Raw genomic sequence first — 52439 nt, 5'->3', positions numbered from 1 at the left:
CCGATACAATACGGAGAGGCGCAGCGATGCGCTCGGCGGCCGCACGCCGGCCGAGTTCCGCGCCGCGCTGGGAAGGGCCGCGTAACGGTCCAAGAAATCGTCCGCAGTCCCCGGGTTTCGGAAAGCGTGTCCCGCTCTGGGGGCTCATTCCGGGATGGACTTTCCGCATGGGGGCTCATCTGGAAACTGCGTCCCGTTCTGTTGACTGATTCCGGGACACAGTTTCCGCTAGGACGGCGTTGCGGAAGCTGCATCCCATTCTGAGGCTGCAATCTGGGATACACTTTCCGGAACGGCGTTCATGGGGAAATTGCGTCCCATTCATGCACCGTAGCCCGCCTTCCTCGGCAGACTCTGCAAACAAAAAGCCGGTTGGAACGAGAATTCCAACCGGCTGCGAAGCGAGATTATGTTGGGCCGTCTACGACCGTGCGCCTTCGAGGAAAAAGCGACGGCTAAAGTAGTTGTACCAGGTGACCAGGAACGTGGCGATGGCCTTCATGGCCTGGTAGCCGATGCTCAAAAACGTGACGCCCACAAACATGTACAGGTCGTTGAGGCCCAGACCGATTACCGACAGGATGGTAAAGATCGTGAACTCGCGCTTACGGCTCATGCCCTCGCGATGGTCGAACACGTACTTCATGCTGAGCCAGTAGTTAACCACGACGGACGTGGTAAACGAGACCGTCGTGCTCATCAAAAAGTCGAGGTGGAACAGCTCGACGAGCGCAATAAGCATGCCCCAGTCGACGCCAAAGGAGATAAGACCCACGACAGCGAACTTGAGGAACTGCTTGGTATGAGGTTGTGCCAGCGCGTTACGCACGTAATCACATCCAATGCGTTGATGAATCGAGCAACGAGATACTTTAGAGCTTTTGCATGGCAAACGTAAGGTCTTTGGCAAGAACTATACGAACTCGCCAAATATTCAAGAGGTAATCTGCAAACGCTGCAAATCTTCCCGTAAACGAGCAAGGCCCAGGCAACGCTACGCTTGACGCGCGTCATCCGCAGGTCCCCGTAGTGCAACGAGGAGGCCGAGCTATTTGGTCTGCTCGCCCTCTAGGAAGATCTTTCGCGTTACAAAGTTGTAGACCATGACGAGCGCGGTAGCGCAAATCTTGGCGATATTGGCCTCGAGGCCCAGGCCGGCGTTGAGGGCAAGCACGATGCCGTCGTTGAGCGCCAGGCCAATAACGGATAGCACGACAAAGATGATGAACTCGCGGCGGCGGCTCATGCCCTCCTTGTGTGCAAACACGTACTTCATGCTCGCGACGTAGTTAAAGATGAGCGAGACGATAAAACCGCTGGTGTTGGCGATCAAGATGTTGAGGCCCAGGCCGTAGTGGAGCAGATTCATGATGCCAAAGTCGATGACGGTGGCAACGACGCCGACGACGCCAAACTTTATGATCTGCGCAAGGAGCTTTTGCATGGTACCTGCCTTAGGGTGGCGCCGGGGCGCCGCGGGGATGACAAACCTAGCAAGTTTAACCAATCCCCGCAGGCGGGGCTAGGAGCGCTCCTCGATAGCACCGTTTCTATATGCATCGAGGAGCTGGCGCAGGTCTTGGATCTGACTGCGAATCTTGACGCCGGTATCGGTGTCGCTCACCATGCGGCGCCGGTCGGCCTCGTCAAAGCGGTTGGTCTCGCTTTCGATATCGATGTTGCGGGTGAGCGCCTCGGCAACGCTGGTAAAGGCCTGGTGCGACTTGAGGCGGCATCCGCGCGAGCTCGAGATGAGCGTGTAACCGGCGATGCCCGTTTTGGGGTGGTAGGCGCGACAGAAACCGCCGTCGATGACCAGCAACTTTCCGTTGGCGCGGATGGGCTGCTCGCCCTTGGTGGTCTTGACGGGCGTATGGCCGTTGATGATATGGCCCGTCGGCGAGCAAGCCATGGGGGCGACGCCAAACTCCCGCATGATGTCGTCGCAAACGGACGAGGACGTGGTGAGCGTGTAGTACGGGTCCATCGGCTCGACCCATGTGCTCTTGTCGGCAATGTAGGCGCGCTCGAAGGTGCGCACCACGCGTCCGCTGGCGGGTGAGTTAAAGCCGATCCACAGGTACCACATCCAGTCGAGGGCATCGCGGTCGCCGACGCGCCAGGCGCGACGGGCGATATAGTCGCAAAAATCAAAATAATCGCGGCCAGCGTGCCAGGTACCCAGGCAGTTCATGCTGCTAAAGGTGCCGTCTTCGTTGAGCGGTACGCAGCCGTGGAACAGCAGATTGCCGTTGGCGACCTTATACATGGAGCCGTGGGTATAGAGGAAATCGATGTGGCGATGCAGATGATCGGCGGTGACAAATTCGGACACGAGCTTGTCGATGATGTGCTGCTCCTCGGGCGTGAGCGTGTAGGGGTCCGCTGGATCGACGGTGGGGAAGTCGTTGGTCGTGAGCGGCCACACGCTGCCGTCGGCGAGGGTGACCGTGCCGGCGTCGTGATCGACCTTGTCGAGCAGAAGACGGTCGGCCATGTCGAACTCGGGGTGGCGCTGGATAATCTGGCCCTCGAGCTTAAAGAGCAGAACGTTGATGGCTTTGATGAGCGGGCTGATGGGCTCGCCGGCGGTATAGGTGGCGTTGGCAAAGGCGACAAGCTCGCGCAGCGAGATGCCGTAGTCGTTCTCGAGAATCTCGTAGTTGTCGTAGCGCAGGTTGTTGCGTAGCACCGTGGCGATGCAGGCAGGCTCGCCGGCAGCGGCGCCCATCCACAACAGATCGTGGTTGCCCCACTGAATATCGAGCGAATGATAGGTGAGCAGGCGGTCCATAATCTTGGCCGCGCCGCCGCCGCGGTCAAAGATGTCGCCCACCAAGTGCAGGTGGTCCACGGCGAGGCGCTTGATGAGTGAGGCGAGCGACTCGATAAAGTCGTCGGCGCTGGCGGTCTCCAAGATGGATTCGATAATGCGCTCGTGATAACGCACGCGGTAGTTGTTCTCGTCCGGATGCGTGTGCAGCAGCTCGTCGATGATGTAGGCGTAATCTCGCGGGATGGCCTTACGTACCTTGGAGCGGGTGTAGCGGCTCGAAAGCGAGCGGGCAACCACAATGAGCTGGTTGAGCATGGTCTTGTACCAGGTGGGCGAGTCCTCGTGCCGGCTGCGGACCAGATCGATCTTCTCGCGCGGGTAGTAGATGAGCGTGCACAGCTCGCCCTTTTCGTTAAAGGAGAGCGTGTCGCCAAAGATTTCGTCGACATGCTCGCGCACGACGCCCGAGCAGTTGTTGAGGATGTGCATAAAGGCTTCGTACTCGCCATGCACATCGCTCATAAAATGCTCGGTGCCCTTGGGTAGGTTGAGGATGGCCGAGAGGTTGATGATCTCGGTGAATGCGGATTGCTCGGTGGGGAACTGTCTCGACAGCAGGCGCAGATACTTGAAGTCTTGCGGATTGCGATCGAATGCGACCATGAAACACCTTCCGATGGGGTTGGTAAAACTGATAAACAGCGTCAAACGTTTATCAGTATGCGCTGCTTTTGTTTCGATTGGGGTTAGGAGATTGAATTGTTGGCCGAACGGTTTGCTAAATCGATTTAGTCGAGGTAGATATGGCGGTTGAGTGGAGACGTAGGGTCGTTTTTGCAGGCGCATACCTCCGGGATCGCTAGAGATGATGGCGGTAAAGATGTTCACTACCTTTGGTTCAATTTGGTAAATAACGGACATTTGTACCGTATTCACGCATGCTGTGCGATAATTTGCGCAGCAATGAGTAAGGAGCCTCATATGAGTGATTTTGTCCTGACCTGTGAATCCGCCGCCGATCGAACCCGTGAGTTCTTTGCGTCGCGCAATATTCCTGTCGTGTGTTTTCATTACGAGATCGACGATGTTGTCTATACGGACGATCTGTATCAGTCGATTACGCCGGACGAGTTTTTTGCTCAGATTGCCGCGGGCGCCATGCCCAAGACGTCTCAGGTGAGCGTGGGTGAGTACGAGGAGTTTTGGGAGCCGCTTGTTGCCGAGGGTAAAGACGTGCTGCACCTGACGTTGTCGTCGGGTATTTCGGGCACGTATGGATCGGCCTGCGTTGCGGCGCAGATGCTCGCGGATCGCTATCCCCAGGGCGGCAAGGTGCGCGTCATCGATTCGCTGTCGGCGTCTTCGGGCCTTGGCCTGCTGGCGGAATGTGCCGCCGACGTTCGCGATGGCGGCGCTTCGCTCGACGAGACGGCCGCTTGGATTGAGGAGCATAAACTCAACCTGCACCACTGGTTCTTCTCGACCGATCTGTCGAGCTACCTGCGCGGCGGTCGCATTTCGGCCGCGAGCGCGATCATCGGCACGGCACTCAAGATTTGCCCGCTTATGACGGTCGATTGCGAAGGTGAGCTGGCGCCGCGTGAGAAGATTCGCACCAAGAAGCGCGCGATTTCCGAGATGGCTAAGACCATGATGGCGCACGTGCAGGGCGGTGCGGATTATTCGGGTAAGTGCATCATGTCGCACTCGGCGTGTCGCGAGGATGCCGAGGCAGTTGCGGCGCTGATCGAGGAACAGGTTCCGCAGCTTAAAGGCAAGATTGAGATTAATGACATCGGTACTCTGATTGGCTCGCATACCGGACCTGGTACGGTGGCGCTCTTCTTTATGGGCGACAAGCGCGTGGACTAACGTTTGTGGGCTGGCTGACGGTTTTAACGGCTACGCCTATCCTCCTGACATTTGATAACAGAAAAAGGCCCGTCCCGTTGTTTGCGGGGCGGGCCTTGCTGTTGCGGCTAGCGTTTCTTTCCGCGGAAGAAAAAGCCGTGTAGCGAGGGCTTGAGTCCGCGGTTGGCACGACGCTCCTCGATATGATCGTGGATCGAGGCGACGCGTTCGATGACCTCGTCGGGAATCGGCACGTCGGGATTCATGTTCTCGACTTGGCTGACCTCGGCGGCGGCGACCTGGTCGATAATGGGCACATCGTCGCGCGAGATGACAGGCGTGGCGTCTTCCTTCATCTTGCGGTAGCGCTCCATCATGTCGGTTTGCAGCTGCTGGGCCGAAGGCGGCGTCCAGATGATAGCGTTGGCGCCGGCGGCGATGGTTTCGCGGATGCTCTCGGGCGTCTTGCCACCCGGTGCGATGAGTGGCAGGCTGGGATAGTGCTCTCGCAGTTCGCGTAGGACCTGGGGTGTGTTTTTGCCGGCGGCGATGTTGAGGATCTTGGCCCCGGCGCGCACCTTGGCGTGGGCATCGTCATCGCAGCGAACGACCGTGGCGATGACGGGGATGTCGGCGATGTTGGTGATGTGCTCGACCATCTCGGCGGTAGCGGGGGAGTTGACCACGCACCCCGCCGCGCCCTGCATCTCGGAGACGGCCGCCATCTGCACGGAGCGCTTGCCGGTGGTGGTACCGCCGCCAACGCCCACAAAGACCGGGCACTCGGCAACAGTCAGCAGCGCCTGCGTAATGGCGGGCTGCGGCGTGAAGGGGTAGACGGCAAACACGGCGTCGGCATTGGAGTTGCGGATGACCGCCACGTCGGTGGTGTAGATGAGCGATTTGATGCGGCGTCCAAAGAGCGTAAAGCCGCTGGCCTCCTCGATCTCATCGGGCATGCGGAGGGCCGCCTTGCGCAGGCGCCCGTCGATGGGCAGCGGCTCCATGGGCAAAAGGCCGCTGGGGGTTACGGCCACCTGGGGCTCGGTAAATTCGTCCGCAAGCTCAACCTCTGAGAAATCGACCGAGGCGACGATGTCCTCGTGAACCTCGGCGGGAACATCGATGGGGGTTTGGTCGTTCGTCGCGGCGGGCGTGTCGAAGGAGCTGGTGGCGACAAAAGCGTCAACACGCTCGTTCAAATCGTTGAGAGAATCCATTGCGGTCCGTTTCTATAATGTGCGGTCGGCAGCGTGCGACCGGCGCTACGTTGCTAAAACGTTTGACGAGTTGATTTTTCCCCGCCGCGCCATCCGTTAGACTGAAGGGCCGCGAACGTGAAGGAGCTGTGGTGGCGGGAATCGAGGTGCTATCTTGGATGTCCCGTATACAAAAGAGAGGTGACGCGGTATGGAAATCTCGACATTATTGAGCTCGATTGGCCTATGCGTGGGCGCAATCGTAGCCGCCGCGGTCATCTACTTTGTGGTTACGGCCATTAAGGGCAAAAGAGCCGAGCGCAAGGAACGCGAGGCACTTAAGCAGCACCGTGACCAGCAGGACAAGCGCGTACGGAGATAGCTTGTTGAGTTGGTCCGTGCGCTAGCTGCGTTTTCGGATCAGAGCGATGTAGAAGCCCTCAAAGTCGCGGCTAGGCGGGATGGTCAGCGTGCCGGGCATGCCGTTGGCGACGGACGAGACGTGGCCGGTGGCGATGGCCTCGGTGAGGGCGTTGCTCTCGACGCGTGGCTCTTCGCCAGCTTCCTGAGCACGGCGCGCTTCGCTTTCGCTCGGCGTGCCGTCGAGGGGGATGAGCTCGCAGTCCATGTGTTTGTCGAGGGTCTCTTGCAGGGCGTCCTCGTTTTCCTGCGGCAAGATCGAACAAGTCGAATAGACGAGCGTGCCGCCTGGCTTGAGGGCGCCCATGGCGCGGTCCAGAAGCGCGCGCTGCGAGCGGGCGCACTTGCAGAGCAGCTGCTCGGTCAGGCCGCGCAGACTTTTCTCGTTGCCGCTGATGACGGTGCCCGTGCCGGTGCAGGGGGCGTCGAGCAGGATGCGGTCAAAGCGGAAGAACTCGTCAAGCTCGCGTGCGTCGATACGCATGACGGGTACGTTTTTGGCGCCCTGGCGGTCCAAGTTGGCCTCGAGCTTTTCGGCGCGGGGAATGCTCATCTCGCAGGCGGTGAGGTGCGCCTGTCCCTGGGTGAGGGCGGCGATCTGCGTCGTCTTGCCGCCGGGGGCCGCGCACATGTCCAGGATATCCTCGCCGGCCTGAGCGCCCAGCACCAAAGGAGGCATCATGGACGACAGGCTCTGCAGGTAGATCATGCCGTTGCGGTAGATGTCGAGATCCCACAGATCGGATACCTGGGCCTCGGGCAGGATGAAAGCGTCCGGGTACCAGGCAACGGTTTGGTGGGCGATGCCGGCTGCGTCGAGCGCGGCGGCGATGTCCTCGGCGGTCGCCTTGAGCGTGTTGGCGCGCAGCGTGACCGGGCGCGTGGCTGCGGCGCCGAAGCCCTCGATCATGAGCTCGGCATCGGCAGGCGCATAGGCGCCGGCGACCGTGTCGACCAGAAAGCGCGGCAGGTCGGCGGCGGAGTGTTGGGCGGCAAGCTGGTCGGAAAGCTCGGTAGCGGCAAACTGCCTGAGCTTGAGCTCGGGCTTAACCTGCTTTTTCTGCTTACGACGACGCGGCTTGGACATCCGTCTTTCCTTCCCATTCCATTAAAAGTAGTCAATTTGGGACGGGGCTATTTTAGCTGCCCGTCCGTTTCGGCAGGCGTTGCAGTTAAATTTGGGACGGGGTAGCTAAAATAGCCCCGTCCCAAATTGACTAGTCTGCCTTGGCGTTTGTCTAGTACTGGCTCTCGTGCTTGCTGAAGAAGTCGAAGCGCGGGGGCAGCGGCTTTACGCGGTGCTCGCCGGGCTTCTCGCCCAGGCTCTCCACAAACTCGTCCGTGGAGGCAAAGATGTTGTCCCAGCTAAAGAAGGCGACCGGATCAACGTCGAAGTACTCGCAGATGAGCTCGCAGCCGGCCGGGACGATGCCGTGCATGAGCACGGTCGCCACGCGCAGCTCGGTAAAGGCGTCAACCAGTGCCTGCGTCATTGCGGCGTTTGCCTCGCTACCCTCGAGCTTGTTGGCAGCCTTGGAGGCATCGCTCCAGCGCTTGTTGGCGGCACGCAGGTAGTCGTCGCACACGGCGAGCGCGCGGTGCGTCTCGAACTTGTACATGGCCTGCTCAAAGGCGAGAGCTGCCTGCTGGGCGGCTTCGACCACGGTGGCGGAGGCGGCACCGGCGGGGATGCAGCCGTTGCGGTAGGGGCTCTCGTCGCCCTCCTTGACGGCGACGCCGTAGAAGCAGCTGCGGGCCAGGCGGTTGAACACGCCGGTCAAAAGCGCGCTCTCCTTAAGGGCCGGGTCGATAACGCGCTTGTCGTCGCAGGCGCGCACCTCGTTGCCGTCCTTGTCCTTGCCGGTCACGCGTGTGTCATATGCCTTGGGGCTAAAGCTCACCGGCTTCTCGGACAGGCCGAGCGACAGCCAATGCGCACGCATCTGCTCGCAGGTGTAGTGGTTGAGCAGGTCGTCTGCCGGCGGGGGAGGCGTCTGCGAGGACGAGCTGGCTTTTTTGCCCATGTAGAGCAGGTGATAGCAGGCGCTGACGGTGCTCTGCGTGAGGTTCCAACCCAGGGCCTCCCACATGGCGGTCTGCGCGATGCAGTAGAAGTAGATGTTGTCTTGACCGATAAACTGGTAGATCTGTGCGTCGTCCGAGCACCACCAGTCGCGCCAGTCGAGCGAGCTGTGCTGGTAGGTGGGCGCGGGGACCTGCGTGGAATCGGCGGCGGGCTCGCCCATGAGGGCGGCATCCTGGGCGGCGACGCCCTCGGTCACGCCGGCGGCGCGGGCATCGCGGGCGAGCACGGTACGCGTATAGCTGATGGGCGCCCACAGGCTCTCGGGCCAGCACCAGCAGGTGACATCGGTCACGCCGTCGACCTCGGGCACCGGAACGCCCCAGTCGATGTTGCCGGTGATGCGGAAGGGCACGAGCGCCTTGCCGCTACGGAAGCGCACGCCGCCGTTGGCGAGCACCGCGTGGGCGTCGTCGCGCTCCTTCCAGCTGGGGAAGGTAACGGTAAAACTGCTCTTGTTGCCCTCGGGCTCCAGCACGGTGTGCTCGGGAAGCTGGTCCTCGACGGCGTCGAAGGCCTCGCGGAACTTGTTCTGGATGTAGAGCTGTGCCGGCAGCAGCCACTCCTCCATGGTCTTGGAGACCACGGAGCGAACCTGCGGGTTTTGGGCGAGCTTGGCGGTGTAGGTCTTCATAAAGTCGAGGTAGGCCGGCAGGTCGAAGTAGAGGTTGTCGACCGGGCGCAGCTCGGGCACCTCGCCGGTGAGCTGGCTCTTGGGCGCGATGAGCTCCTCGGGCTCAAACTGGTGGCCCAGGTCGCACTCGTCGGCATAAGCCTTCTCGGACTTGCAACCTTGGATGGGGCAGCGGCCGATGACCTGGCGACCGTTGAGGAACGTGCCGGCCTTGGCGTCGTAGAACTGAAGGGTAGAGCGCTTGGAGATGGTGCCCTGCTCGCGCAGGCGCTCGATAATCTCGGCGGTCACCTTGTTGTGAATCTGCGCCGCCGGCTCAAGGCCCGAGCCGCCGTAGATGTCGCAGCTGATGTTGTAGTTATTGAGGGTCGCGGCCTGACGGGAGTGATTGGACTCGACATACTCGCTAATGGACTTATCGTAGCCCTCGTTCTCCTTGAGCTTGCGGTAGCTCTCCATGATGGGCGAGCCATAGCAGTCGGTGCCCGAGGTGAAGATGACGTTCTCGCGGCCCAGGCGGTCGCGCAGGAAGCGGGCGAAGAAGTCGGCCGGGACAAAGACGCCGCCAACGTGGCCAAAGTGAAGACCCTTGTTGCCATAGGGCTCGCCGGCGGTAACGATGGCGCGGCGGGGCCAGCTGGGACGGTCGTTCATGGAGTATTTGGATGCCATGGGACTCCTTCTCATATGGTGAGAGCGCGGCCGGGCGCGGGGCTCGGCGACGCGGTGGTGAATTCGTGCATATCGTTCGACATTATCGCACATGCGGACGGGTACGTGGCAGGGGCGCTATCCTAAGATGCTATGAATGAGATTTCCAACATACATGCGTTTGAAGACGAGGATTTCCTGCACGCTTGCTTTGTGTGGGGGATGGCCGTGCTTGGCGCATTTGCCGTGTGCCTGGTGCCGGTGTTTATGCTGCTGGGTGGGCCCGCGGACTTGGACGCGGCTGACGCGGGTGGCTGGATGGCTGTCTTGGGCTGGATAGTCGGCTTGGCAGCGGTTTCGGCGGCGTCATTTGCCGTGCACGAGTTGGTGCACGGCGTGTTCTTTAAGCTGCTGGCTCCTGCGGGCGCGCAGGTTACCTTTGGGGCGAACCTCGAGACGTGCATGCTTTACGCCTGCGCCGAGGGCGTGGTGTATTCGCGCCGGCGGTACGTGGCAGTTTGTCTGGCGCCGACGGTTGTTGTGACGACGGCGTTTGCCTTGGGGTTTGCGTTTTCGGGCTATCCGCTGCTGTGCTACCTGTCAGCCGGCTTGCATTTGTCGGGCTGTGTGGGCGACTGGTATTACGTGCGGACCATTTTGCGCGACCGCCGCATTGTCGCCTGCGAGGACACGTCCTTTGGCGTGCGCTTTTTTGGTCAGTAGTCTTTTTGGGACGGGGCTATTTTGACTACTTTCCTGTTGATGCAGGTATTTGGAACTGCTTGACGTTTAAAAGTAGTCAAAATAGCCCCGTCCCAAAAAGACTACCCTGGGCAAAGATTGGGAGGAGATGTCCATGAAGCCGCTGCTGCTGCATGCGTGCTGTGCGCCGTGCTCGCTGGAGCCGGTTCGTCTGCTGCGTGAGGAGGGGTTTGAGCCCACGATTTGCTGGACCAACCCCAATATTCAGCCGCGCGATGAATGGCAGCGCCGCTTGGATGAGCTTCGCCGGTGGTGTGCCGATGGCGACATCGAGCTCATCGAGGCGGGGGAGGACCGCGAGCGCTGGGAGGCCGGCGTGGCCCCGCTGGGCGCCGATCGACCCCGTCGCTGTCGTGCGTGCTATGCCCTGCGCCTGGCCGAGGCATGCCGTGTGGCCCAGGAGCGCGGGTTTGAGTTTGTGGGTACGACGCTCGCCGTCTCGCCGTATCAGTTGTTCGAAACCTGCAACGATGTGTTGGAGCGTCTGGCTGCCTCCCGCGGTCTCACCCCGGTGATTCGCGATTTTCGCCCGTATTATCCCGAGGCGACACGCCGTTCGCGCGAGCTGGGCATGTATCGGCAGAACTATTGCGGCTGCCGATTCTCGGCCGTCGAGGCGGCCATGGACCGCGCCCGCATCCGCGACGAGCGCAAAGCGTCCAAAAAGTAGTCCTTTTGGGCTGGCAGCCTGCTAGGATGTAGAGCGGATTTTAGCTATATAAGGAGTATTCGACGTGTCTATGCGTACCGATGATTTTGACTACAACCTTCCTGAGGAACTGATTGCCCAGGCTCCTGCCGAGCCGCGCGACTCCTGCCGCCTGCTGGTGGTGGATCGCAAGGGCTCCCAGGCGGGAACGCCACTGGAGCATGGCGGCACCGTCGAGCACCGCATCTTCCGCGACATCATCGACTATATCGAGCCGGGTGACGTGCTCGTCATCAACCAGACGCGCGTGATGCCGGCCCGCCTTATCGGTCGCAAGGCCGGCTCGGGCGGCGTGGTCGAAACGCTGCTGCTCAAGCGCCGCGAGGACGTGGATCCGCTGGGTCACGTTTGGGAGTGCTTGGTCAAGCCGGGCAAGCGTCTAAAGCCCAGCGCTCAGATTGAGTATCGCGCGGGTGGTGCCCATGCGCCCGAGGGTGCTCCCGTGGTGCTGACGGCCGAGGTCGTCGACTTTGTCACCGATAGCCGCGGCGGCCGCCTGGTGCGTTTTGAGCCAGCCGGTTGCAATGCCGCCGGCGAGCCGCGCACGCTCGATGAAGCCATCCATGCTGCCGGCCACGTGCCGCTGCCGCCCTACATTACCGATTACGAGGGCGATCCCGAGAAGTACCAGACCGTCTACGCCATGAAGGAGGAGCACTCAGCTGCCGCTCCCACGGCGGGCCTGCACTTTACTCCCGAGCTCATGGCCGCTATCGAGGCCAAGGGTGCGAAGTTTGCCGCTGTCGAGCTCGAGGTGGGCATCGATACCTTCCGTCTGGTGGAGGAGGACGACCCCACGCAGCACGTGATGCACACCGAGCGCTATCACGTGTCGCAGGAGGTTGTCGACGCCGTGCATAAGGCTAAGGCCGAGGGGCATCGCGTGATTGCTGTCGGTACCACCGCAGTCCGCTCGCTCGAGAGTGCGTTTGACGCGGACGCGCCGGTGTCCGATCCGGCTGTGACGGCGCGCTATTTTGAGGGCCGTAAGGACGGAGCCGACACGCTCGGCCGTGGTGACATCGTGGCGCGCGAGAACGCGACAACGCAGCTCTACCTCATGCCCGGCTCGACCTATCACGTGGTCGACGCGCTGATCACTAACTTCCATGTTCCGCGCTCCACACTCATGATGCTCGTGAGCGCACTTGCCACCCGCGATCAGATCATGGATGCCTATGCCGCCGCTATCGAGCAGCGCTACCGCTTCTTCAGCTTTGGCGACGCCATGCTCATTTGTTAGTTACGCGGTTCTACGAACCGCGTAACTGCTCGACGCTGCGCGGGCCGCATTTGGACAATCTGACGTTCAACTTCAAGGGCGCGACCAGAAGGTCAGAGCCCTTTCGTTTCACGTCACCTTGCCTCAAATGCGACCCGCTCGCTGTCGCTGCCAAAACATCGGCATTTCTTTGGTTGTCAAGAGATTGCCGTTCTGGCGGGTTTTCGCTGACTTCGCCAAAACATTGGCGTTGCCGTGGTTCAACCTGCCAAAAAGGGACAGGTTTATTTTGGCAGGTTTTATCTGGGCAAACGTTGTTGGTGCAATGGGGACTGCTTTATATGCACCAAGTTGGTGCAAAGTAGCCTGGCCCCTTTGCACCAATCAAAACGTTGCGGTGAGTGTTTTTTGGCAGCTGGTTTACTTGCTCGCGAACAGCCAGATTAGGACGATCACGAGGATTACGGTGACAATGCAGACGATTGCGCCGGTGAATTTGACGCGTGAGTCACGGGTGCGCTCGCGCACGTCGTTCTCGGCGGCTTCGAGCTGAGCCACTTCGCGCTCGGTTTCGGCACGCTCGTCCTTATCGCGAGCCAGGGAGCCCGCGAGCGATTCGGTGATCTCGGGATGGTTGTGCACCTCGGTCGCCTGCTCGATGATCGACTGCGCATGCGCGACGTCCGCCTGGGCATTGGCGATAGCCTGCTCTTGCTCTTGACGCGCTTTGTCCTCGGTGACGATCTTCTCGCGTAATTCGCGCTGGCGCGTTGCAGCGGCCGCCTTTGCGGTCTGCAGCTCGTCGCGCGCGGCATCGGCCTCGGCCGTCACGGCCTGATGGGCGCGCTTGGCGTCGGCGATGGGGGCTTGCGCCTGCTCGACGGCGTGCTCGGCGGCTGCGAGCGAGTGCTCAAGATCGGCGGTGATGCGCGGGACATCTTCCTCGGCTTTACGCAGGGCATCAGCCGTGTCGGAGATCTGCATCGAAAGCTCGCTGGTGCGCACCGTATAGTTGGCGGGATTTGCCGAGGGATTGCGCTGCAGCTCGGCATACTCACGGCGCAACGTTTCGAGTTGAGCACGCGTGGCGTCGACGGTTTGCTGCGCTGCGGCAACGCCGGCGTCGCGCTCGGCCTGTACCTTGTCGCGGATGCGCTTGGAATCCTCGAGACGTCGTACGAGGCGGTTACCGGTCTCGCGCGAGCTGGCTTCGCGCGCTTCGACGGCATCGAGTGCGGCTTTGAGACGCCGCTCGGTGGCGTCGTCCTCTTCTTTTATTTGTTCGAGCTGCGCTTTGAGCTCTGTTGTCTTGGCGGCATGGGTATCGCGGCCGATTTCTGCCGCCGCGGCGGCCTTTTGTGCCGTGGCGATTGCCTGGCGCTGGTCGGCGACAATCTGGTCGTAACGCCCTGCGATATCCTGGCGCGTCTCGAGCTCCTCTCCTTGATCGGCGATGCGCTGATCAAGTTCGGCCAGGTGGGCACGAGCGTCCGCGAGCGCCTTCTTTGCGGCGTTCATCTCGCGCATGGCAGAGGCGCCCTGGGCGATAAAAGTGCCTACGGCGTTTGCTGTATTTGAGACGGCGGTTCCCAGATCGCGGCTGGCTGCAGAGGCGTGTGGAGCGGTCGGGTGACCGGCGTCGGCCGTACCCGCATCGGGCGCCTGCGACGTGGCGATATTGCCGGTGCCACCCTCGATCACGGAAAATCCGGCAGTGTGCGGGTCAACTGCATCTGCGCCAATTGTAGGGTGCTCGAGCTGTAAGAACGAAGGTACGGTGCTGCCTTGGTCGGCAACGGGGGTCTCGCCAGGCACGAAGGTCGATGCGGCCTCGGCGGCCTTCTCTTCTTCGGCGTCCACATCGGCGTCGGCCACGGCGTCTTTCATCGCTTTGACGGCATCCATCATGGAGTCCATGACGGCATCGAGCTCTTCTTCCGAAGATACCTCGATGGGGCCTGCCGCCTGTGGCGCGGGGTCCGCTTCGGGCTCGGCGTCGTTCGACTCCGGTTGCTCGCCTTCGTCATGCTCGACAGTATCGCCTGTGTCTGTGGCCTTGTCCGCACCGGCGTGCGCATCATCGGCGGATGCATCGACGGAAGCGGCGACGCAGGTAGGAGTGCTGCAGTCGTTGACGGCGTCTGCGGAATCATCAATATGCTGCTGAGTCTGGGGGTCCAGCTCGTCTGTCATAGGCATGTGCTCCTCATCGTTGATTGTCACCCTATGATAAAGTCTCGCGCCGGCATCCCGCGCGCCGCAGCAAAGTTTCAAAACGTGTTCGATGGCTCGCTTGGATAGCAAAAATTTGGCCGCTCTATTCAGTTTGCGCTTGACATTTCCTTCTCCGAAAGACGTTATGCCGTTCACCTGCCGCGGTCTTTATAATGGTTTGCGTATGAACCGCAACCAAGGAGTTCCAGTTTATGGACCAGAGCCTATTTAAATTCGACCTGATCGCCGAGGATCCGACGACGCATGCGCGTGCCGGCGTGCTGCACACCCCGCACGGCGACATCGAGACACCGATCTTTATGCCCGTGGGCACCAAGGCAAACGTCAAGGGCATTCCTACCGAGACTGTCAAGCAGCTCGGCGCCCAGATCGTGCTCGCCAATACCTATCACCTGTCCATGCGTCCCGGCGAGGACACCATCGCCGAGTTGGGTGGTCTGCACAAGTTTATGAACTGGCATGGCCCCATCCTCACTGATTCCGGCGGTTTCCAGGTGTTCAGCCACAACGACGCCGTCAAGCTCACCGACGAGGGCGTGCGCTTTATCGTCAACGACTACGACGGCCGCCACGTGTTCTGGACGCCCGAGGACAACATGGAAATCGCCATGAAGCTCGGCTCCGACATCTGCATGCAGCTCGACCAGTGCCCGGGCTATCCCGCCACGCGCGCCTACGTTGAGCGCGCCGTTGAGCTGTCGAGCATGTGGGCCGAGCGCTGCTATAAAGCTCATACCCGCGACGACCAGGCGCTCTTTGGCATCGTTCAGGGTGGCATGCATCTGGACCTGCGCCTGCGTTCGCTGCGCCATCTGGAGGAGTGCGGTGACTTCCCCGGTTACGGCATTGGCGGCTACTCGGTGGGCGAGGACCACGAGACCATGTTTGAGACGCTCGCACCGCTCGCGAGCGAGTACATGCCCAAACATAAGCCGCGCTACCTGATGGGCGTCGGCAACCCGACGACGCTCGTGCGTGGTGTAGGCGTGGGCATCGACATGTTCGACTGCGTGTTGCCGACGCGTACCGGCCGCATGGGGACGGCGTTTTCGAGCGAGGGTCGCCTTAACTTCCGCAACGCCCGCTTTGCGCACGACGACGGCCCCATCGATCCCACCTGCACCTGCCCGGTGTGCACGGGCGGCTACAGCCGTGCGCTCATTCGCCACATGGTCACGCAGAAGGAGATGCTCGGCGGCATTTTGCTTTCGATGCACAACATCTACTACCTGCTCAACCTTATGCAGCGTGCCCGCCAGGCCATTATCGAGGGCCACTACGGTGCGTTCGTGAGCGACTGGATGAACAGCCCCGCGGCAGTGGATTACTAAGAGCTGCGGGTTCGCTTACGGGGGCGCTCGCGCGGTGTCGAGGCTACGTGCCAATCGACCGTGCGTAACCGGCGCCGGGCATCGCATGCGTCGGCATCGGTTGCACGACCTCTGACCGATGCCTTGCAAGCGCTTGATGCATCGTGGGTACCATACCGAATGGTTGATGTTCGGGCGGGTGTTTGACGCATGGCGTCGACCCCGCCCGTTTCTATTTTCGATAGGAGTATCCCATGATTAAGAATGAGAACGTCGAGGGCGAGCCGGCCTACGACGAGACGTACCGACGCGGCCCCGTGGTTATGCGCGGCCCTATGATTCCTAAGGACAACACCTACGCCAACCTGCTGGCGCCCGAGGACTCGACTGACTGGTTGCACGCCGACCCGTGGCGTGTGCTGCGCATTCAGGCCGAGTTTGTCGATGGCTTCGGCGCGCTTGCCGAGCTCGGGCCCGCGGTGACCATCTTCGGCAGTGCCCGCACGCCCAAGACCGATCCGCTCTACAAGGCGGCGCGCACGGTCGGCCGCAAGATCGCGCAGCGCGGCGTGGCGGTTATCACCGGCGGTGGTCCTGGCATTATGGAGGCGGCCAACAGGGGAGCGGCGAGCGCCAACGGCAAGTCGGTCGGCTTGGGTATTGAGCTTCCGCACGAGCATGGGCTCAACAAATACGTGAACCTCGGCATGGACTTCCGTTACTTCTTTGTGCGCAAGACCATGTTTGTCAAATACAGCTCGGGCGCCATCGTGTTTCCCGGTGGCTTTGGTACGCTCGACGAGATGTTTGAGGTGCTTACGCTGGTGCAGACGCACAAGGTCAAGCGCATGCCGCTTGTTTTGGTGGGCAGCGAATACTGGCAGGGCCTATTCGACTGGCTCAACGGCCCGGTGATGGATGCCGGCATGATCAGCCCACTCGATCCAGACCTCGTCCACATCACCGATGACCTCAACGAGGCCGTCGATATTGTCCTGAGCGGGCTGATGTAGGGTAGGTAAAATGGGACGGGGCTAAAAAGACTGGTCTGAAACGTTTGATATCAGTCTTTTTGGCCCCGTCCCAAATGAACTGCTTCCAAGTTGCGGTGGAATAGGGATTGATTTGCGGTTGATAAGCCAAAAACAGTCCCTATTCCACCGCAAGTGGTAAAGGTGCCCCTAGTGGATGGGCTGGTAGCGGGGACAGTAGCTGATGGCGATGGCGTCGACGCCTACGTGGGTGGCGATGGTGCAGCCGATGGGGCCGGTGCCGGCGTCTACGTAGTTCTGGCCTGCGAGCGCTTGGTTGACGAGCTCCTGCTCCTCGGCGGCGCCGGTCGTGAGCACACGTACGCTGGAGCCCGGGTGCTCGGCCAAAAATGCGAGGCAATCTGCCATGGTGTTGGTGACGATGCGCTTGGCGCCACGACCCTTTTTGATCGCCTTGATCTCGCCCGATTTCCACTCCGGCGAAACGGCCAGGCGAATATTGAGCATCTGCGTGAGCTGGCCGGCGAGCTTGGGCGCGCGGCCGTTCTTAACGAGGTTCTCGAGCGTGCGGGGAATCAGCAGCAGATGGGCGTCGGGCAGCGTCGCGCGGATCTGCGCTTCGGTCTCGTCCAGGCTGCGGCCGTCCTCACGCATGGCCAGCGCGTACTCCACCAGCAGGCCCTCGGCACCCGAGCCGGTGCGCGAATCGATGCAGCGCACGTCGAGCTCGTGCGCTTCGGCCGTCAGGCTGGCGTTGGCATAGCAGGCGGACCACTCACTGCACAGTGAGATAAAGATGGCGCTATCGTGGCCGTCGGCGCGCACGCGGTCAAAGAGTGCCTTGAACTCGCCGGCGCTTGGCTGCGAGGTGTGCGGCAGCTGCTTGGATCCGGCCATGCGGGCGACGTATTCCTCGGCGGTAATCTGCACCTGGTCGAGCAGGTCTTCGCCTTCGATAATCACATGAAGTGGAATCACGTAAATGCCGAGCTCTTGGGCGCGGGCGGGGGAGATGTCCGACGTGGAGTCGGTTATGATGGCAAAAGACATAATTGCACCTTTCGTTGGGGCGCTTGCGCGCCGCCTTCTGAGAGCAAAGTGCGACAAGTATAGTAGAGTCGCTCCACATTGCTAGGTTCAATTGTTGAATAGTCAACAGTTTGAAGTGTCGGTGTGGAAATCGTCAACTGGGGAAGAGGGATGTCGATGGAGGCGCTGGAGATATGCAAGCGGCCGGTCGTGCTGTTTGATTTTGACGGCACGGTGGCCGATACGGGCCGGGCGGTGATGACCTCGACGCGTAAAACGCTGGCTGCGCGCGGGTTTTCTGAGGCGCAGATGGGTGACCTGCGCCGCATGATCGGGCCTCCGTTGTGGAAGAGCTTCCACGACTTTTACGGCTTCTCGCGCGAGGAGTCGCTTGTGGTGGCCGACGAGTACCGTGCCTTTTTTGATGAGCTGGGACCGGAAGAGTACCCCGTATTCGATGGAATTCCCGAACTGCTCGATGGCCTGGCCGCCCAGGGGCATCACTTGGCCGTGGCGACGTCGCGCATGGAGGCAAAGTGCATCGACATGGTGGGCGAGCTGGGGCTTTCGCAGTTTGAGGCGGTGGTCGGTATGAATCCGCCGCAGGGGCGCGAGACCAAGGCCGATTCGGTTCGCGATGCCCTGGCGGCGCTCGGCGCGACGGCGGACGATGCCGTGATGATCGGCGATCGCTTTAACGATGTGGAGGGCGCGCACGCAAGGGGCGTGCCGTGCATTGGCATCTATTCGGGTGCGGCGGTGCCGGGCGAGCACGAGGCGGCGGGTGCCGATGCAGTGGTGCACTCGGTGGCCGAGCTTGCTAAACTTTTCGCCATCTAATGACGTTATGCGAGGGGCGGGTGTGGCCGTCGCTCATTGGTAAGGAGGTCGTCCATGAATCAGGTGGAGCAGAGCGTTACCGAGTATGTCGACGAGATCTGGGAAGATGTCGTTGCCGATATCGAGCGGCTGGTGAGCTATCCGTCCGTGGCCGTTGCTGCCCATGCGGAGCCCGGTGCGCCGTTTGGCCGCCCGGTCCGTGATGCGCTCGATTGTGCGCTCGGCATTGCGCAAAAGCTCGGCTACCAGACGAGCGACGACGAGGGCTATGTGGGCATCGCCGACATTCCCGGCCGCGGCGATAAGCAGCTTGCGACCATCTGCCATGTGGATGTGGTGCCCGCCGGTCCCGGTTGGAATACCGACCCGTTTGCGATGGAGCGCCGCGAGGGCTGGCTGCTCGGTCGTGGCGTGATCGACGACAAGGGCCCGGCCGTGTTGTCGCTCTACGCCGGTGCCTACCTGATCAAGCACGGCATTGTGCCGCGCTATACCTTCCGCGCGCTGCTGGGCTGCGATGAGGAAGTGGGCATGTCCGACGTTCACCATTATCTGGAGAACCACGCAGACCCCGACTTTTTGTTTACGCCCGATGCCGAGTTCCCGGTCTGCAATGCCGAGAAGGGCCAGTTTGGGGCGACGTTTGTGAGCTCCAAGATCGACGGCGGGCGCATCGTATCGTGGAGCGGTGCCGAGGCGAGCAACGCCATTCCGTCGCAGTCTATCTGCGAGCTCGCGATTGCCGCCGATGAGCTGCCGGCGCCCGTTGAGAACGCCGACCGCCTGGAGATCACGGCGCTCGATAACGGGCATGCGCGGATTTTCGCCCACGGTATTGGCGGTCACGCTTCGATGCCTGAGGGAACGATCAATGCCGTCGGCCTCATCGTGGCGTATCTGCGCGAGGCCGAGGACGCGTTTGGCGCACGCGACGAGCGCCTGCTGACGCCCGCCGAGCACGAGTTTGTCAAGTTTCTGACCTTTGTACATGCGGATGCCTATGGCCACGGCCTGGGTATCGACGCGACGAGCCCGGCGTTTGGCCCGCTCACGTGCAACCCCGGTGTTATCCGTGTGATGGATGGCCATATTGAGCAGGTCATCGACGTACGTTTCCCCGACAGCACGAGCGCCGATACCATCTGCGAGCAGCTCGAGCCGCTCGTGGGCCGCTTTGGCGTGACGTGCCGTGTGGGTCGTGCAAAGGTGCCGTTCTCGGTGTCCGCCGACGATCCGGCCGTGAAGGCGCTTATTGATACCTATAACGAGTTTACGGGCAAGCATGCCGAGCCCTTTGCCATGGGCGGCGGCACGTACGCGCGCAACTTTGCCCGCGCCGTGTCGTTTGGTCCCGAGGAAACCGGCCTGGAGCTGCCCGTATGGGGCGGCCAGATGCACGGCCCCAACGAGTGTGCCAACGAGGAACAGCTCAAGCAGGCGCTCAAGATCTATATTGTTGCGATCCTCCGTTTGAATGAATTAGAGCTTTAAGGTTACGCGGTTTCCTAATCTAAGTTGCGATGGAATAGTTCCTAGAATGGGCCATTTGATGGCCAAGCAGGAACTATTTCACCGCAACTTTGTTTTTATTGGTGTAAAAGGCGGGCCATGCTTGGGGGCGGGTTTGTTATTCGTTTGTAAAGCCGAGTCGCGCTTGCGGTAAGGGTCTATCAAATGCCCGTAAGAAACCGTAGTTGGCGCGGGCACCGCCCGATCGAGGCCGTATCTTTCCAAACAGCAAAGCGGGCAGGGTGCCCGCGAGTCGCATGTATGAAAGGAAGATTATGCTCGATCAGGCTTATTCTCGTCGTCAGTTCCTCGGCCTCGCTGGTGGTCTTGCCAGCTTCGTGGGCCTCGGCCTCGTTGGTTGCGGCGGCGCAGGCGCTTCCAACGCCGCCGACAAGGGCAGCGCCGCTGCCGAGTCCGTCTCCGGCGAGGTGACCTACGACGGCGCCTCCTCGTTCCAGGCTCTCGTCGAGGCCGCTGCCGAGAAGTTCATGGACGCCAACCCGGACGTCTCCGTCTCTGGCTCGGGCAACGGTTCGGGCAAGGGCCTGACCGCCGTTGCCGCCGGTACCGTCACCATCGGTAACTCCGACGTCTTCGCCGAGACCAAGCTCGAGGCCGACCAGGTCAAGAACCTCGTCGACCACGAGGTCGCCGTCGTGGGCATGGGTCCCGTCGTCTCCAAGAACGTGAAGGTCGACGACTTGTCCCTCGAGCAGCTCAAGGGCATCTTCTCCGGCCAGATCACCAACTGGAAGGAGGTCGGCGGCGACGACGCCACCATCGTCGTTCTCAACCGCAAGGCCGGCTCCGGCACCCGCGCCACCTTCGAGGCCGCCGTCTTTGGTGACGAGGCCGTCGACTTTAAGGGCGACGCCGAGCTCGACAAGTCCGGCGACGTCCAGACTCAGATGGCCAGCACCGACAACGCCATCTCCTACCTCGACTTCTCGCACTTCGACGACTCCAAGTTTAACGCCATCAAGATCGAGGGCGTGGAGCCCAAGAGCGCAAACGTCACCGACGACTCCTTTAAGATCTGGGCGACCGAGCACATGTACTGCGCAAAGGACGCCGACGATGCCACCAAGGCCTTCCTGGAGTTCATGCTTTCCGACGACGTCCAGGGCAGACTTGTCGAGGAGCAGGGCTTTATCCCCGTCTCTGCCATGAAGGTCGTCAAGGACGCCAGCGGCAAGGTCTCCGCTAAATAAGTAATCGCCCCGGAAAGGTTTGCAATGGCAAAACAGCTGCCAAAGCGCGACCTTGAGAACGTGGGCCTGGGCGTCACGGGCGCGTGCGTAGCGCTCGTGACGCTTGTCGTTGCCGCGCTCATCTTTATGGTCGCCCAAAAGGGCCTCTCGGCTTTTCTCAAGGACGGCGTTTCGGTCGTCGAGTTCTTTACCGGCACCAAGTGGGACCTGGCCAACACGGCCAAAAACGGCCTGCCCTATACCGGCGCCCTGCCCCTGATCGTCACCTCGTTTGCGGTCATGGTGCTCTCCACGCTTATCGCGCTGCCCATCGCCATCGGCTCTGCTATCTTTGCGGTCGAGATTAGCCCTAAGTTTGGCTCCAAGGTGTTTCAGCCGCTTATTGAGCTTTTGACCGGCATTCCCTCGGTCGTCTTTGGCCTGGTCGGCTTTCACGTGGTCGTCGGTCTTATGAAGAGCGTTTTCCACGTGAGCACGGGCCTGGGCATCTTGCCCGGCGCCATTGTGCTGGCCGTCATGATCTTGCCGACGATGACCACCCTTTCGGTCGATGGCCTGCGTGCCGTGCCCGATAGCTACCGTCAGGGTTCGCTCGCGCTGGGCTACACCCGCTGGCAGACCATCTGGCACGTGGTACTCAAATCCGCCATGCCGTCGCTCATGACCGCGGTCATCCTTGGCATGACCCGTGCCTTTGGCGAGACGCTCGCCGTGCGCATGGTTATCGGCGGCATCGAGGCCATGCCGACGTCGTTGCTGTCGCCGGCCTCCACCATCACCACCACGCTCACCACGTCCATGGCGGTCTATGCCGAGGGCTCGGCCCAAGACGATGTCCTGTGGGCGCTCGGTCTGCTGCTGATGGGCATGAGCCTCATCTTTATCCTGATCATCCACCTTATCGGCCGCAAGGGGGCGAAGGCTCGTGGCTAGCACGCGCATTCATATCGACGAGGCGAGACTCAGGCGCGTCCAAAAGCAGGACCGCATCGCCACGGGCGTGCTGACGGCAATCGTCGCCATCGTCATGCTCATCGTCGTCTCCATGGTGGCCTATATTCTGTTCGAGGGCATCTCGACGCTGTTCCAGCCGGGCTTTCTCACGCAGCCCGCGCGCGCCAACGGAACCCAGGGCGGCGTGCTCTATCAGCTGTTCGACTCGTTCTATCTGCTGTTGATCACCCTAGGTATCTCGGTGCCCATCAGCTTGGGCGGCGCGGTCTTCCTGGTTGAGTACGCGCCGGACGGCCCCATCCGCGACATCGCCTCCACCGCCATCGAGACGCTGTCCTCGCTGCCTTCCATCGTCGTCGGCATGTTCGGCTTTCTGGTCTTCTCGGTGCAGCTGGGCTGGAAGTACTCCATCATCTCCGGCGCCGTCGCGCTCACCATGTTCAACATCCCCATCCTGGTGCGCGTGATCCAGCAGGCGCTCGAGGACGTGCCGCAGGCCCAGCGCGATGCGTGCCTGGCCATGGGCCTCACCCGCTGGGAGGCCACGCTGCACATCCTGATCCCCGAGGCCATGCCCGCCATCGTGACCGGTATCGTGCTTTCGGCCGGCCGCGTGTTTGGCGAGGCCGCGGCGCTGCTCTTTACCTCGGGCATGAGCTCGCCGGTGCGTCTGAACTTCTTGAGCTTTAACCTGTCGAGTCCCACTTGCGCCTGGAACGTGTTCCGCCCCGGTGAGTCGCTCGCCGTGCACATCTATAAGATCTACGGCGAGGGCAGCCCCGAGGCACAGCAGATTGTTTGGGGCACCGCGGCACTGCTGATGATCTGCGTGCTGCTGTTTAACGTAGTCGCCCGTATCGTGGGCAAGCAACTGGCAAGGAGGATGACGGCCGAATGAGCGAGATAAATGAAACGCCCGCAACCGAGGCGGCCGCGTCCGAGACCCAGGACTTTTTGTCGAGCGTGGGGGAGAGCGAGAAGCGCGTGCGCGTAAGCGGCAAAGCCGTGAGCGACAAGGTCGTGCTTTCCACCAAGGACGTCAACGTTTACTATGGCGACCACCATGCGCTGCACGATACGTCGCTCGGCTTTCACAAGGGCGAGATCACGGCGCTCATCGGGCCTTCGGGCTGCGGTAAGTCGACCTTTTTGCGCAGCCTCAACCTTATGAATCGCGAGATTCGCGGCTGCCGCGTGGAGGGCGAGATCAACTATCGCGGGCGCAACGTGAACACCAAGACCGAGAACACCTACGAGCTGCGTCGCTCCATTGGCATGGTGTTCCAGCAGCCCAACCCCTTTCGCAAGTCCATTCGCGACAACATCACGTTTGCGCCCAAACGCCACGGCATTACTGACCGCGACGAGCTCGATCGCATGGTCGAGGAAAGCCTGCGCGGCGCGGCGCTGTGGGACGAGGTCAAGGACAAGCTCGACAAGAGCGCCTACGCGCTTTCGGGCGGCCAGCAGCAACGCCTGTGCATTGCGCGCACGCTGGCGCTCAATCCCGATGTGATTCTGTTTGACGAGCCCTGCTCGGCGCTCGACCCCATCTCGACGCTGGCAATCGAGGACCTGATGTCATCGATTGTTGCCGATCGCGCCATCGTCATCGTGACGCACAACATGGAGCAGGCGGCGCGCGTGTCCAACCGCACGGCGTTTTTCTACATGGGCGATATGGTCGAGTACGACGAGACCGACGAGATTTTCCAACGGCCCAAGGATAAGCGGCTGAATGATTACCTCACCGGCATGTTCTCCTAGTCCGGGACATGCTTGAGGCCCGCGGCGGCCATGGTTGCCGCGGGACTGATTGGAGAGGCGGGCCATCTCTTGCGGGAGATGGCCCGCCTTTTTGTGTCGTGTGCGGCCGTCGACCTACCAAAAAGGGACAGGTTTATTTTGGCAGGTTTAACGTTTTACCACGGAGTGCCCTTGGACTACACTGACGTTTGCCCAGATAAAACCTGCCAAAATAAACCTGTCCCTTTTTGGTAGGTTTTGGGGTGGGGCTCGCTGCTATCATGGACAACGTTGAATTTCTACAAAGGAGCAGGGCATATGGCGATTCTTTTGGGATGCGATTCCGTCAGCCTAGAGTTTCCCACCAAGCATATTTTCGATAGCGTGACGCTTGGCGTGGACGAGGGCGACCGCATTGGCATCGTCGGTAAAAACGGCGACGGCAAGTCGACGCTGCTGAGTGTGCTCGCCGGCACACTGGAGCCCGACGACGGCCGCGTGACGCATCGCCGCGACACGACGATCGGATTGCTCGGCCAAAAGGACAATCTGGTCGATACCGACACCGTGCATCATGCCGTCGTCGGCGACACGCCCGAGTACGAATGGGCCTCGAGCCCGCGTACGCGCCAGATCCTGGCCGGCCTTATTAGCGATGTGCCCTGGGAGGGCACGGTGGGCGAGCTTTCGGGCGGTCAGCGCCGCCGCGTGGACCTCGCGCGCCTGCTGATCGGCGACTACGATGTGCTCATGCTCGACGAGCCCACCAACCACCTGGACATGCGCACCATCAACTGGCTCGCGCGCCACTTAAAGGCCCGCTGGCAGCGCGGCCAGGGCGCCATGCTCGTGGTCACGCACGACCGTTGGTTCTTGGACGAGGTCTGCACCAGCATGTGGGAGGTCCACGACGGCCAGGTCGATCCCTTCGAGGGCGGCTACTCCGCGTATATCCTTCAGCGCGTAGAGCGCGACCGCATGGCCGCCGTTACCGAGGAGCGCCGTCGCAACATGGCGCGCAAGGAGCTCGCGTGGCTGAGCCGCGGCGCACAGGCGCGCTCCACCAAGCCCAAGTTTCGTGTGGAGGCCGCTCGCGAGCTCATCGCCGACGTGCCGCCCGTGCGCGACGAGCTGGAGCTCAAGCGCCTGGCGGTGAGTCGCCTGGGCAAGCAGGTTATCGACGTGGTCGACGTGGACGCCGGCTATGCCGATACCGACGGCGCGCCCAAGCAAGTGCTCTCCGACGTGACCTGGCTCATTGGTGCGGGCGACCGCTATGGTCTTTTGGGCGAGAACGGCGCCGGCAAGTCCACACTGCTCGATGTGATTCAGGGCAAGATCGCGCCCCTGCGCGGCCGCGTGAAGATTGGCCAGACGGTGCGCTTTGGCGTGCTGTCGCAGCAGCTCGAGGAGCTCGAGCCCTACATGGGCGACACGATCCGCGAGGTGCTCAGCAACTACAAGAAGTACTACGTTATCGATGGCAAGGAGACCTCGCCCGAGAAGCTCTGCGAGCGTCTGGGCTTTACGACGCAGCAGCTCTGGAGTCGTATCGGCGATCTTTCGGGCGGACAGCGCCGTCGCCTATCGCTGCTGCTGACGATCTTGGACGAGCCCAATGTGCTCATCCTGGACGAGCCCGGCAACGACCTGGATACCGACATGCTGGCGATTGTCGAGGACCTGCTCGATGGTTGGCCCGGCACGTTGATTCTGGTAACGCATGACCGCTTTTTGATGGAGCGCGTGACCGACCAGCAGTGGGCGCTGCTCGACGGCCACCTGACGCATATGCCCGGCGGCGTCGACCAGTACCTGCGCCTGTGCAACGCCACCGCCGAGGGCGAGCCCGTGGGTGCGCCGAGCGCCAAGACCGGCACGTTTGACACCGGTGCCGCGGCAGCTGCGGCCGAAAAGCCCAAGGCGAGCGGTCAGCCCAATGGCCTTTCCAACGCCGAGCGCCAGAAGCTCCGCCGCGAGGTGAGCTCGCTCGAGCGCAAGATGGAGACGCAGCGCGCTCGCGTGGAGGAGGCCGAGGCCGCGATGGCTCAGGTCGACCCCACCAACTACACGGCGCTGGGCGAGCAACAGGCAAAGATCGACGAGGCTCACGCCGCTATGGACGAGCTGGAGATGGCGTGGCTCGAGGCAAGCGAGAAGCTCGAGGGCGAGGAGTAGACGAGGATGATCAAAGCCGCGTTTTTCGATATCGACGGCACGCTATTGAGCTTTAAGACGCACCGGATTCCGGCGTCGGCGCAGCAAGTGCTCGACAGCTTTCACGAGCAGGGGATTGCGTGCGTGATCGCCACGGGCCGTCCGACCTACCAGATGCCCGATTGGCTGTTCGATCTTGGTTGGGATGCGTATATTACGCTTTCGGGCCAGCACTGCTTTGATGCCGAGGGCATTTACCGCAGCTGCCCGATTGATCCGGACGACGTTGCGGTGATTGTGGACCAGGTGGCGCAGGGGCGCTATGACTCACTGTGCATGCAGGGCGAGAACTCGTTTGTGAACCGCCTGTCCGAGCGCGTGGTGACGGCCGGCAACAACGCGGGAATCGTCTACCACGAGGAGCCGTTTGAGCACGCTTTCGATGCGCCGGTTTACCAGTTTTGCGCCTTTGTGGATCCGGCCGACGAGCATATAGTGACCGATGCCGTGTCGCATTCGCTCACCACGCGCTGGTGCGACCTGTTCTGCGATATTATTCCGGCAGACGGCGGCAAGGACCTGGGCGTAGCGGCGACGCTTGAGCGCCTGGGTATCGACGCGAGCGAGGCGATCGCCTTTGGCGACGGCGAGAACGACCTGTCGATGTTTGCCTCCGTGGGTACGAGCGTGGCCATGGGCAACGCGCAAGACACGGTAAAGGCTGCGGCGAGCTACGTGACGACCGCCGTGGACGACGACGGAATTTACAACGCCGCAAAGCACTTTGGGCTGCTATAGCTGCGGCTCGGCACTTGGGGACGTTCCTTTTCTGCCGGCAGTTGGGGACGCCCCTTGCGCGTGGTGTGCCGCGTCGCCCGGCCGGAAAGCCACGTATGCTACAGGTTCTTGACACCCATCGCGCGCATGGCGTTCAGGATGGCGATGATCGCCACGCCTACGTCGCCGAACACGGCGAGCCACATGTTGGCAATGCCCAGTGCCGCAAGTACCAGAATCAGCATCTTAATACCCAGTGCAAAGATGATGTTCTGCCAAACAATCGTCATGGTCTTGCGAGCCACGCGGATTGCACGGGAAATGTTGGACGGCTTGTCGTCCATGAGTACAACGTCGGCGGCCTCAATCGCGGCGTCGGAGCCCATGGCGCCCATGGCAATGCCCACATCGGCACGGGTGAGCACGGGCGCATCGTTGATACCGTCGCCCACAAAGGCGAGCTTGCCCTTGCCCGATTCGGTCGCCAGCAATACCTCGACGCGCTCGACCTTGTCTCCTGGCAGAAGCTGCGCGTGGAACTCATCGACTCCCAGCTGATTGGCCACGGCGGCGGCCACTTCCTCGCGGTCTCCCGTGAGCATGACGGTGCGCTTGACGCCGGCGGCGTGCAGCTCGCGAATCGTTTGCTCGGCATCGGCTTTGACGGTGTCGGCAATTACGATGTGACCGGCATAGACGCCATCGACCAGCACATGGAGGATAGTGCCGACGACCTCACAGTCCGGTGTTTCAACGCCGGACGCGGCGAGCATCTTGGCGTTGCCGACGACGACGTGCTTGCCGTCGATGTTCGCCGTCACGCCGTGGCCCGCGTCGTTGGCGGATTCGCATACACGCTTGGGGTCGAGTTGGCCCTGGAAGGCGGCGCGCACCGACTGCGCGATGGGGTGGTCGGAGAACGACTCGGCGAGGGCTGCGACTTCAAGCAGCGATTGCTCGGTATAGCCGCCCTCGGGGTGCACCGCGACGACCGAGAACGTGCCGTTGGTGAGCGTGCCGGTTTTGTCGAAGACGACGGTATCCACATCGGCGAGCGCCTCGAGGTAGTTGGAGCCCTTGATGAGAACTCCCAGCTTGGACGCGCCGCCGATGCCGCCAAAGAAGCTCAGCGGCACGCTAATTACGAGTGCGCACGGGCAGCTGACGACGAGGAAGGTCAGGCCGCGCAGGATCCAATCGGACCAAGCACCGGTCACTAGGCCGCCGCCGAGCGCGAGCACCGCTGCCGCGCCGGTGACGGCGGGCGTGTAGACGCGGGCGAACCGTGTGATGAAGTTTTCGGTGCGTGCCTTCTTTTCGCTGGCATTCTCCACGAGCTCCAGGACGCGCGCGACGGTGGACTCGCCAAAGGGTTTGGTGGTGCGTACGCGGATAAGGCCCGTCATGTTGATGCAGCCGCTTATGATATCGTCGCCGGTCTTGGCGGTACGGGGGACTGACTCGCCGGTGAGGGCGGCGGTGTCGAGCTGTGTTACGCCCTCGACGATAACGCCGTCGATGGGCACGCGCTCGCCGGGCTTGATGACAATGACGGTGCCGACGGCGATGTCATCGGGAAAGACCTGCTCGAGCGTGCCGTCAGCCTGCTCAACGTTGGCGTAATCGGGCGCGATGTCCATCATGGCGCTGATCGATTTGCGGCTCTTGCCCACGGCATAGGCCTGGAACAGCTCGCCGACCTGGTAGAACAGCATAACGGCGGCGCCTTCGGCCATGTGCGGGTCGGTATCGGGGAAGAGCACCGTGGCAAACGCGCCGATGGTCGCGACGGCCATGAGAAAGCTCTCGTCGAACGCCTTGCCGCGGCGGATGTTGCTGAATGCCTTTTGGAGCACGTCGTAGCCGGCAATCAAAAACGGCACGAGGAACAGCACAAAGCTGGCGTAGATGTTGCCGGGCTCTCCAAATGCGATAGTGAGGGCGCCGAGCTCATCGAGGGCGTACACCACGACAAAAATACCCAGCGCTACCAGGATGCGGTTGCGTTTATGCTCGAGTGACTCTTTTTTCTTGCGCTTCTTCTTTTTCTTCTTGGGGTCGGCGGTTGCCATGACTCGTATCCTTCCATTTGAATGTATGAACACTCGCTCATGTAATTTCGCGAGCAAAGGCCGCGGCAAGCGCGGCCTTGCGTATCAGCGTATGCGCAGGCTAGAGAATGATCTCGCAGTCCGGCTCAGCGTCGGCGGTGAACTCCACGACGCGATCAAGGACCTCGTCGAACTCAGCGTCGTCGGCCTCAAGCGTCAGCTTCTGGGTCATAAAGTTGACCGAAACGGATTTGACGCCCTCGAGCTTGGCGAGTTCGTCCTGAAGCTTACGCGCGCAGTTGGCGCAGTCGATCTCGTCGAGCTTGAACTGCTTTTTCATGATGGGTTCCTTTCCCTGTATTTGCGGCTTGGGTGCAGACCGCGCTGGTACCGTGGTTGGTCGCTATTCGCAGATGTGGCTCATGCCTTGGTTGAGCATGGTGTAGACATGATCGTCGGCGAGCGAGTAGAGGATATTGCGCCCGTCGCGCCGGAATTTAACCAGGTGCGACTGTTTGAGCGTGCGCAGCTGGTGCGACACCGCGGACTGCGAGGTCGCAGTCGCCTCGGCGATGTCTGCCACGCAGAGCTCGCGGCCCATGAGAGCGTAGAGGATCTTGATACGCGTGGTGTCGCTGAAAACCTTGAACAAGTCGGCAAGGTCGTACAGCAGCTCCTCGTCGGGAAGGTCCTCGGGCGAGCAAGTGGTGGGGATGTCGGGCACGATGGTGGTGTCGATGTCGGTCCTTATTTCATCGGCGTGTTCGCTCATTGCAATATCCTTTCATATGAACATGTGCTCATATAACTTACTTCCGAGTATATGAGCGCATGTTCATATGTCAATATAATTTGCGAAATTTTTTGCTGTCGATTGGCCCCAGAGGCGGCTAAGGGCATTGGTTGGTGCTGATAAGGCCGCCGATGCCAACGTGGGTACCCTAGCGACGTGCAAAAACGGGAGTTTTCAGCATCGACGAGGGGTTATTTATTGCATGATACGGCGTCGTTTGCCGCCACAGGGCTTTACTGGAGTGCAAATGGCAATAGATATTCCTCAGCTGTTGCCTAACTTACATCGAAAACAGCGGCTTCGGTGCAAAATGGGGCAATTCGGCCGCCCTCGGATACTCGGCTCTGCTGAAAACTCCCGTTTTTGCACGTCGCCGGGGTACCCACCCTGTCAGTCCGCCTCTGTTCTGGCCCCGTACACCCTGCCTTCGGGTGTGGAGGTGCTTGTTTGGGCGAACTCCGGGCAATCCAGCTCGATGACTTGCATGTCGTCGATGGCCGGGACATTGTTGATCGTCGGGTCGTCCAGCGAGATGCCCTCGAGCACTGCGCGCTCGAGCTCAAGTGCATTACCCTGCGCTGCGTCTTGACGGAGGAGCTCCTCAATACGCTTCTTTTCCTCGATAAATCTCCTGAGCACAAATTGTCGCAGCTCTTCTTGCTTGATTGCGAAATCTTTGGGCAGGCGCGATGGGCGAATGCCCTCCTTTCGCTGGATTGCCTCCATAACCCTGGCGAAGGCGCTGGCGTGCATAAAGGAATAGCGACTGACGGTAATGATTCCGTAGCCCATGGACGCCAGCGCGTTCTTGCGCTCTTCGTCAATGGCGCGGTCTTCTTCGGCATCGTGCTGAAATCCGTTGTATTCGATGTCGGTTCGGGACCGCTTGAGATATGCATCCATATAGAACTTTTCGCGCCGCGTGAGATTCTTTGCAGCAGCTGTGACCTTTACTTCGTAGTCGGTCTCGATCTCGCTAATGCCAAGACCGCCCTCGCGCCTGGGTAGCGTGAGCATCATGACAAACGCCGTTTCCATCGGCGATCGGCATCCGTCCCGCACGCATTGGATGGCTTTTCGGGCAAGTTCGAGGCCCTTGCAGTCGATGAGGGAGTTAAAGAAATGTTTAAGGCTCGAAGTCGAGGTGAGCGCGAAGCGCTCAGTATAGGATGTCGAGGCATCGTGCCCAAGGGAATAGGCTCCGCACAGTTCGAAGTAGTACTCCACAAGTTCTCGAAAGGGAAGATAGGTTGCGGCCTGAAGCGCACAGAGTTCGACGCCGACAATATAGATGTCGTCGGCAAGCTTGATAAAGCGCGAGCCCGCGAATCGCTTGGATGATACGTGGCACTTGCAGCCCGTCATGCTGCGCACGTTTGCGCGCTCGAACACCGTTGTATCGAGCGGGGCATCGTTATCCAGAGCGACGTTGTGCCTGGCGAGCCAGTCGGCGGCAGAGTCGAGCAGCTCCTTGCTGGGGCGCGCCCCGTAGATCTTGGCAGGGCTGCAGGGCTCGGTGCCAATTGCGGATACCGAGTATGCGGCTTGGTAGACCGCTTTTGCCGTGTTATGTGAAAGCACGATACTCATACAGATAGCATGGCAGACCAGGCGGCGGGGTTCGCAATGAACGCCAAGGTAAAATGTCGCGGCATAACAAAAGCTGTCCAAGCGCTTGACGCCAATGATGGAGAAAGATGCTATTTGGAGCATTGTCGCAGCTCGCTGACTACGCAGACCTCCACAACTGATGCTGGTCAGCATCGTTTTGATGCAAAGGCGGCGTCAACAAAAATGTGCAATTTGGCTTGAACATGCGCAGATGAAGTCCTTGGTTATGCGGCGGCTAGACATCGGGGGCTGGAGGGCCATGTTGTACGGCGCGAAAAACAGGTCGATATCCGCTTGGATATCGACCCGTATTGCGTCGCTTGAGAGGGGCGCCTCGGCGTGTCGCTTTTGCGCGGGGCGCTATGGTCCGGCAAGTATTGCTCGCGAATGGCGCCTCTGCTTGGCAATCTACTTGGCAAACAGGTTCTTGAGGTTGAACTCGGCCTGCACCGTCCGGAGCATGAGGTCGGTGTCGTCGAGGCCCAGGTGCTGCTCGTTGGCGTCGGGCGCGAGGGTGCCGCGACGGCGTGCCCAGTTCTCGAGCGCGGCGGGTGCGGATTCGCGGGGGAGCGAGCGCACGTCGGCGTCCAGGCTGCGGCAGATCTGGCGCGAGTCGATGACGATAATCTTGCCGGCTCGGCGCGCCTCGGCATAGCCGTCCAGATGGATCTTGAACCAGCTGTCCTCAAAGGCGGCGTTGTGCGCCATGTACGGGTATTTCTTCATGAGCTTGAGCAGCTGCTTTTGCAGCTCCTTGTTCTCGCGGAAGGGCGTTTTGCCGTCGATGTCGTCCCAGGTGATGTGGTGGATATTCGACAGCGGCACATCTTCGCCGCGGTAGATATCGGGCAGGCCGCAGTAGTGTGCCTCGGCGTCGTGCGGGACGGCGTCGCTGGTGAGCTCCATGATCTCCCAGCCCACGTTGATGATGTAGCCGCGCTCGGGTGCACGGCCGGTGGTCTCGATGTCGATGCCGAGCACCGTGCCCTGGATGGGCTTGCGGGCGTACGCCACGCCGAGCGCATCGCGGTCGCCGCGGATCTCGCGCATGACGGACGCGGCGGTGCGCTTTTGCATCTTGCCGATGGCGGCGCAGGTATCGGCGTCGGACAGGCCGCGCGAAAGCGTCGCGGGCGTCACGTTGCGCAGGCGCGCCTCGCCAATCTGGTCGCATAGGTCGCGGTTGCGGTCGGCCAGGTCGCGCACGGTGGCAAAGTCGAAGCCAGGGTCGCCCTCGGCGGTAAAGTACTCGGTCTCGAGCACCTTGAGGGCCTCTTCGCCTTTTTGACGCTCGGACTCCATGGCGGCGTGATCGCCATAGATGAACATGGGGATAAACGGCTGGCGCTCGTATTCGAGTGCTTGCGAAACGTTCATATACTGCTCCTTGGACGGGTCGCGTCGTGCGGCTCGGGGTCATTGAGATGTGGCGAGATGATAGTTTACCACAGGCAACTATTGGCATCACGCCTAGGACAACTACAATACCCTAGTTGACCGCTAGGACTTTTACAATGCTGCCGAAAGACACGAAAGGTTCCATCCGTCATGGATTTGCTGATTGATATTTTGCTCGACGCCGGCAAGGACACGCTCTCGCTGGTGCCGTTCTTGTTGGTGACATATCTGGCCCTCGAGACGCTGGAGCATGTGGCGGGCGATCGCGTCAACGGCGCCATCAAGCGTGCCGGTGCCGCTGGTCCCGTGGTTGGCTCGTTGCTGGGCATGGTGCCGCAGTGTGGCTTTTCGGCGATGGCGGCAACGCTGTACGCCGGTCGCGTCGTGACGTTGGGCACCCTGGTGGCGGTGTTTCTCTCGACCTCCGACGAGATGCTGCCACTGCTACTTGCCGAGCAGGTTCCCGTGCAGACTATGGCGATGCTTTTGGCTTCGAAGGCGCTGATCGCGCTGGTCACGGGCTTTATCGTGGATGCCGCCATTCGCGGCCTGCGTCGCAACGCCCGTGCTCATGCGGCGATCCGCCGTACCGTGTTGGGAACCGCTGCCAATCCGGCGCACGTTAACTGCGCGCATGACGATCACAGCGGCGGTGACATCATCGACGAGGTGGCCGAGGCGGGCGTGAGCGCCGACCACATCCATGAGCTGTGCGAGCGCGATCATTGCGGTTGTGATGAAGACGAGGCCGACCGCGACCACGGACATGGCCACGACCACGGACACGAGTGCGAGCACGAACACCACCACGGTCACTCCCACTCACACAAAGGCGCGCCCGTCCTGTCGATTATCCGCAGCGCGATTTCGCACACCGTACAGGTTTCGGTATTCATTTTCCTGGTGACGCTGGTCCTTGTCGCCGTGCTCGAGACCTTCGGCGAGTCCGCGATCGAGCAGTTCCTGCGCGGCAACGAGACGCTCGCTGTCCTGGGTTCGGCGCTTGTCGGCCTCATTCCCAACTGCTCGGCGAGCGTGGTCATTACGCAGCTGTATCTGGAAGGCGCACTGCAGCTGGCGCCGATGCTCGCCGGCACGCTCATTTCTGCCGGCGTGGGTTACCTGGTACTGTTCCGCACCAACCGCAGCGCCCGCGAAAACGCGGTGTTCCTGGTCATGATGTACGTCATCGGCGCCGGCTGGGGCCTTATCCTTTCCGCCTTTGGCCTCTAAGTAGATGTTTGAGGTATTCCGTAAAAACTGGGGCATGCCTCAAACATCTACCGCCATGACCGGCGTTGGATGCGCGCCAATCGCCAAAGCAAAAAGGTAGATTTTTAGGCATGTCCCAAAAATCTACCTTGGTTAGCGCAGCAGGTCGGTGAGGTTGCGCTTAAAGCGGGCGCGGTCCTCGCTGGTGAAGGCTGCCGGTCCACGGGTGCGACCGCCGGCGCGGCGCACCTTCTTTTCTTCGTGACGAATAAACAACTGCATATCGATGGTGGCTTTGTCGTACACGCGCCCGCGCACGCCGATGGCGGCGGCATCGCGACCGAGCACCATGCTCGCCAGGCCAATGTCCTGTGTCACGACCACATCGCCTGCCTGCAGACGCTCGATAATGGCAAAGTCGGCGCTATCGGCGCCTACGCTCACGTCGAGCGTTGTGACCCAAAAGCCACGCCGCGCGTGCTCGGCATCGCGCGGGTCGTCACGGCGAATGTGCCGCTCCAGGTTTTGCGTGCTGTTGCCGGCGACAACCACGGCAACACCCGCCCGTCGCGCGCAGTCGATCGACTCACGCGTGACCGGGCAGGCGTCGGCATCAATAAACAGCGTTCGCGGCATCTAGTGCACCAGCTTGCCAAAGCGGATAGCACGAATAACCAGCGTCACGCCAAACACCAGGAGCGCAGCGCCGGTAAAGATGACGAGCATCTTTGCCGACCACAGCGGATAGATGAACACGAACACGCCGGCGATGATGGAGAGCGCGCCGCTCAGGATGGCGAGGGCGCGGTTGGAAGAAAGCTCGGACTCCAGAATTGACATGATGCCCTCGACAATCCAGCCAAAGCCGGCCACGACCACCACAAGCGTGCTGAGCGTTGCGGTCGAAAGCGCCTGGTTGCGCAGGATCACCACGCCGCCCAAGATGATGAGCAGGTTGGCGAGGATGCTCGTGACGCGCCAGCCGGCGGGCAGCAGCGGCTCAAAAATGGCGGTGAACAGCCTGACGCCAGCCGTGATCACAAAGTAGAAGCCCAGTACGGTCGTCAAAAAGACGAGGGTCTTAGCGGGTGCAAACAGCAGCGCGATGCCGGCGATGAGCGCGATGACACCCGTGGCGGCGTAGATCCAGCGCACAGCTTTAATAGCCTTGCCTGCCATGCTTTTCTCGTCAAATCCAAACAGACTCGATTGCCGGTCGTCATTCTTAAAGATGCCCATGAGGCCTCCTTTCCGTGCGGCGTAAGCCGCGATCGTTACAACCAGTATCGCCTAAAGGCGCTGGCGTATGGGCCGGGGAGGGCGAAACGCAACTCAAAGGCCCCGATTTGTTTCCGTTGTTCCCCACGTCGCGATTTTCTATTCAACAGGTGTAGAACATTGCAGCTCTGTTCGTTATTGCCTGCGTTTTAGGTTAGATTTTCCTAAGAACAATTGGCTTTTTGGGGGTCCCTATGAACGAAGCAGTTCCCGTGGTGCCGTCGAGCGCCGAGTCGATGGCAAAGCAGGGTTGCGAAAAGCTTGGCTTGGATGCGTTTGATGCGCTGGTCCGTCGCGCCCGCACATGCCGCCGTTTTGACGAGTCCATGCGCGTGCCGCGCGAGTTTTTGCTCGAGCTGGCAGAGCTGGCGCACCTGGTCCCCTGTGGCGCCAATGCTCAGCGCTTGCGTTTTCATGTGGTGAGCGGTGCCGAGGACTGCGCTCGCGTGTTTGACGAGCTTGCATGGGCCGGGGCGCTCAAGGACTGGCCGGGTCCTGTCGAGGGCGAGCGTCCGACCGGCTACATTGCAATTCTTGCCGAGCGCACCGTTCCCGGCAAACCCGCCGCGCCTATCACCGAGGTCGACACGGGCATCGCGGCTCAGACGATGATGCTCGCCGCGCGCAGCGCAACGCCCGAGGTGGCGGCTTGCATGTTCAAGGCCTTTACGCCCCGCGCGATCGATGCGATGGGGCTCGACGGCGACAAGTACGAGCTCAAGCTGATCATGGCTTTTGGCGTGCCGGCCGAGACCCAGGTTATCGACGCGATCGATTCCAACCCCGACGGTTCAATTAATTACTGGCGCGACGAGGCGCAGGTGCATCACGTGCCCAAGCGTCCGCTTGCCGACGTGCTGGTGTAGTTGCGTCGTTGCGGCGCGATCCGGCGGCAAACCACCACAAAGGTGCCTGTCCCCTTTGTGGTGGTGCGAGGGGAGGGCGTGTGTCCGATCTGTATTTGGTTCGGCATGGGCAGACCGAGCTTAACGTGCAGAACATTTTGCAGGGCTGGCAAGACTCGCCGCTCACGGAGCGCGGGCGCGAGCAGGCACTGGCGACGCGCGCGGCGTTTGAGGCGCGCGGCATCTCCTTTGACCACGCGTATTCGTCTCCGTTGGGTCGGGCGCGCCATACGGCCGAGCTGATCGTTGGCGAGGATCTTCCCATAGAGCCGGTCGATGATTTGCGCGAGTGGCGCCTGGGCACGCTGGAGGGTACATCAAATCGCGATATGCCGCCGCAGCCCTGGGGCGATTATCCGGTGGCCTTTGGTGGCGAGTCGGAAGGCGAGCTTCGGGCGCGCATGGTCGCGGCGCTGTCCCGTATTATGGCCCGACCGCTGCACGATCGTGTGCTTGCGGTCTCTCATGGCTCTGCCTGCCAGGAGTTTCTTAGATGCGTGACCGGCGGGGGAGAGCAGCCCGACAACGGTGCCGTGCTTCATTTTGGCTATTGCGACGGGGCGTTTTCGCTCCTTGATTGATAACGAACGAAAGGACCCCTATGAACAAAGATCTGTATCTGGTCCGTCATGGACAGACAATATTCAACCTTAAACGCATTATTCAGGGGTGGAGCGATTCGCCGCTCACGCAGTTGGGCTGCGAGCAGGCGGCGCGTGCCGGCATGTTCTTGCGTGCGCGTGGCGTTGAGCCCGATCACGCCTACACCTCGACGCTGCACCGCACCGAGCAGACTATCGCCAGCCTGTGGCCGGGCCTTGCCTACGAGCGTCTGGATGGCCTGCGCGAGTGGTTCTTTGGCGACTTTGAGGCCGAGCGCGTGATGCTGATGCCCGAGCGTCCGTGGCGTGACTTTTATCGTCAGTTTGGCGGTGAGGGCCAGATGCAGGTACGGGAGCGCATGGTGACGACGTTGACCGATCTTATGCGACGTCCGGACCATTCGTGCGTGCTCGCGGTGAGCCATGCCTCGGCCATCAAGGAGTTTTTGGACCACTCTAGGGGGGCGGCGGCCGACGAGCGCGAGCGCGTGCCGGGCAACTGTTCGGTACTGCACTTTGCGTTTGACGATGCAACCGATACGTTTGAACTGGTCGAAGTCTTTACGCAGGAGGATTACGCGCGTGAGCTGGGGCTAGAGCCGCTCGTGGCGGCAGCGGGCCCGCGGCGTGGGTAGCGCGGGCGCGGCGATGCGGGTCGCCGGCGTAATTGTTTGATGCGAAAGGGGCGGGGATGCATGCACGGGCATTGCATCTCCGCCCCTTGCTTGTTGAGCTGCCGAGTCTTTGTGCTGGGCGTTTAGGCCCCGTTAGAACCGTGCGATCTGGTGAGTGAGCAGACCCGTCGGAACCTGCGGCGCGCCGCCGCTGACCTGCGCGGCGGGGAACAGCACGGCCACGGTAAAGTTGAACGGCTCTTTGCCCGTGTAGGTGCCGGCTGCGCGGGCCTCATCGGCCAGCAACTGCGACGCCCCGGTCAGAGCGGCGGCGTAGGCGGGGTCATCGGCCGGCGCCGGCTCCGGTGCCTGATCGAGCATGGCTCGGATGGCGGCAACAGCGTCCTCGCGCTTGACTTCCCATACGCGATGCGTAATGCCGGCGGGGTCGGTGACGGCATAGAGCGACGCGCCCTCTTTGGCGGCGCCCAGGATGATATCCATGACGGGCGAGGCTTCGTAGGCGAGCGACACGGGGCGCGGCTGCACCTTGAGCTCGGCGATCGCGCGCGCGGCGGCGAGTGCGTCGACGCGCGCGGCGGCGGCCTCGTCGCTACCCGTCAGCACGCCGACCGGGCAAATTGCCACAACGCCCGTCACGCGCCCTGGCTCTCCGGAGCATTCGTACACGTAATACGCCGCACCCGGATCCTTGAGCATGAGCCCATCGGCAATCGCACCGCGCAGGGCTTCGTAGTTACTCAGAATGCTGTCCATCGCAGGCAGCGCCTCGAGCGCACGGTCCTGAGCCGGGCGGATGCAGGGAAACGGAAGAGCTTTCATGGACAGTCCTAACGCGCGAGTCGGTTTGTTCGCGGCTTATTATGCCCCAACTTGGCTATTCGCGCCCCAGAGCGTGTTGTCGGCGAGCGCGATCAGCACCCGCTGGCAGCGAACGATATCGGCATGGGGCACATGCTCGTTTGGCTTATGCGCGAGCGCGAGCGAGCCTGGGCCATAGCTCATACAGTTGCGGTTACCCGTCTTGCCGGCAATGACGGCAGTGTCGGTGTAGCCGGTAAAGAAGCCGACGGTCGTGTCCGCGCCAGTCACGTTATCGGCGGCACGCTTGAGCGCGGCTAGAAGGGGAGAGACCGGATCGCGCTCGATGGCGGGGCGGTCGCCTGTCACGGTATAGCTTCCATGGCAACCGGGGACTGCGGCTTCGGCGCCGGCGATGGCCTGCTCTACCATGCGCGTCGCGGCGGCCGTATCGGTCGGCGGCGTCAAGCGCATATCGACCCAGACCTTGGCGCGGTCGGGCACGACATAGGGGCGATAGCCGCCCTCGATCTGTCCAAACGTGATGGTCGAAGCCCCCAGCTCATCATGCACGGGCAGCGCCGCGAACGCATGGCGCAGCGCACAGACGGCCTCGGCCATGGCGGCGACGGCATCCGCTCCCTTCCAGGGCTGGCTCGCATGCGCCGTGACGCCGGTCATCTCGATCTCGAACCATGTGCGACCCTTGTGCGCCACCTGAATCTGTCCGTCGGTGGGCTCGGTGTCCAGCACCCATTCGCGCGAGCCGACCCAGCCGGCATCGATGGCCGCCTCGGAGCCGCGCATAAAGTCCTCTTCGTCGACCGAGCAAATAAGCGAGAAGCCACGGTGGGGCAGCTCGCCCTTCGCCGCCACGCGCTCGAGTGCGTGGACAAGCGCGGTAATGGCGCAAGCCAGGCCGCCCTTCATGTCGCAGGCTCCCCGGCCATAGAGTTTGTCGTTGCGCACGGTCGCCCCGAGTGGCGGTGTGTCCGCGTTCCAGCCATCTCCTAGGGTGACGGTATCCATATGGCAGATGTAGACGAGTCGCGCCTCGTCGCTCACACCCGGCACGGTGACAATAAGGTTGCGGCGCCCGGAGAGTACTTCGAGCTCTGCAATCTGCACGGCATCGAGCGCAGGACTATCAAGCTGCGCCAGCTGCTGTTCAATGAGCCTCTTAATGAAGTGTTCGATCTCGCCTTCGTAGGCGCCCGGGTCCGAGCTATCAATCTTCACGAGCTCCTGCGTAAGCCGCCAGGCAAAGTTCTCATCAACCATATGCAACCTCACAATCAGTTTGTTTCCAAAACCGATTGTAAGCCACCTGGAAAATTCGCGACGTGTGCGTAGCAGTATTAACCGTTCACAGGCCGAGCCATCGCGTTTGGCGTCCGGGCAGGCTCGCAAACGACGCAATGGGTACGTATCCTTCATGGACGACATGCTGTGCGACATATCTGCCTTTCGGTATCACCGGATACCTCCACAGGTCTTGGCAATAATGCCGGATCTGCCCGATTCTGTGGACGATCCGCGCAGGGAGCATCTTTGTGAGCACCCGCTCGTCAAGTATTTCCTGGGCACTCCGTTACACGTGTTGGCGCAGGGCCTCTGCGGGCGTAAGGGCGGCCGCATTGTCAGGCATGTTTGGAACGGGGAGAGGCCGTTTGGCTCCGTGCGGCAGACAGAGTTTGGCCTTGATGTCGCGTCCCCGCTCTTTACCCTGCTGACCCTGGCTTCCTCGGTCTCAAATGAGCGCCTGATCATGTGCATGTATGAGATGTGCGGCACCTTTGCCGTGTGCAAGATTGCGTCTCAGGTAAAGTCGGCGCTTGAGCAGGCATATGGGGGCCGGTGGGGTGACGCACGGTTGGGCTGGGAAAACGTAAAGGATGCCTCGGGGAATCCAACGGACCTGTGGAAACGACCGCCCTTGATTGAGCTCTCTGAACTAACCGAGTACGTCGATAAGATCCAGGGGCTCCGCGGTGCTAAATCGTTCACGCGTGCCGCGAAATGTATTACGGGGGTTGTGGCATCGCCGCTCGAGGTCCAGGCTTCGATGCTGTTTGGCCTTACGAGGTTGCGCGGCGGCGAAGGGCTGCGCCTTACCAATAACGTTGAGATTCGCATGACGCGCAGCGCCCGCCTGATTTCGGGGCTTGATAGGCGCTACGCCGATATCCTGCTGTCAAATAAGGACGGCAGCAGAGAGTGCCTGGTTGAATGTCAAGGTAAAGCCATTCACGGATCCATAGAATCCAAGATCTCGGACTCCGATCGAACGACGGCCCTTCAAGCGATGGGATATCCTGTCGTTCTGATGACCTATGGTCAGCTGGTCGACTCCGATGCCTTCCGCGTGGTGATGGAACTCATCATGTCCTATCTTGATGTGCCGTTGAAAGACAAGACGCCGCGGCAGCAGGAGCTCGAACGGCGGCTTCGTGAGGAGATTTTTATCGATTGGGCGGGAATGTAGCCGTGCGGGTGGAAAACGGTCGCGTGAGCTAGGGTTTGGTCACGAAAAGGCTTCAGTTGCTCTTTGAAATAGGCTTTAAAAACGCTACCCAGAACAAGTTATTTCGGAAAATGGACAGTCAACTTAAATTTGGCATATAGAGATCGATTTTTACCTACTAAAACCACTGATAAAGGTGTTTATCAAAGCAGGTGTGCTTAGTGATTTGGGTAGTACTGTCTATTATCCGAAAAAACTTATTCTGGGTAGCATTTTCAAAACCAGCCGGAGCAACGAAATCGGCCCCCGTTTCGCGAAAACGGGGGCCGAATGAGCTTCATTGCCTGTCTGGCAGGCTTGGCGCCGACGCTACTTGATCACGCGTACGCGATACATCGACGGAATCTGCTTGAGCGCCTCGATGGTGCTGCTATCTAGGTGCTCGTCCGTGTCGAACATGGTGTAGGCGTTCTCGCCGGCGGACTCGTTGGTCATACGCTGCACGTTGGCGTTGTCCTTGGCCAGGATTGCCGTGATCTGGCCGATCATGTTGGGCACGTTGGCATGCAGGCAGGCGATGCGGCTTGCGGCGCGCGCCTTGCCCATGCTGCAGGCGGGGTAGTTGACGCTGTGCGCGATGTTGCCGTTCTCCAGGTAATCCTTGAGCTCGCTGATGGCCATATCGGCGCAGTTGGCCTCGGCCTCGCCAGTGCCGGCGCCCGAGTGCGTGGTGATAAACGTATTGGGCATCTTGACGGTCTTGGGCGTGGCAAAGTCGCAGCTAAACCAGCTCAGCTTGCCCTCGCGCAGGGCGGCGTCAACGGCGTCCTCGTCAATGATGGTCTCGCGCGCGTAGTTGATGAGCACGGCGCCCGGGGCCAGCAGGTCGATCTGCTCGGTACTGATCATGCCGATGGTGTCGGCCTTGCTGGGCACGTGCACGGTGAGGTAGTCGCAGCCGCGGCAGAGGTCCTCGAGCGTGCCCACGCGCTGCACCTCGCGGCTCAGCACCCACGCGTGCTCGACGGAAATGAACGGATCGTAGCCGTAGACGTCCATGCCCAGGTCGACGCAGGCGTTGGCGACCTTGGAACCCACGTTGCCCAGACCGATGACGCCGATGCGCTTGCCCTTGAGCTCACGGCCCACAAAGGCCTTCTTGGCCTTCTCGGCATCGACCTGAATCTCGGGGTCGTCGGCGTTGTCGCGCACCCAGTTCATCGACTGCACCACGCCGCGGCTCGAAAGCACCAGCATGCCCAGGACGAGCTCCTTGACGGCGTTGCTGTTGGCACCGGGGGAGTTAAAGACGACGACGCCCTTCTTGGCGTACTCCTCGATGGGGATGTTGTTGACACCGGCGCCGCAGCGGGCGATGGCGCGGATGCCCTCGGGCAGCTCGTAGCCGTGCAGGTCGGTGGAGCGCATAAGGATGGCGTCGGCCTCCTCGGCGGTGCCCACAAACTCGTAGCCCTCGCCAAACTCGACCTTGCCGTCTTTGGTTATGTCGTCGATGGTTTTGATCTTGCGCATGAAAAACTCCTTAGCGGGTTTGTTTATAACAAGTGGTTTGAAGTGGCTGGTCGGCCCGCGGGTTGCGGGCTAGTTAGATCGCGGACTCAAACTATGCTGCACTTCGAAGTCCTTCATGTACGAGGCCAGTGCCTGCACATCTTCCATGGTTACGGCGTTGTAGACGCTGGCGCGCATGCCGCCCACCAGGCGATGGCCCTTGACGTTTTGAATCTGGTGCTCGGCCGCGCCTGCGACAAAGGCCGCGTCGAGATCGGCGTCGCCGGTGCGGAAGGTGACGTTGGCGATGGAGCGGCTGTCGGCCTGCGTGGTGCCATGGAACAGCTCGCTGTGCTCGAGCAGGTCATAGAGCAGGTTGGCCTTGGCCCAGTTGCGCTCGGCCATGGCGGCTAGTCCGCCGGCTTGCTCCACCCAGCGGAATACCTTGCCGCACACGTAGATGCCAAAGGTGTTGGGCGTGTTGAGCATGGAGCCCTTGGCGGCCTGGGTCTTAAGGTCCAGGTACTGCGGCGTCTGCGCAAAGGCGGGGCCATCTGCGATGAGGTCGTTGCGCACGATAACCACGGTCACGCCCGCGGCGCCGGCGTTTTTCTGTGCGCCGGCGTAAATGAGCCCGTAGCGCTCAACGTCGAGCGGCTGCGACAGAAAGCAGCTCGAGACATCGGCGACTAGCGGCACATCGCCGCAAGCGGGCAGCTCGTGGTACATGGTGCCAAAGATGGTGTTGTTCTGGCAGATGTAGACGTAGTCGAGACCGTCGCCCGCGGCCTCGGCGGAAATGCGCGCGTTGATATTGGCCATGTTGGGAATGCGGTCGAAATTGGTGTCCTCGGAGCTCGCGAGCAGCACGGCCTCGCCGTACTTGGCGGCCTCCTTGTACGCCTTGTTGGCGAAGTTGCCGGTCACGACGTAGCCGGCGCGGCCGCGGCGCATGAGGTTCATGGGGATGCCCGCAAACTGCAGCGTGGCGCCGCCCTGCAAAAACAGGACACGGTAGTTGTCGGGGATGCTCAGCAGGCGGCGCAGGGTTGCCTCGGCGTCGTCGATGATCTGCTGGTACATGCTAGATCGATGGCTCATCTCGAGCACGGACATGCCGCAACCGCGGTAGTCCATCATCTCGTCGGCGATCTCGGCGAGCACGCTTGTAGGCAGCGCGGCCGGGCCAGCTGAGAAGTTGTGCACACGTGCCATCTTCTAGTTCCCCTCGTAGTCGTTTGAACGTTCGGGATACTTTAGCACAGTGGAGCGCCCGGCGCGACCGCATCACGGTAAAACTCGACTGCGCCGCTATGATTTACAGGATGGTTACATGGGGGAGGCTACTTGAGTAGTTTGAATCTACTTAAAGGGTTCTTTCGATGGTCCTCGATTGCCAGGATGCTGATGTTTCGCTGCTCAACATCCACGTGGTAGTACACGCCGTAGTGCGCGCAAAAGAAGACCCTGCAGGCAATGGGCGGAAAGGCCGCCTGATAGTAGGGGTCATATTCTTCGCCAAAATAAGGATGCTCGGCTAGAAAGTCGATGAGGTTGCCGATTCTGGCGTAGACTCGCTTCGAGGGAATCTCGGCATAGGCATAGAGTGCCTCGTCAGTCATGACAACATCAAAAGGCTCATCAAGTTCGTCGAGCTCTGAGTAGAACTCGACGTCTGCGTTATCCAATTTCATGGCGAGCTGCCCTGATGCGATCTGCATCTGCCTTGGCCTGTTTCCACGGTCGCACACGACCGTTTACTAAGTCGTCGTAGCCACGCGTGATGGCTCGCTGAATGCGTTCTTCGCGCTCCTGAATGGCGTTTAGTGCGCGCGTCTGCTCGTCATAGGCCTCGGCATCCATGACGACAAGCGATGCCGACCCGTTTTTGGTTAGGTAGACGGGCTCTTTGGTTTGGTGGCAGCTATCTGCTATGGAACCAAAGTTGCGTTGCAGATCTGAAATAGGCTTTACGACAGGCATACGAAACTCCTTACATAGAATCATATGTATAACTCTATGTTGATTATAGCGGAGGATGGAGGGCTAGTGCGAGGGCGGCGCTGTGCCAGTTGCATTTGGCTCCATATTTACCTCAAGGCTTCAGAGGCTTTGTTGCGCAATAAAATTGACTTCGATCCGTTTGCCGCGCAGCCAAAGCGCCTCACCTCTCATTTGTTGCCGTCTGTGGGAGCGTGTCCCTCGTTTATCCTCTCTAGACCTCACGACCCCGTACTTAAACGGTATCATTGGAAGGCATGTTTGCATCGCCCCGATGCAAATAAAAAGGCCCGAACCCTTGGAGTGTGTCCTGTGGATAACACCGACAAAATATCGCTGGGAGGCGTGCTTACGCGCGAGCAGTTTTTGCTGCCCGAGATGCGTATCGTCGCCGCGTTGCGCCTGGAGGGCGTGAGCGACGACGAGATCATCGCGCGCGTTAAGCACGACAACCTGTTTCAGTATCCCACCGAGCGCATGCTGGCCGACCGCGCCCGCGTGTGCCTGCGCCGCTTTGATGCCGTAGCGCTCGACGAGGCGCAGTGTGCTGCCCGCGGTATCGACAAAGACACCGCCGATCAAGCGGTCACGCGCATTATGGATCTTGTCGCCAACGGCATGCCCGATCAGGCGGCCCAGGCCAACCTGTTTGCCATGATGTGCCGCTACACCATGGTTCGCGAGCTCATCCAGGTGGAGATTGGCGAGCGCATGGCCAGCTTCGACTACAACTTTACCGACGTTGACCTTAACGCGTTTGTCACCCGTTTTCAGGTTGAGCATGCCGAGGCTGTCAAATGGTCGGACGCCACGCTGGGCCGTATAAAAAGCACCCTGCGCCAGATTCTGCGCAGCGCCGGTTTTAAGGCATCGCAGCGAACCGATACGCTCCAGCCCCTGCTGCTCGACCCCGACGTGGAACAGGCCATCCGCGACCTGGGCGATATGGATGCCCTGGCCGCACTCACCGGGCAGGTGATGTAGACATGGCAATAAACCAGCCGCACATTCGCCCGCGCAACCGCGCCGAGCGCATACATGAGGACTTTGACCATCGCCGCGAGGCGCTGCGCGAGCGCCTGCAAGACCAGGATTTCTTGGCCAACAAGGGCATCGGTAACGAGATCGGCTTCTATACGTTTTGCTACGACCCCTCGCTGGAGTTTGAGTGCCGCGCCTATGTGGACGAACTCATGGCAGATGCCCAGGCCGGCAAGCTGCCGTGCAATCTGGAGGTCTTTAACCTGTACGACGTGATGCTCGATATCTGCGAGCAGCGCCGTATTTTGCGTGCGATTCCCCGGCGTGAGGCAAAGGTCGGCTCGGAGGCCCAGATCAAAGAGCTCCAGAAGCCCTGCAGCTCCAAGAGCTTTGCCCAGTACCTCTTGGAGCATACCCAGCCTCATCAGCCCGGCGACGTGATCTTGCTCACGGGCGTGGGCGAGGTCTTTCCGCTGCTGCGCGTGCACAACCTGCTCAACGACATGCTTGCCGATTTTGGCACCGTGCCTGTCGTCGTCATGTATCCCGGCAGCTTTGACGGCCGCCAGCTCAAGTTGTTCAACAAAGAGAACGCCAGCAACTACTACCGCGCGTTCGATATTTCTTAGGAGCGACAGATGATTATCCAAAACCTGTTTTCCAAGGACATCAACCGTTCCATCAACGGCGTCGTCAAGGTGCAAGACGCCAGCGACGAATCGGTGCGCCAGGAGCTCGACGAGTACGTGGTGACGCGCGAGCTGCAGGGTCATTTTGCGCACTTCTTCGAGGCGTACGATAAGGCGCTCGACGTTCCCACCGACAACATGGGCGTGTGGATCAGCGGCTTCTTTGGCTCCGGTAAATCGCACTTCCTCAAGATGCTTTCGTATCTGCTGCAAAACGATGAGATTGCCGGCAAGCGCGCCGTCGACTACTTTGATGGCAAGATTTCCGACCCCATCGTGGCCGCTCGGGTTCGTCGTTGCTGCGAGGTTCCCACCGAGGCGATCCTGTTTAACATCGACAGCAAGGGCGGCCAGTGGAAAGAGGGCGACACCTCGCGCACGGCCCTGCTGCGTGCTTTTGAGCGCGTGTTCTTTGAGCACTTGGGCTTTTTTGGCGAGGACCTAAAGCTCGCACGCCTAGAGCAGCATATCGACAGCAAGGGCAAGACGCAGGAGTTCCGCGCTGCCTACGAGAGCATTGACCACGGCAACTGGCTCGAGGACCGCGAGAGCTATAGCTACTTTGAGGACGACATTGTCGAGGCCCTGCAAGAGGTCCTGGGCATGAGCGAGCAGGCTGCGCGCCACTGGTTCGACGGTACCGAGGACGATGCCATCGCTGCTGACACCTTTGCCAAGATGGTTAAGCAGTATGCCGATAAGCGCGCCGAGGAGTGCGGCGGCGAGTTCCGCCTGCTGTTTATGGCCGACGAGGTGGGTCAGTTTATTGGCTCCGATGCCGACATGAGCACCAGCCTTATGCTGTCGCTGCAGACGCTCGTCGAGGAGCTGGGCAGCCGTTGCGGTGGTCGCGTGTGGGTCATGGTGACCAGCCAGGAGGCCATCGACGAGGTGGCCATGATCGTGGGCGACGACTTCTCCAAGATTCAGGGCCGCTTTAACACGCGCCTTTCGCTCTCCAGCTCCAGCGTGGACGAAGTTATCCAGCGCCGCGTGCTGCAAAAGAACGATGCCGCCTCGGCAAAGCTCCAGCAGGACTACGAGACCCAGAGCACCGTGCTCAAAAACGTGTTTTCCTTTGACGGTTCGCGCAGCGACCTGATCGGCTACGCCAGCCGCAGCGACTTTACGGCCAGCTACCCGTTTGTGGGCTACCAGTTTAAGGTGTTGCCCGACGTTATGACCGAGGTACGCAAGCACGGCGTTAAAGCCAAGCACATGTCCACGGGCGAGCGCTCCATGCTCTCGGCCTTCCAGGAATCGGCCCAGGCCATTCAGGACCAAGAGGTTGGCGCGTTGGTGCCGTTCTGGCGCTTTTTCGATACCATCGCCAAGGATCTGGAGCACGGCGTGATCCAGGTGGTCACGCGCGCCGAGCGTGCGGCCGAGGACGGCCATGGCCTTAAGGCCCAGGACGTTAAGGTCCTAAAGCTTCTGTACCTGATCCGCTATATCGACTACATCAAGTCCAACGTCGAGAACATCTCCATCCTAATGGTCGATGGCGTGGACGTGGACAAGGCTGCTCTTAAGGACCGCGTTAAGGAGTCGCTCGACCGCCTGGTGCGCGAGAACTACGTGGCACGTCAGGGCGATGCGTACAACTTCCTCACCGACGAGGAGCAGGATATCTCGCGCGCCATTAGCGAGACGCCGGTAGATGCTGCCCTGATTATCGAGGGCATTAAAAAGTCGCTCTTTAGCGGTATCTATACTGCTACCAAGCTGCGCGTGGGCGCCAACGACTTTCCCTTCGACCGCTATGTAGACGACTCGGTCTATGGTGTGGCCCAGGGCGGCATGAAGCTCAACGTCGTTACGGTGGCAGATGACCTCTCGCGTGCCGACGATGCCGAGCTCGCCGTCAAGTCGGCCAATATCGCGCTGGTGGTGCTGGCGGACGACATCGACTACTTCGACGATCTGCAGAATGTGGCTAAGATCCGCAAGTATCGCAAGACCATCAATACCGAGGCCTTGGCTCCTTCGACTCAGCAGATTATCCAGGCAAAGATGAAAGAGGCTACTTTCGTTGAGCGCGAGGCAGCCAAACTGCTGGAGGAGGCCGTGCTGCATGCCCGTGTGGCTGTGAATGGTTCCATGGTCAATATTCGCGCCACCAAGCCCGCCGATGTGTTTGACCAGGCCCTGTCAAAGCTGACGGATGCCATCTTTACCAAGGCCGACTACATCGCCGAACCCGCCAAGACCGACGAGGACATTCGCGCCACGCTGCGCGGTGCCAACCAGATGGCGCTCGACGGCCAGAGCTCCCAGAACGCCCGCGCCGAGAAGGAGGTCGCGGACTTTTTGCATGCCCAGACGCGCCTGTCGCTGAATACGACCATGGGTGACCTGCAGCGTAAGTTCCAGGGTGCCCCCTATGGTTGGCGCGAAATCGACATTGCCAACGTGGTGGCACAGCTGGTGGTTTCGCAGCGTGCGATCATTACGGCTGCCGGCGCCAATGTTGCCCCCGCAGATTTGCGTATGGTTACCTTCCTGCGCAAGGATGCTGACAAGGCCCAGGTGCGCGAGCGCGTTAAGATGAGCGATGAGCTCATCAAGAAGGTCAACAGGGTGCTGCGCGAGACCTTCGATGCCAAGCGTGATATTTCCAACGAGGACGAGCTTACCGCCACGGTGGTCGAAACGCTTACGGGCTACAAGAACGAGTGCGTGGAGCTCACGAACAACAACTTTACGGGCTTGGCCCCAGCCTACCCGTACCCGGGCCTAAAGGTGCTGGAAGATGGCATTACGCTGACCACGCGCCTGCTGGACAACCAGAACGATGCCCAGGCGCTCTTCAATGCTTTCGTAAAGGCACAAGACGATTTGGACGATTGGAAAGAGGGCTACGACCAGGTCGTGTTCTTCTTTGAGAGCCAAAAGCCCGTCTTTGATAAGGCCGTTGCGTTTATGGGCCTTATGAAGGACGAGGGCTTCTACATGGACTCTAACGCCCAGGCGGTCGAGGCCAACAAGCGTATTGAGCAGATTCTTAAGAGTCCGCGTCCGTACCGCGAGATCTGCAAGCTCCATGACCTGATGGAGCCCGTCATGGCTGCCCATAAGCAGATGGTCGATGCCAAGCGCAAGGAGATGCTGGACGACATAACCGCACAGATGGCCCAGGTGCACGAATATGCCCAGAGCCAGGACGGCTATGCCAAGCTGGCCGAGCGCGCCATTGAGGACGCGGGCCGTATGGCTAAGTCGTTTGAGAGCCGCGTTCACGCTGCCACCAAGGCGAGCGAGCTTGCCGCGCTTAAGCAGCAGCTGATTGAGTATTGCGATCGCGCATGCGAGAACATCGATAAGGCTATCGATGAGGAGAAAGCCCGTCAGCAGCGCGAGAGCCGCCACAAGGAAGTTACGCCCAACGGTGAGATCGTTACCACGATCAAGGACAACGACAAGGACGCCCCGGCGATCGCAAAGCCTGAGCCCGCTCCTGCTCCCAAGAGGATTAAAAAGCTGCGCCTGGCCGAACTGGGCGAGCGCAAAAAGCTGCAGAGCGAAAGCGATATCGATGCCTACCTTGGTCAGCTACGCGCTCGTCTGCTTGCCGAGTTGCAGGGCAACGACGCCATCCGCCTGAGCTAACCAAGGACCACCGGGGAAGGGGAGACGGCCATGAACGATATCGCCATCAGGAACTACTGCATCTGGGCCCGCAACGAGCTCATCGCCGGCGTCGAGGCCCGCATGAGGCTCTACGGCGTGGCCGAGGGCGCCGAGCCCGCCGGCGCCGCGGCGGTGGGCGGGCGCGCCCTGTCCCCGGAGGAGACCGGGTGGCGCGACGCGCTGCTGCGCGCAGGGGCCGAGGAGGGCTTCGACCACCTGCGCGACCGCGCCGCCTACACCTGGTTCAACCGCATCGCCGCCGTGCGCTACATGGAGGTCCACGACTTCCTGCCCGGCCGCGTGCGCATGTTCACCCGCCCCGCGGCGGACGGCTCCTGGGAGCTGGGCAGCCAGGCCGCGGACGAGGCGCTTGACGTGGAGATCGAGGGGGCGGACCCCATGTGCATCGCCGAGCTCAAGCAGGCCGGCGAGGACGGGCCGCTGTTCCGCTACCTGTTCCTGGCCCAGTGCGCCGAGCTCTCCGGGTGCATGCCCGGCGTGTTCCAGCCCGTGGACGAGTGCATGGCGCTGCTCCTGCCGGCCAACCTCATGGACGCCGACGGCGTCATCGGCCGCATGGTGGGCGACATCGACGAGGCCGACTGGGAGGACGTCCAGATCCTGGGCTGGATGTACCAGTACTACAACTCCGAGGTCAAGGACGCCTTCTTCGCCTCCAAGGCCAAGGAGACGCCGGACACCATAGGCCCCGCCACCCAGCTGTTCACGCCCGACTGGATCGTGCGCTACATGGTGCAGAACTCGCTGGGGCGCCTGTGGATGCTCAACAACCCCGGAAGCCCGCTTCGCGACGAGATGGAGTACTACATCGAGCCCGACGAGACGCACGAGGACTTCATCAAGATCGGCGGCCCCGAGGACATCTCCCTGTGCGACCCGGCCTGCGGCTCGGGCCACATCCTGGTCTACGCCTTCGAGCTGCTGGCCAAGATGTACCTGGAGCGCGGCTACCGCGAGCGCGAGATCCCCGGGCTCGTCCTGTCGAAGAACCTGCACGGCATGGAGATCGACCCCCGCGCCGCCCAGATCGCGCGCCTGGCCCTGGCCATGTGCGCCCGCGGGCTGGACCGCCGCTTCTTCGGCCGCGGCGTGCAGGCCGACATCGCCGTGCTCGCCCCGGTGGCGCTGGGGGAGGGCGACGTGCCGCAGGGCAGCGCGCTCGAGAAGAGGAAGGACCTCCTCGACGCCCTGGCGCACCTGGACGAGGCGGGATCGCTGCTCGCCCCGGGCGAGGGCGACCTCGCCGCGATCCGCGAGGCGATAGAGCTCACCGGTTCCGACGGCCTGTTCGGCAGCAGCTCGAGGGAGAGGCTCCAGCGCGCCCTTTCCACCTGCGAGACCCTGGCCCGCCGCCACGACTGCGTGGTGGCCAACCCGCCCTACATGGGCAGCTCCAGCTTCGGCCCCTTCATGTCCAAGTGGGTCAAGAAGAGCTATCCCGACGTCAAGAGCGACCTGTGCACGTGCTTCATCGAGCGCGGCTTCAACCTGGCGAAGGACCGCGGCTACGCGGCCATGATCACCATGCAAAGCTGGATGTTCCTGGGCAGCTTCGAGAAGATGCGCTCCTCGCTCATCGAGGGCAAGTCGATCCTTTCCATGCTTCACCTGGGCCCCCGCGCTTTCGACGCCATCGGCGGCGAGGTCGTCAACGTCACGGCCGACGTCGTCTACAACGGTCAAGCGGCCCTCGAGGGCGCCTACATGCGTCTCGTCGACACTAACGGAAGCGAGGCCAAGTGCCAGAAGGCCCTCGAGGCGATCCAAAACCCCGACTGCGGCTGGTTCTACCGCCGCGACGCCGAGACCTTCAAGCAGATCCCCGGCACCCCCATAGCCTACTGGGCAAGCGACCATTTGATCCGGTCGTTTGTCGTGGGCAAGCGCCTCGACTCCATCGCGACTCCGAGACAGGGTCTTGCGACGAGCGATAATAATAGGTTCCTCCGTAAGTGGTGGGAAGTCGAGCCGGGACACACCGACAGGAGCTGTTCCGACAGGGACTCCGCAAAGAAGTCGGGCAGGCGGTGGTTCCCCATCATCAGAGGTGGATCTTATCGAAAATGGTGGGGAGAGTACGACGAGGTCGTTAACTGGTACGACGATGGGCGCGAGATGAAGGAAGCCATCCTGGCAAAGTACACATACCTTTCTAAGCCCGATTTTGTCATCAAGAACCAGAACGATTACTTTAAGCCGGCAGTTTCTTGGTCGAAGATTTCTTCTGGCCTCGCATCCTTTAGATTCGCGCCCCAAGGAATGCTTTTCGAGGTTGCCGGGGCATGCCTATTCGCGGAACCGGATGAGCTCCGCTATATCCAGGCTTTCTGCAACTGCTCTATCGCTGAAATCGATTTGGCATTCATGTCGCCAACTCTCAATTTTGAGGTGGGCCAAATCGGGCAGCTTCCAGTCATCCAAGATGAATGCGCTGAGCCGACTGTCTGCGCGCTCGTTGAAGCTGTGCGTGCGATTTCAAAAGATGACTATGACTCGTTTGAAACCTCCTGGGATTTCAAGCGCCACCCGCTTCTCTAGCCAAGTTTGAATACTCGGTCATGAGGACTGTGGGGTGCGTTTGTCCCTGTTTTTTCGATAATGTAGCCCAAGCCTTTCATCTCCGTATATACCGATCAGCGACCAATTTATTTCTTAAGCTCAGGATTGATAGCCATGTTGGAGAAGGGGAAGCTGAGCACCAGGAAGTGCATCCTCACGCGCTCTCCCCCGGCCAGCACGTCGACGTCGCCGAAGTCGGCCTGCGCCTCCCCCGGCGCCCAGACAAGCT

45 protein-coding genes are annotated in these 52439 nt (G+C 61.0%); 24 read left to right on the top strand and 21 right to left on the bottom strand.

Annotated elements, in window-relative coordinates; all coding sequences use genetic code 11:
- Positions 1 to 421 precede the first annotated feature (421 nt).
- The 3 genes from ACTQW0_RS06925 to ACTQW0_RS06915 all read right to left on the bottom strand — a co-directional run bounded on the left by ACTQW0_RS06925 (position 422) and on the right by ACTQW0_RS06915 (position 3439).
- Positions 422 to 829 (bottom strand): GtrA family protein, encoded by a 408-nt coding sequence (locus ACTQW0_RS06925; RefSeq protein ID WP_370450581.1) that lies wholly within the window; start codon positions 827 to 829, stop codon positions 422 to 424.
- A gap of 219 nt (positions 830 to 1048) precedes the next feature.
- Positions 1049 to 1444, bottom strand: a complete 396-nt coding sequence (locus tag ACTQW0_RS06920) for a GtrA family protein (protein WP_427728966.1) — start codon at positions 1442 to 1444, stop codon at positions 1049 to 1051.
- A gap of 78 nt (positions 1445 to 1522) precedes the next feature.
- Complete coding sequence (locus tag ACTQW0_RS06915; RefSeq protein ID WP_441546380.1) at positions 1523 to 3439, bottom strand: fructose-1,6-bisphosphatase; 1917 nt, start codon at positions 3437 to 3439, stop codon at positions 1523 to 1525.
- Positions 3440 to 3757: 318 nt separating this feature from the next.
- Between ACTQW0_RS06915 and ACTQW0_RS06910 the strand changes: the two genes are divergently transcribed.
- The gene (locus tag ACTQW0_RS06910; protein WP_441567500.1) at positions 3758 to 4648 is read left to right on the top strand and encodes a DegV family protein; all 891 of its coding nucleotides are present in this window, start codon (positions 3758 to 3760) and stop codon (positions 4646 to 4648) included.
- Positions 4649 to 4755: 107 nt separating this feature from the next.
- On the opposite strand, the gene ACTQW0_RS06905 is transcribed toward ACTQW0_RS06910, so the two are convergent.
- A complete protein-coding gene (locus tag ACTQW0_RS06905) occupies positions 4756 to 5847 on the bottom strand; it encodes a hypothetical protein (RefSeq protein WP_441567499.1) in 1092 nt (363 codons plus the stop codon).
- A 190-nt stretch (positions 5848 to 6037) separates the two neighbouring features.
- Here ACTQW0_RS06905 and ACTQW0_RS06900 point away from each other — a divergent pair, with 190 nt between their 5' ends.
- Complete coding sequence (locus ACTQW0_RS06900; protein WP_441567497.1) at positions 6038 to 6208, top strand: hypothetical protein; 171 nt, start codon at positions 6038 to 6040, stop codon at positions 6206 to 6208.
- A gap of 21 nt (positions 6209 to 6229) precedes the next feature.
- Here the strand turns inward: ACTQW0_RS06900 and ACTQW0_RS06895 are convergent, their stop codons facing one another.
- Together ACTQW0_RS06895 and ACTQW0_RS06890 are read right to left on the bottom strand one after the other, a co-directional pair.
- Positions 6230 to 7333, bottom strand: coding sequence for an RsmB/NOP family class I SAM-dependent RNA methyltransferase (locus tag ACTQW0_RS06895; protein WP_441567495.1), 1104 nt, complete (start codon positions 7331 to 7333; stop codon positions 6230 to 6232).
- 151 nt (positions 7334 to 7484) lie between these two features.
- Complete coding sequence (locus tag ACTQW0_RS06890; RefSeq protein ID WP_441567493.1) at positions 7485 to 9635, bottom strand: methionine--tRNA ligase; 2151 nt, start codon at positions 9633 to 9635, stop codon at positions 7485 to 7487.
- Positions 9636 to 9767: 132 nt separating this feature from the next.
- Here ACTQW0_RS06890 and ACTQW0_RS06885 point away from each other — a divergent pair, with 132 nt between their 5' ends.
- The 3 genes from ACTQW0_RS06885 (at position 9768) to queA (ending at position 12328) form a co-directional block, all read left to right on the top strand.
- On the top strand, positions 9768 to 10337 hold the full coding sequence (locus ACTQW0_RS06885) for a DUF3267 domain-containing protein (protein ID WP_441567491.1): 570 nt from the start codon (positions 9768 to 9770) through the stop codon (positions 10335 to 10337).
- Between the two features lie 133 nt (positions 10338 to 10470).
- On the top strand, positions 10471 to 11046 hold the full coding sequence (locus ACTQW0_RS06880) for an epoxyqueuosine reductase QueH (RefSeq protein ID WP_441545492.1): 576 nt from the start codon (positions 10471 to 10473) through the stop codon (positions 11044 to 11046).
- Between the two features lie 70 nt (positions 11047 to 11116).
- Positions 11117 to 12328: a tRNA preQ1(34) S-adenosylmethionine ribosyltransferase-isomerase QueA gene (queA, locus tag ACTQW0_RS06875; protein WP_441567502.1), complete on the top strand. Its 1212-nt coding sequence runs from the start codon at positions 11117 to 11119 to the stop codon at positions 12326 to 12328.
- 399 nt (positions 12329 to 12727) lie between these two features.
- Here queA and ACTQW0_RS06870 read toward each other — a convergent pair whose 3' ends face one another.
- Complete coding sequence (locus tag ACTQW0_RS06870; RefSeq protein ID WP_441567489.1) at positions 12728 to 14500, bottom strand: hypothetical protein; 1773 nt, start codon at positions 14498 to 14500, stop codon at positions 12728 to 12730.
- A gap of 233 nt (positions 14501 to 14733) precedes the next feature.
- On the opposite strand from ACTQW0_RS06870, the gene tgt reads away from it, so the two are divergent.
- Positions 14734 to 15873, top strand: a complete 1140-nt coding sequence (gene tgt, locus ACTQW0_RS06865) for a tRNA guanosine(34) transglycosylase Tgt (RefSeq protein ID WP_441041950.1) — start codon at positions 14734 to 14736, stop codon at positions 15871 to 15873.
- A 233-nt stretch (positions 15874 to 16106) separates the two neighbouring features.
- Complete coding sequence (locus ACTQW0_RS06860) at positions 16107 to 16865, top strand: TIGR00730 family Rossman fold protein (RefSeq protein ID WP_154515782.1); 759 nt, start codon at positions 16107 to 16109, stop codon at positions 16863 to 16865.
- Positions 16866 to 17033: 168 nt separating this feature from the next.
- Here the strand turns inward: ACTQW0_RS06860 and ACTQW0_RS06855 are convergent, their stop codons facing one another.
- Positions 17034 to 17894 carry a DegV family protein gene (locus ACTQW0_RS06855; protein WP_441545490.1) on the bottom strand — a complete coding sequence of 287 codons (861 nt, stop codon included), beginning with the start codon at positions 17892 to 17894 and terminating at the stop codon, positions 17034 to 17036.
- Positions 17895 to 18044: 150 nt separating this feature from the next.
- Here ACTQW0_RS06855 and ACTQW0_RS06850 point away from each other — a divergent pair, with 150 nt between their 5' ends.
- From ACTQW0_RS06850 to ACTQW0_RS06815, 8 genes are all read left to right on the top strand, one after another.
- A complete protein-coding gene (locus tag ACTQW0_RS06850; protein WP_441546807.1) occupies positions 18045 to 18713 on the top strand; it encodes an HAD hydrolase-like protein in 669 nt (222 codons plus the stop codon).
- A 54-nt stretch (positions 18714 to 18767) separates the two neighbouring features.
- Complete coding sequence (locus ACTQW0_RS06845) at positions 18768 to 20204, top strand: M20 family metallopeptidase (protein ID WP_441567487.1); 1437 nt, start codon at positions 18768 to 18770, stop codon at positions 20202 to 20204.
- Positions 20205 to 20497: 293 nt separating this feature from the next.
- Positions 20498 to 21433, top strand: a complete 936-nt coding sequence (locus ACTQW0_RS06840) for a phosphate ABC transporter substrate-binding protein (protein WP_441567485.1) — start codon at positions 20498 to 20500, stop codon at positions 21431 to 21433.
- Positions 21434 to 21457: 24 nt separating this feature from the next.
- On the top strand, positions 21458 to 22366 hold the full coding sequence (pstC, locus tag ACTQW0_RS06835) for a phosphate ABC transporter permease subunit PstC (RefSeq protein ID WP_427795762.1): 909 nt from the start codon (positions 21458 to 21460) through the stop codon (positions 22364 to 22366).
- Positions 22359 to 23285: a phosphate ABC transporter permease PstA gene (gene pstA / locus ACTQW0_RS06830; RefSeq protein WP_427795763.1), complete on the top strand. Its 927-nt coding sequence runs from the start codon at positions 22359 to 22361 to the stop codon at positions 23283 to 23285. The genes pstC and pstA overlap by 8 nt, the downstream gene beginning before the upstream one ends.
- Positions 23282 to 24154 carry a phosphate ABC transporter ATP-binding protein PstB gene (pstB, locus tag ACTQW0_RS06825; RefSeq protein ID WP_441567483.1) on the top strand — a complete coding sequence of 291 codons (873 nt, stop codon included), beginning with the start codon at positions 23282 to 23284 and terminating at the stop codon, positions 24152 to 24154. Before pstA ends, pstB begins: the two co-directional genes overlap by 4 nt.
- A 297-nt stretch (positions 24155 to 24451) precedes the next feature.
- Positions 24452 to 26311: an ABC-F family ATP-binding cassette domain-containing protein gene (locus tag ACTQW0_RS06820; RefSeq protein ID WP_427794612.1), complete on the top strand. Its 1860-nt coding sequence runs from the start codon at positions 24452 to 24454 to the stop codon at positions 26309 to 26311.
- Positions 26312 to 26317: 6 nt separating this feature from the next.
- Positions 26318 to 27088 (top strand): Cof-type HAD-IIB family hydrolase, encoded by a 771-nt coding sequence (locus ACTQW0_RS06815; protein ID WP_441567481.1) that lies wholly within the window; start codon positions 26318 to 26320, stop codon positions 27086 to 27088.
- A 98-nt stretch (positions 27089 to 27186) separates the two neighbouring features.
- Here ACTQW0_RS06815 and ACTQW0_RS06810 read toward each other — a convergent pair whose 3' ends face one another.
- The 5 genes from ACTQW0_RS06810 to ACTQW0_RS06790 form a co-directional block, all read right to left on the bottom strand.
- Positions 27187 to 29139 (bottom strand): heavy metal translocating P-type ATPase, encoded by a 1953-nt coding sequence (locus tag ACTQW0_RS06810; protein ID WP_441567479.1) that lies wholly within the window; start codon positions 29137 to 29139, stop codon positions 27187 to 27189.
- Between the two features lie 100 nt (positions 29140 to 29239).
- The gene (locus ACTQW0_RS06805) at positions 29240 to 29458 is read right to left on the bottom strand and encodes a cation transporter (RefSeq protein WP_195363207.1); all 219 of its coding nucleotides are present in this window, start codon (positions 29456 to 29458) and stop codon (positions 29240 to 29242) included.
- 63 nt (positions 29459 to 29521) lie between these two features.
- A complete protein-coding gene (locus ACTQW0_RS06800; protein ID WP_117794534.1) occupies positions 29522 to 29890 on the bottom strand; it encodes an ArsR/SmtB family transcription factor in 369 nt (122 codons plus the stop codon).
- A gap of 411 nt (positions 29891 to 30301) precedes the next feature.
- Positions 30302 to 31492: a hypothetical protein gene (locus ACTQW0_RS06795; protein ID WP_147347836.1), complete on the bottom strand. Its 1191-nt coding sequence runs from the start codon at positions 31490 to 31492 to the stop codon at positions 30302 to 30304.
- Between the two features lie 438 nt (positions 31493 to 31930).
- The gene (locus tag ACTQW0_RS06790) at positions 31931 to 32899 is read right to left on the bottom strand and encodes a 3'-5' exonuclease (RefSeq protein ID WP_441048241.1); all 969 of its coding nucleotides are present in this window, start codon (positions 32897 to 32899) and stop codon (positions 31931 to 31933) included.
- Positions 32900 to 33070: 171 nt separating this feature from the next.
- On the opposite strand from ACTQW0_RS06790, the gene ACTQW0_RS06785 reads away from it, so the two are divergent.
- Positions 33071 to 34153, top strand: coding sequence for a putative manganese transporter (locus ACTQW0_RS06785; protein WP_441567477.1), 1083 nt, complete (start codon positions 33071 to 33073; stop codon positions 34151 to 34153).
- A gap of 132 nt (positions 34154 to 34285) precedes the next feature.
- Here ACTQW0_RS06785 and ACTQW0_RS06780 read toward each other — a convergent pair whose 3' ends face one another.
- On the bottom strand, positions 34286 to 34768 hold the full coding sequence (locus ACTQW0_RS06780; RefSeq protein ID WP_154515742.1) for a YaiI/YqxD family protein: 483 nt from the start codon (positions 34766 to 34768) through the stop codon (positions 34286 to 34288).
- On the bottom strand, positions 34769 to 35371 hold the full coding sequence (locus ACTQW0_RS06775) for an HdeD family acid-resistance protein (protein ID WP_441547739.1): 603 nt from the start codon (positions 35369 to 35371) through the stop codon (positions 34769 to 34771).
- Between the two features lie 233 nt (positions 35372 to 35604).
- Here ACTQW0_RS06775 and ACTQW0_RS06770 point away from each other — a divergent pair, with 233 nt between their 5' ends.
- The 3 genes from ACTQW0_RS06770 (at position 35605) to ACTQW0_RS06760 (ending at position 37552) form a co-directional block, all read left to right on the top strand.
- Positions 35605 to 36276, top strand: a complete 672-nt coding sequence (locus ACTQW0_RS06770; RefSeq protein WP_441567475.1) for a nitroreductase family protein — start codon at positions 35605 to 35607, stop codon at positions 36274 to 36276.
- Positions 36277 to 36356: 80 nt separating this feature from the next.
- On the top strand, positions 36357 to 36896 hold the full coding sequence (locus tag ACTQW0_RS06765; RefSeq protein ID WP_441567473.1) for a histidine phosphatase family protein: 540 nt from the start codon (positions 36357 to 36359) through the stop codon (positions 36894 to 36896).
- 20 nt (positions 36897 to 36916) lie between these two features.
- Positions 36917 to 37552, top strand: coding sequence for a histidine phosphatase family protein (locus ACTQW0_RS06760; RefSeq protein WP_441048236.1), 636 nt, complete (start codon positions 36917 to 36919; stop codon positions 37550 to 37552).
- 132 nt (positions 37553 to 37684) lie between these two features.
- Here the strand turns inward: ACTQW0_RS06760 and ACTQW0_RS06755 are convergent, their stop codons facing one another.
- Both ACTQW0_RS06755 and ACTQW0_RS06750 read right to left on the bottom strand, forming a co-directional pair.
- Positions 37685 to 38374: a DUF1015 family protein gene (locus ACTQW0_RS06755; RefSeq protein ID WP_441567471.1), complete on the bottom strand. Its 690-nt coding sequence runs from the start codon at positions 38372 to 38374 to the stop codon at positions 37685 to 37687.
- A gap of 39 nt (positions 38375 to 38413) precedes the next feature.
- Entirely contained in the window at positions 38414 to 39634 is a 1221-nt protein-coding gene (locus tag ACTQW0_RS06750; protein WP_441567469.1) for a M20 family metallopeptidase, read from the bottom strand.
- A 154-nt stretch (positions 39635 to 39788) separates the two neighbouring features.
- Between ACTQW0_RS06750 and ACTQW0_RS06745 the strand changes: the two genes are divergently transcribed.
- On the top strand, positions 39789 to 40838 hold the full coding sequence (locus ACTQW0_RS06745; RefSeq protein WP_441567467.1) for a hypothetical protein: 1050 nt from the start codon (positions 39789 to 39791) through the stop codon (positions 40836 to 40838).
- A 348-nt stretch (positions 40839 to 41186) separates the two neighbouring features.
- Here the strand turns inward: ACTQW0_RS06745 and ACTQW0_RS06740 are convergent, their stop codons facing one another.
- The 4 genes from ACTQW0_RS06740 to ACTQW0_RS06725 all read right to left on the bottom strand — a co-directional run bounded on the left by ACTQW0_RS06740 (position 41187) and on the right by ACTQW0_RS06725 (position 44312).
- Positions 41187 to 42350 (bottom strand): phosphoglycerate dehydrogenase, encoded by a 1164-nt coding sequence (locus ACTQW0_RS06740; RefSeq protein ID WP_427796062.1) that lies wholly within the window; start codon positions 42348 to 42350, stop codon positions 41187 to 41189.
- A gap of 69 nt (positions 42351 to 42419) precedes the next feature.
- Positions 42420 to 43544 carry a 3-phosphoserine/phosphohydroxythreonine transaminase gene (gene serC, locus ACTQW0_RS06735; protein ID WP_441567465.1) on the bottom strand — a complete coding sequence of 375 codons (1125 nt, stop codon included), beginning with the start codon at positions 43542 to 43544 and terminating at the stop codon, positions 42420 to 42422.
- A gap of 128 nt (positions 43545 to 43672) precedes the next feature.
- Positions 43673 to 44023, bottom strand: coding sequence for a type II toxin-antitoxin system RelE/ParE family toxin (locus tag ACTQW0_RS06730; protein WP_441567463.1), 351 nt, complete (start codon positions 44021 to 44023; stop codon positions 43673 to 43675).
- Entirely contained in the window at positions 44010 to 44312 is a 303-nt protein-coding gene (locus ACTQW0_RS06725; RefSeq protein WP_441565443.1) for a type II toxin-antitoxin system Phd/YefM family antitoxin, read from the bottom strand. Before ACTQW0_RS06725 ends, ACTQW0_RS06730 begins: the two co-directional genes overlap by 14 nt.
- Before the next feature lie 330 nt (positions 44313 to 44642).
- On the opposite strand from ACTQW0_RS06725, the gene ACTQW0_RS06720 reads away from it, so the two are divergent.
- Genes ACTQW0_RS06720 through pglX form a run of 4 tightly spaced genes read left to right on the top strand, consistent with a single transcriptional unit; the run spans position 44643 to position 52189 of the window.
- The gene (locus ACTQW0_RS06720) at positions 44643 to 45314 is read left to right on the top strand and encodes a DUF1819 family protein (protein WP_441567461.1); all 672 of its coding nucleotides are present in this window, start codon (positions 44643 to 44645) and stop codon (positions 45312 to 45314) included.
- Positions 45315 to 45316: 2 nt separating this feature from the next.
- Positions 45317 to 45940, top strand: coding sequence for a DUF1788 domain-containing protein (locus ACTQW0_RS06715; protein WP_441567459.1), 624 nt, complete (start codon positions 45317 to 45319; stop codon positions 45938 to 45940).
- Positions 45941 to 45949: 9 nt separating this feature from the next.
- Positions 45950 to 49609: a BREX system P-loop protein BrxC gene (gene brxC / locus ACTQW0_RS06710; protein ID WP_441567457.1), complete on the top strand. Its 3660-nt coding sequence runs from the start codon at positions 45950 to 45952 to the stop codon at positions 49607 to 49609.
- Between the two features lie 30 nt (positions 49610 to 49639).
- On the top strand, positions 49640 to 52189 hold the full coding sequence (gene pglX, locus ACTQW0_RS06705) for a BREX-1 system adenine-specific DNA-methyltransferase PglX (protein WP_441567455.1): 2550 nt from the start codon (positions 49640 to 49642) through the stop codon (positions 52187 to 52189).
- Positions 52190 to 52439 lie beyond the last annotated feature (250 nt).

The organism is Collinsella sp. LCP19S3_B7 (assembly GCF_052121795.1).
GTDB lineage: Bacteria > Actinomycetota > Coriobacteriia > Coriobacteriales > Coriobacteriaceae > Collinsella.
This window is presented reverse-complemented; position numbering and strand designations above follow the sequence as displayed.

Excerpts from the sequence above, each read along its gene's own strand:
- ACTQW0_RS06820 (WP_427794612.1), top strand. The coding sequence starts at position 24,452 with ATGGCGATTCTTTTGGGATGCGATTCCGTCAGCCTAGAGTTTCCCACC.
- ACTQW0_RS06895 (WP_441567495.1), bottom strand. The coding sequence starts at position 7,333 with ATGTCCAAGCCGCGTCGTCGTAAGCAGAAAAAGCAGGTTAAGCCCGAG.
- tgt (WP_441041950.1), top strand. The coding sequence starts at position 14,734 with ATGGACCAGAGCCTATTTAAATTCGACCTGATCGCCGAGGATCCGACG.
- serC (WP_441567465.1), bottom strand. The coding sequence starts at position 43,544 with ATGGCACGTGTGCACAACTTCTCAGCTGGCCCGGCCGCGCTGCCTACA.
- ACTQW0_RS06880 (WP_441545492.1), top strand. The coding sequence starts at position 10,471 with ATGAAGCCGCTGCTGCTGCATGCGTGCTGTGCGCCGTGCTCGCTGGAG.
- queA (WP_441567502.1), top strand. The coding sequence starts at position 11,117 with ATGCGTACCGATGATTTTGACTACAACCTTCCTGAGGAACTGATTGCC.
- pglX (WP_441567455.1), top strand. The coding sequence starts at position 49,640 with ATGAACGATATCGCCATCAGGAACTACTGCATCTGGGCCCGCAACGAG.
- ACTQW0_RS06785 (WP_441567477.1), top strand. The coding sequence starts at position 33,071 with ATGGATTTGCTGATTGATATTTTGCTCGACGCCGGCAAGGACACGCTC.
- ACTQW0_RS06790 (WP_441048241.1), bottom strand. The coding sequence starts at position 32,899 with ATGAACGTTTCGCAAGCACTCGAATACGAGCGCCAGCCGTTTATCCCC.
- ACTQW0_RS06915 (WP_441546380.1), bottom strand. The coding sequence starts at position 3,439 with ATGGTCGCATTCGATCGCAATCCGCAAGACTTCAAGTATCTGCGCCTG.
- ACTQW0_RS06780 (WP_154515742.1), bottom strand. The coding sequence starts at position 34,768 with ATGCCGCGAACGCTGTTTATTGATGCCGACGCCTGCCCGGTCACGCGT.
- ACTQW0_RS06775 (WP_441547739.1), bottom strand. The coding sequence starts at position 35,371 with ATGGGCATCTTTAAGAATGACGACCGGCAATCGAGTCTGTTTGGATTT.
- ACTQW0_RS06800 (WP_117794534.1), bottom strand. The coding sequence starts at position 29,890 with ATGAGCGAACACGCCGATGAAATAAGGACCGACATCGACACCACCATC.
- ACTQW0_RS06740 (WP_427796062.1), bottom strand. The coding sequence starts at position 42,350 with ATGCGCAAGATCAAAACCATCGACGACATAACCAAAGACGGCAAGGTC.
- ACTQW0_RS06730 (WP_441567463.1), bottom strand. The coding sequence starts at position 44,023 with ATGAAATTGGATAACGCAGACGTCGAGTTCTACTCAGAGCTCGACGAA.
- ACTQW0_RS06885 (WP_441567491.1), top strand. The coding sequence starts at position 9,768 with ATGAATGAGATTTCCAACATACATGCGTTTGAAGACGAGGATTTCCTG.
- ACTQW0_RS06920 (WP_427728966.1), bottom strand. The coding sequence starts at position 1,444 with ATGCAAAAGCTCCTTGCGCAGATCATAAAGTTTGGCGTCGTCGGCGTC.
- ACTQW0_RS06760 (WP_441048236.1), top strand. The coding sequence starts at position 36,917 with ATGAACAAAGATCTGTATCTGGTCCGTCATGGACAGACAATATTCAAC.
- ACTQW0_RS06910 (WP_441567500.1), top strand. The coding sequence starts at position 3,758 with ATGAGTGATTTTGTCCTGACCTGTGAATCCGCCGCCGATCGAACCCGT.
- ACTQW0_RS06725 (WP_441565443.1), bottom strand. The coding sequence starts at position 44,312 with ATGCCTGTCGTAAAGCCTATTTCAGATCTGCAACGCAACTTTGGTTCC.
- ACTQW0_RS06855 (WP_441545490.1), bottom strand. The coding sequence starts at position 17,894 with ATGTCTTTTGCCATCATAACCGACTCCACGTCGGACATCTCCCCCGCC.
- ACTQW0_RS06905 (WP_441567499.1), bottom strand. The coding sequence starts at position 5,847 with ATGGATTCTCTCAACGATTTGAACGAGCGTGTTGACGCTTTTGTCGCC.
- pstB (WP_441567483.1), top strand. The coding sequence starts at position 23,282 with ATGAGCGAGATAAATGAAACGCCCGCAACCGAGGCGGCCGCGTCCGAG.
- ACTQW0_RS06770 (WP_441567475.1), top strand. The coding sequence starts at position 35,605 with ATGAACGAAGCAGTTCCCGTGGTGCCGTCGAGCGCCGAGTCGATGGCA.
- brxC (WP_441567457.1), top strand. The coding sequence starts at position 45,950 with ATGATTATCCAAAACCTGTTTTCCAAGGACATCAACCGTTCCATCAAC.
- ACTQW0_RS06850 (WP_441546807.1), top strand. The coding sequence starts at position 18,045 with ATGTCGATGGAGGCGCTGGAGATATGCAAGCGGCCGGTCGTGCTGTTT.
- ACTQW0_RS06805 (WP_195363207.1), bottom strand. The coding sequence starts at position 29,458 with ATGAAAAAGCAGTTCAAGCTCGACGAGATCGACTGCGCCAACTGCGCG.
- ACTQW0_RS06755 (WP_441567471.1), bottom strand. The coding sequence starts at position 38,374 with ATGAAAGCTCTTCCGTTTCCCTGCATCCGCCCGGCTCAGGACCGTGCG.
- ACTQW0_RS06860 (WP_154515782.1), top strand. The coding sequence starts at position 16,107 with ATGATTAAGAATGAGAACGTCGAGGGCGAGCCGGCCTACGACGAGACG.
- ACTQW0_RS06900 (WP_441567497.1), top strand. The coding sequence starts at position 6,038 with ATGGAAATCTCGACATTATTGAGCTCGATTGGCCTATGCGTGGGCGCA.
- ACTQW0_RS06870 (WP_441567489.1), bottom strand. The coding sequence starts at position 14,500 with ATGACAGACGAGCTGGACCCCCAGACTCAGCAGCATATTGATGATTCC.
- ACTQW0_RS06840 (WP_441567485.1), top strand. The coding sequence starts at position 20,498 with ATGCTCGATCAGGCTTATTCTCGTCGTCAGTTCCTCGGCCTCGCTGGT.
- ACTQW0_RS06815 (WP_441567481.1), top strand. The coding sequence starts at position 26,318 with ATGATCAAAGCCGCGTTTTTCGATATCGACGGCACGCTATTGAGCTTT.
- ACTQW0_RS06715 (WP_441567459.1), top strand. The coding sequence starts at position 45,317 with ATGGCAATAAACCAGCCGCACATTCGCCCGCGCAACCGCGCCGAGCGC.
- ACTQW0_RS06845 (WP_441567487.1), top strand. The coding sequence starts at position 18,768 with ATGAATCAGGTGGAGCAGAGCGTTACCGAGTATGTCGACGAGATCTGG.
- ACTQW0_RS06890 (WP_441567493.1), bottom strand. The coding sequence starts at position 9,635 with ATGGCATCCAAATACTCCATGAACGACCGTCCCAGCTGGCCCCGCCGC.
- ACTQW0_RS06750 (WP_441567469.1), bottom strand. The coding sequence starts at position 39,634 with ATGGTTGATGAGAACTTTGCCTGGCGGCTTACGCAGGAGCTCGTGAAG.
- pstC (WP_427795762.1), top strand. The coding sequence starts at position 21,458 with ATGGCAAAACAGCTGCCAAAGCGCGACCTTGAGAACGTGGGCCTGGGC.
- ACTQW0_RS06745 (WP_441567467.1), top strand. The coding sequence starts at position 39,789 with ATGGACGACATGCTGTGCGACATATCTGCCTTTCGGTATCACCGGATA.
- ACTQW0_RS06810 (WP_441567479.1), bottom strand. The coding sequence starts at position 29,139 with ATGGCAACCGCCGACCCCAAGAAGAAAAAGAAGAAGCGCAAGAAAAAA.